The organism is Photorhabdus sp. RM96S, from assembly GCF_042879335.1.
GTDB lineage: Bacteria > Pseudomonadota > Gammaproteobacteria > Enterobacterales > Enterobacteriaceae > Photorhabdus > Photorhabdus kayaii.
Genome location: NZ_JBHFKT010000015.1, coordinates 1 through 57,671 on the forward strand (window position 1 = coordinate 1; position 57,671 = coordinate 57,671).

Consider the following 57,671-nt stretch of genomic DNA (forward strand, 5'->3'; position numbering starts at 1 on the left):
TCTTTTTTTAAAGCAGAACGAGGCGGTATCATGACAGCGCTACCTTGCAGAGATGTACTGTGCCTACATTTTACTCAATTTTGTGGCTGTGAAAAGTTTTTAGAGGTTCCCATGAGTTATTTTCAACACCAAACCCACCGCCAGACCAGAACCTTCACCACAACATTATAAGGCAGTGATATACCGGCTTTCAGAGCGCTTTCGAGTACCGTTTCAACTGTTGCCAGGGTAAACGTCTGCCCCTCTAACGTGCCGGTGAAGGTCGAGCGGCGGGAGAACCATTTTTTCAACATGCTAGTTTCCCCTGCACATCAGCAGCCCATTATCAAAAACACTGCCCATCACCACTTGGTCAGCCAACGGTGCCGCGACGCTGATTGCCGCCAACATCTGACCATGGCTTTGGTGAATCACCTGAGCGCGTTCTGCTTCCCCATTTGAGGCAATCGCCAACTGCCAGACCAGAGATGGTGAACGCACTTGCGCATCCTTTTGGTACGCCGCCAGTTTCAGCAGTTGTGGGTGTGCGGCCACCAATAATCTGTCCCCTTTTTCATCAGGCATAATATTGTCTACCCCGTGCAAGCCGGTTGCCCGACTCAGTAACATAGGTGCCGTCCCACCTGGTTGCCATGCCCAACTGCTTACGGCACCGCTTGTGGTTTCCGCCACATACAGCCGTTCCCGTTGTCGGTCATAATAAATACCGTTCGCAAAGTGCAACCCATCGAGCAATGTGTGCACCCCAGAATCATCGATCAGTAATACGCGTGCGAGTGGCAAGCGCAGGTAATCTTCAATGCGGCCGAGCAGACCGGAATACGCGTGATCCCGTGTGAGCAACCAGCGGGTTTTATCAATGACACTGATATCATTGATATTTTTTCCAACACTGCGTGACAACGCAGGTTGATAAATCAGCCGCATTGCTGCACGTTCAAAACGGAAAACGTCAATACGGTCCTCTTGATGACGATGATTCACCACGTAAACCCAGGTGTTTCCCTCCTGTTGCCATACGTCTATACCATGCGGGAAAAATTCCGCTGGATAATCCCCTGGCAGCAGCAAAGGTGCCTGTCCCGGTTGTAAGTAATAGAGGGCACCTGACGCATTACCATGGCGGTTAAGACTGCTAATTAACACACCGCCATCTTGCAACGGCACGATATCTTCAGCTCCGTTGACACCCTCTATTTTTCTACACTGCTGCATGTGAATATCTTGAACGCGGTAGAAAACGCCCGCATCAAACAGCAGATTGATCGTATACGCCAACGCAGCAATAACCAGTGCAATACCCATCAGCTTTTTCATCAGGCTTCCACTTCAGCAGGTGAATAAAATTGCTGATTCACTGCGTCCACGCCCTGCTCCGCCAAGACATTGATCACAGCCAGGTAATGTTCCAGCAGCTCAGCAGCTATATGCGCAGAGAAGTAACGCTCCTGATAGTCCAGCTCGATTGACAACCCTTCAGCCATTTCCACTACGTTCACCATTAGCGGGAACTCAACTGCACTGACGGGCAGCATTGACAGGCTAGCTTGCCACTGGCGCATTTCGGTCAGCGGTGCATGAGGTTCAACATTGAACGTGGCCAGCACAGGGAATTGTGCGCTTTCGCCATGGAAACAATGAGCTGGTAATGCTGACGCATCACGCTGAGCCAACGCAGCTTGATGTATCGCAGCAACAAATTCAGACAGTGACGAGCTGGCGGCGCTGTCAAAACAAAACGGCATCAAACTGACACATTGCCCCACAAGCCCTTCACTCCGTTCAAAATCCCGACCGGAATTCGGTACAGCAACAGGCAGCAAAGAGTGACCAATAAACCTCTCTAAGGCCAACACAAACAAGGCGCTCAACATCACAAAACGAGTTACCCGTAGCTTTACGGCAGCTTTCCGTAACTGAGACGGTAATTCTGGGTAATCCACGCTCCCTTTTAAGCGCTTACCTTGATATGGTGCTACTTGCTGAATAACCAGTAACGTACGCGCAGGGTTCAAACGCGGTGCTGGTAGTTTAGCCAAGCACTGGGCAATGAGGGCAGTATTTGCCGTCTTTTCCGCATGTATAAAGCGCAAATAGCTTGGCGCTGCTGCCAGTTCAGGCAACTGTCCTGCCATGATGGAATCATATATATGGAGTAGTTCGCGCAGCATCACCATAAATGACCAACCATCTGCAACGGTATGGTGCGCGGCCAAAGCCAGCGTTGAGCCGCCGACATGCCGTAACAGTAATACACGAGCCAATGGAGCAGTTAACAAGGTGAACGATTGAGCCGCAAACGCCGCCAATCGGCCATTATTTTCTGCCTGTTCACTGCATTCTTCGGTAAAATCTACGCCACCTACGCAAGATGCCATGACCTGCAACTCGCCAGTGCCGTTGAACTGCATACGCAATGCTTCATGGCGTTCACTCAATAGAGTCCAGGCTTGGCGCATCATGGAACCATCGATCTGACGAGCCGTTTCGATGACGCAACCAATGTTACCCGCGCGTAGCCCCAACTCCCCCTCAGCGGCCAGCAGTGTAAAACGCTGTTGGCGGTCAGTGGCAGGGTAAGATGTATTAGGTTGCAAACCATCCTCACCGAAGAAGCCATCGGCACGCATGGCATTGAGGCTTTCTTTAACCGCAGTGATAAACAGCTCAATATCCTGTGTGGTGTGCGCAGTGGACACAAAGCAGTTACGGCCTTCCCAAATAAAGATGCCGCGCAACATGAGATGATGGAACAAGATGTCGTAGTTACCGCTAAATTTGAAACGGAATAAACTGCCAGCGGAAACAATTTCGATCGGAGTTCCCGTCGTCGCAAACCAGGTGTTGAGCGTTTGCGCGAGGTCGTTCGTTTTCTGGTTGATATCGTCATAGAGTCTAGGGTGGTTCTTGATATATTCGAGTACGGCTTTGCTCGCAGCCATGGTCAGCGGGTGTTTGGAGAACGTCCCCGCAAAGAAAATCAGCTCGGCCTGTGGCCAAGACTCATCACCATATTGCCAGAAGCCACCATCGATACTGTCCATAAAGCGTGCAGAGCCAGCAATAACACCAATTGGCATACCGCCACCGACAATTTTCCCATAGGTAGCAATATCTGCTTTCACGCCGTAATACGCCTGTGCACCACCGGCAGCCAAACGGAAACCGGTAATCACCTCGTCGAACATCAAGGTGATATCGTGTTCAGCCGTCAATTTACGCAGCGCATGCAAATATTCGCGCGGTTGATGGTTGGGATACCGGCTTTGTACCGGCTCAACGATGACCGCTGCTAATTGATCGGCATATTTAGCAATCAGTACCAGGCTCTCTTCACTGCCATACTCAAGTACCAGCAGATCCTCTACCAGTGACGCTGGTGTACCGGCAGCAATAGGTATCGCGTGCTCTGGTGTCTCCCCTCCCTGTTGGCGTCCCAAAATGCCGTCAAACACACCGTGATAAGAACCGCTAAACAGCGCCACTTTATTTTTGCCTGTCACAGCGCGCGCCAAGCGTATGGCGCTCATTACCGCTTCAGAACCAGAATTACAGAAAGCCACGCGCTGCTGACCCGTCAGCTCTGCGATCAACGTTGCCACCTCACCAGCAAGGGAACTCTGTGGCCCAATTTGCATGCCTTGGGACAACTGCGCGGCAACGGCTTGCTGCACGCATTCCGGCGCATGCCCTAACAGGTTGGCACCAAATCCCATAGTGAAGTCAATGTATTCATTGCCATCCGCATCCCAGATACGGGCACCTTGTGAACGCACTCCGACCAAAGGATAGAGCATTTCTTTTGTGGATAAACGGAAGCCCGCAGATGCTCGGTTATCGGCCAAGACGGCGCGGAATTGTTGAGCATTATGTTTCGAACTTGCCGTTTTCCTGACAAATTGCTCAGTCAGTTGCTGAATATGTCTGTCACGTTTAGCCCCCAGCGAAGCCTTTTGGGTTTCCTTTTTTAACCAACTGTTGTGCGCACCGGCTTTAGTCGGTGTTGCATTGGTCTGTGCCTTATCCGTAACCATAGGTTTAGCCACCAGTGGCTGCGGGAGTGTCGCCACTGGTGCGCTGGCCTCTACAGCGGGCAGTGCCGGAGCGGGTTGAACTATGCCGCCATTGAGTAAGCGAAGCTGTTGTGACATGATCTCTAACTGCCGTGCAATCAAGCCTTGCAGTGTTTCAGGAACCGCAACCGATACCGCCCCCCCGAGTTCGCCCGCATGAACCGATGTAGGTGTTACCGTGGGTTCTGCACATGGCACAACGGGCATAGCACCGCGATTTTCATTAACCGGAGCAACGGGTTCCGCCACCTGGGCATGCTCCACGACATAGTGGAGCACCGCATCCAGCGTATTTAACTCTTCAAACAGTGAGCGCATAGGGATCGCGACCCCGTAACGATCTTTAATGGTATTGATTGCATCCAACAGAACCAACGAATCCGCGCCCATTTCCAGAAAAGGCAGATCGTCATCCAAATCCTCAGGCTGCGCCCCAAGATACCCGGCTATAATCGCTTTTATTTCGCTCCGTAATTGGTGGTGTTGTGACATAACGTCCTCATGTGAAGATGATGGCTGCATTAACTTTTCATCCGCCAACCAGTAGGTTTTTTTACAAAATTGGATAGCTGGCAGCGTCAACGCCTCACGGCCCATTGCGAGGTACAGCCTGTACCACTCGATGTCATGCCCGTGTTGCCACAATGAGCCAAGCAGCGTCAGCAGTGATTGATATTCATGTCGATGGTCAGCCGCGGCCAATACGTGTTGCCCACGGTCTGTCACAACAACAAATTTGCCCAGCGAACTGTCTGCACTCAGATCCACAAACGTATATTTCTCTTCTTCAAACAGTGCCCTAATTCCTTGCAAAAAGTGAACCGGTTGCCGAATTTGCTGGACCCAGTAGTCAGCCGTCGTATATTGACGTACCTTGCCGTCAAGATTGCTGTAGAAAGGCAGATTCCCTTCTTTAAAATCAATGTGTTGCGTTAGCCAGAGTTGATACTCTGACAAGATCGGGTCCATCAGGTGAGAATGGAATGCGTTGGCGGTTTTAATACGCCGGGCATGACCGCCCAGCCCAGAAATGTCTTTCAGGCAGGCTTCAATCGCCGCAGTACTCCCTGTAATGGTTGTCAGCGTCGGCGTATTAAACGCAGCAATGGCAACCTCTCCTGCCCATGGGGCGATGTAGCGACGAACCTCATCTTCACCGCTGAACACCACGGCCATCGCGCCATGTTGGGTCAGACTGCCCATCAAGTGGGCGCGTTGGTGAACCATTGCCAGCCCGTGCTCCAACGATATTTGACCAGCAATAACCGCGGCGCAATATTCACCCAGGCTATGACCAATCACGGCCGCTGGGCGTAACCCAAGCTGCATCAAACTCTCTGCTATGGCATAGCTGCACGCAAACAGGGACAACTGACAAGTTTTAGCACAGCGCTGCCAGCTGTCGTCTTGAGCATGTAGCGCCTGGCGGATATCGATTTGATAACGTTGTAAAACCGTATCAGCCAGTTGGTCAAAGCACTTGCGATAATATGGCAGATGCTGATACAAGGCTGCCCCCATGCCAATTTGTTGCGTTCCCTGCCCAGGGAATAACCAGACCTGAGGCTGCGCTTTGCCCGCTTTGCTACCGCTGATTTGCATCAGGTTCTCGGCCAATTGCTGGCGGTTGGCCCCAAAGGCAAACCCACGGTAGCGTGGGTGGTCATAACGGGTATTGACCAGACGGCACCACGCCGAGACGTCAGCATCATGTTGCAACTGCAAGCTGCGGTATACACCGTCACGCTGGGCGTTAAAACCCTGTTCTTCATGCGAGGCCACCAGCAGTAACGTTAACGGTAACGCTTCCTCTTCACCTTTTGCCGCCTGCGGACAGTCACGCAGGATCACGTGACCATTGGTTCCCCCAAAGCCAAAACTACTGACACCTGCATAGCGTTGGCCCTCAGCCGACTCCCATGCACAACTGCGGTTCCCCGCTACCGAAACTCGGCGGCTAATGGCGGCAATATGAGGATTGATTTGTTTGAAATTTAAATGAGGTACACGCTGTTGGTAGTGCAGCATTAAGGCCACTTTCACAACCCCAAGCACGCCCGCGGCGACTTCCAGATGACCAATGTTCGTCTTGATCGACCCCACCTGCACCGCTGCGGGTTGATGGCGTTGCGCGAACACCGCCTCCAGCGCTTGAAATTCAATCAGGTCGCCCAATGCCGTACCGGTACCGTGTGCTTCCACGTAATCGATATGGTTGCTATTGATGCCCGCCTCGGCCTGCGCCCGTGCGATAACCGCCTGTTGTGATAGGCCATTCGGCGCAGTGATCCCATTGCTACGACCATCCTGATTGATGGCACTCGCTACCAGAGTGGCATAAACCCGGTCACCATCGGTCAGTGCTTGTGCCAGTGGTTTTAAAATGACGATGCCACATCCTTCACCGCGCACATATCCGTCGGCCCGTGCATCGAAGGTTTTACACCGGCCATCTGGCGCCAACATATGCGCCTGCGTAAAGACGGTCTGTAAATGCGGTGTCAGAGCCAAGTTCACGCCGCCAGCGATAGCCAGCGTACTACGCCCCGAACGCAGGCTTTGTATCGCCGTGTCAATCGCGACCAGAGAAGAGGAACAGGCCGTATCAATTGCGACACTTGGCCCTTTGAAATCATAAACATAGGAAATGCGGTTAGCCGCAATGCTGTGCGCATTACCCAACCCGCTATAGGCAGAAACCCGATCGCCCGAGAGCAAAGCATAATCACTGGCGCTGATACCGATAAACACCCCGGTATCACTTCCCCGCAAGGCGGAAGCCTTTAGCCCCGCATCAGTTAATGCCTGCTGTACAGTTTCTAACAACAAGCGATGTTGCGGATCAATATACTCAGCCTCACGCGGCGAAATCCCAAAATAGCCAGCGTCAAACTCATTTACGGTGTCAAAGAAACTGCCTTTACAATTAAAACCGCTTAACGCCGAGCCAGCCCAACGGTGAGCGGGAATATCTCCGGTCGTACTTTGTCCTTGTTGTAGCAACGACCATAACGCCTGAACGCCGCTGTGCCCCGGCAATTCAACCCCGATTCCTATCACCGCGATAGCATCGTCAGTGATAGCCACCGTAGCCGCGGCTTTTTGCTCCGCAGGCTGCAACAGTGCCACGGCCAGTTTATTGATGGTCGGATAATCGTAAATCAACGATGGAGAAAGCTCACGGCCCAGATGCTGTTCCAACTCACCTATCGCACCAACGGCTTGCAACGAGTTCAGCCCAAATGTCGTGAACGCATCATCCCAATGCTGTTGGTTAACGGTCCTGTTAACCGCCGTACTGATAATACCTGCAATAAATGACGCTAGCGCCGGCACACTGTGAAACAGACCACCATCTGTACAGGCCGGTTGTGGTTGAACCGCTCGGCTGCTCCATTGCACAACTAATGCATCCTGTTGGTACATTGCCTTGGCACGAGTTCGTTGCAGTTTGCCACTGGTCGTGCGTGGAATCGCCCGTCGACCAACCCATACCCACTCACCCAGTGTTATGCCATGCCGGTCTGCCACTGCGGCATTCAGGCGGTCGTTTAACGCTGCTGTATCAACAGACTCTTTGGCGCGTTCCGGGATTTCCAGCAAGGCAACGGCCTGCTCTGTCTGCGCAATGTCACTGGCAAAAACACAGACGGTGGCATTGGCCAGCAGAGCATCAGCGTTCCGGATCGTTTCCTCAATATCTGTTGGGTAATGGTTCTGACCATTGACAATCAAGAGTTCTTTCACACGCCCAGTAACGTACAGCGATCCTCGCTGTTGGAACCCCAAATCACCACTGCGCAACCAGTGTGCCGATTCATTCTCGATCTGAGCATGGAAAGTAGCTGCTGTCGCAGCAGCATTATTCCAGTAACCGCTCGCAATGCTGGGCCCACGCAACCAGATTTCTCCCGTTTGTCCAGCCTCCAGCGCACGCAGGTTAACGGGGTCGACAATGCGTACTTCGGTATTTGGCAACGCCTGACCACAGCTGACAACACCGGGATCTTTTTCATCTTCATTGGTAACGACCATTCCCTGACCTTTATCCATGCCGGTAACGATCAACGTGGTTTCCGCCATGCCATAGCAGGGTAAAAATGCCTTAGCACCGAAGCCAGTATGGGCAAAATGCTCACCAAACTGGCGCAATGTAGCAGGACGAATAGGCTCAGCCCCGCAAAACGCCACATCCCAGAAGGAGAGATCTAAACCTTCAGCCTGTTGCTGGCTAATTTTACGTACGCAAAGATCGTACGCGAAATTGGGCCCCCCCGATGTAGTCGCACGATATTCTGAGATCTGTTTTAACCAGTTAAGCGGGTTTTTCATCAGCATCATTGGTGACATCACCCGGCATGGAAACGCCCCATACACGGGCTGTAGCAGTCCACCGATAAGCCCCATGTCGTGGAAATGCGGCAGCCATATCATGCCGCGGCTTTCACTGTGATGACCAAAATAGTGGTGAATAGCCTGTGAGTTTGCCCACAGATTGCCGTGGGTAACCATCACTCCCTTTGGCGTACCCGTGGAGCCTGAGGTGTATTGTAAAAATGCCAGATCGGTGTCAGTCATCTGCGCAGGATTAAATACCCCAGCAAAATGGCGTTCAAGATAATGGAGGCGATATCCCGCAGGCAGTGATATCGCTTCCGGTTTATCAAAAGTAAAAATAAGTGGAGGTGACGGTAAAGTCAGTTGTATTAACGTTTCGGTTCCTTTCCCGGTTGTTACAATAAATTCTGTTTTCGCATTGCGTAAAACGCCAATAAAACGCTCCCACGCATTTCCTGAGGATTTCGCTGGCATAGGGACCGGGACAGCAATCATTCCTGCATAAAGGCAGCCAAAAAACGCCCCAATAAAATCTTCACCGTCTGGATAAAGTAAAATAACCCTATCACCGCGCTGACCATATTGCTGAAGTGCGCTTGCTAATGATGCTGCGCGTTGGTGCAATTGCCCATAGCTTTGATTTTGTATCTCCCTAGAACTTCGTAAAAACTCAAATGCCGTCTTGTCGGTATGTTGAACAGCAAGTTCTGGCAATAGTTGGTTGAAGGAATTAAATCCCCTGTTAAACAACTGGTGGGACGGCATAATGATTAGCTCTTTATACCCGTTATCTTTCAAGTTGCCTCTTTGTTGGCTGCGCTCTCTCACCCCGGTCACATAGTTTGCTATGCTCCCGGGGATTCACTCCCTTGCCGTCGCGATGCATCTTGAAATCCATAGGGTATATATATGAAAAGTTAAATTAGCCTGAAATTATTTTGCAGCACGACCCGCCAGCAGATCGTTGCAGAAGTCATTCCATACTTTCAGCCACAGGTCTACTCGCTGTTCCATTTCATCAAAGCGATCTTCGGTAATCGCCTGACAGAATAAGATCCAAGCATCCTCAGAATGACCGTCTTCAATTGATCCACCGGTTTCGGTCTCTACGTGAATACTGTGATAACCGGTAGACACATCAATATCTGTCGCTACACCCACGCTTTTCGCCCAAGGCGTAGCAAAGTCGTGGAACACTGTTTCAGCAACGGCTAATAGTGCCACCAACTGAGGGTAGTCACCGTAGGCATTTTCAAATGTCGCGCGGCATGCCACTGAACTGGACATCGGAAACCAAGCTTTCACCTCATTCTCACTCATCCCCAATTGCTCGATGGTGTTGAAGAATTGCACATAGTGAGCCAGTGCTGGTTGCCCGTTATAGCCACTGTCAGAGCCTGTTCCTGGGTGGAAACCTAACTCATCTAGCAGGTTAATTTGCAGCAAAAAACGAGCTGCCATTTTTGCCCGCGCACCCAAACGCCCTTCCAGCTGTTTTGCTGAGCCCAACGCTTCGATCACCGCATCGGTAAATACTTGGGCGAAGGCGTGATAAAACTCCAGATGGAATATCCTCATCTGGCTGATGTCGAACTCACCGCTATTCATCTTTAACAAAATTGGGTTTCTCATCAGCGGGTGCGCTTCAATGCGATCGATTAATCGCTTTGCAAACTGATGATTACGCTGATATTGGTTATTTTCGACGGTTGCAGCAATAGCATCCCTGCCGAGTTGACGCGCACTCGGTAATTTTTCCATGATTAAAATCTCAATATAAAGACTACGATTAATAGATTACAGGGCTAACACCCTGCCCACGGCCATTACAACTAATGCAAACATCCCACAGCTAAAAGGAATAACCTGAACATACTTGAACGGTAAATAAAAACACGAGGCAATCAATAATACAGGGATTCCGATAGAAAGAATCATCATGCAGATTGTTGCGTAATACTTGTAAATATAAGGAACCTGTAAATCGTCAATGTTCATACCGTATAAGATAGAAATCAACGGCAACATGATAAAAGCAATATGAGCTAGCCTGAGCATCCTACGATTTAAGTCTGTATAGCTCTCATGACCTTTAGGTGCACGGAATGGCCCTTTAAAAGCATACATTCCTATTAACCCACCCATCATAATCCCGACAACAATACCCCCCCAACCAAAGGCAATCAGTATTTCTCTGAGATTAGCCACTGTATTTCTCCTGATTATTATTAATACATAAAGAAGATACTTATGATATAATAAGCACCTTTATAAAAATCCGCCTTGAAAAAATGATTATATAATCTTGGAGATATATAATTAGAAATCTGCAAATTGTTTTGTTTTAGAATAATGAATCGGTTGTTCTAATCGTGGCATAGTAATACCGTTCATGTCAATCTTAACCTCATTTTCATTTACATCGTGTTGCCCAATAAAGATATACCCTATGGATTTCAAGATGCATCGCGACGGCAAGGGAGTGAATCCCCGGGAGCATAGGTAACTATGTGACCGGGGTGAGCGAGTGCAGCCAACAAAGAGGCAACTTGAAGGATAACGGGTATATCAGTTATATATAGCCAAGTAATGCCGCTTTAGCTATTGCCTGGAATTTATTCTTACAATCCAGTTTTTTGACGATATTCATTAGGTGAAAATCAACTGTACTTTTAGTGACACAAATGGTTGATGCAATTTCAATTGATGTCATCCCATCTGCGGTATACCTTAATACTTCTAATTCTCTATGTGAAAATGAGGTATTATCGATATAGAACGATTGTAAATACTTTGTGTGTGATGTTAAGTATCTTATTATCCTAATATATACTCCTAAAATTTCTCCACTACATTTATACATTGTCTCGTTATCAATAGGCCCATCTTTTCCCGCAACAGAAAATATTCCATAAGTTCCTGAAAATGCAGGAAGACCAAAGGTGATCCCAGAACGAAATCCATATTTCTGATTAACATACCAAAGCTCTTGCCCATTAGATTTGGAAAAAAAATCCAAGTCCCATATTTTTGAAAAAGAAGGTGGCACAGGTCGGAAATTTAGAACGGGATCAATCATCCAATACTTTTTTTCTATATAAAGGGCTCTCCAAGATTCATGATAATTATTAAAGAAATATACGTCTCGATTAGAGATAGGAAAGCGCGCTTTTAATAAAAGGGAGAACAAACTAAACCCCGAAATTTTGTTAATAAGCTCACAAATTTCAGCCACAAAATGTACATCTACATCTAATTTATGAAAATTATAGGGTAAGGTATATGGTCGATAAATATTCATTCAACGTCCTCTTGAAAATTAAGAATATTGATAGTTAACCCTAATATTTATTATAGTATCAAAATTTACACTTAATAAATAAAATAATTATTTACTGTTATACAGAAGCAAGATTTGATAAGCCACAATGTATTTTTCGTAAACAAAAGAAATTATATCAATAAGATTTAAATTTTAATAATCAGGTAAAATAATATATATAAAAACATATTATAGCCATATTAAGAATATTAAATCGCTTTCAATGAAATATAAATGATTATTTAATGCCTTAATATAAAGTTTCTATGCTTTATTTTTTACAAAAATAAATTAACTAACGTATTTAGCCATATGAAGTAATACTTAATAAATATATGAGTAATTTTCCCATATAAACTATGATTTATACTAGTAGCTGTTTCAACTTTAATAGTTAATTATATAAAAAGAAAATTATAATAATAATAATGAGTAAACAAAATAACCTTTCGATTCCCAATAAATAATTTAAATATGCAAGAGGTGTTATGATGAGTGAAGTCATTCAGGGTAAAAATGATATTGCTATAACCAAGAACTCTATTACAGCTGATGTAACCTTTGTTATTGATATTGATTCAATAATTGAATATCTTCGTACTAATAATCTTAAAAGTTCTCTGGACCCTAAAGATCCAACAATTATCCGTCAGCATGTATATATAGCTAATTACACTCCAGAGCTTGGATTGAAAGTGGCGAGTTCATCTGGTGCCCGTGTCACTGTTCCCATTAATGCAAATATTAGATGGAGGGCTACAACGGTATCTAATAATTTCGACTATACGATTATATTGTATAAATTCAAAAAGCTTAGTATAGGAGACGATGTCATCTCTGTCCCATCACAAATATGGTCACAGAACCCTATGGGCAAAAAAGTTCCAATGGTCCCTTCAGGTATTAATGCAAATGAGGATGAACCTAAGATAATTTTTGTTGAATCTCAAGATAGTTATTTCCAAGCAACAGCTCATAAACCAGGTGTAGAACAATATACATGGTTCTTTGCCGCTTATGACGGTAAAAAGCTCCTAGGTTATTATCGATATGATCCATATATTGAAGTAACTAATAGCTAAGCATTTGTATGCTTTCATTTTCTACTGGAAAATTATTACAATAATTTTCCAGTATTTTTATTTTTCAATTTAATTAAATGTCTGTAATAAACACTAATTTATATAATAATATTATTGCCTTATAAATGAAATCTTATAACATCCAGGTAAACTCTATTCCTCTCCATAAATTCAACAATCTTCCGACAATTATTCCATTCAAAATTTAGGTAATATTATTCCTATTGTTTATTCCTCTACCAAAAATCACTTATAAAAACTATTACACCAGACATTATCATTTCCCAAGTTAAACAACCTTAAATTAAAATTTAGATCATTATTACTGAATTATCTTAAATTTTACTTTATTTAAAGATTTTCCTAACGAAAATATTCTATTACCCATCCAAATAACCCCTGGTCAATCATTCCACTTAAGTTAATTCATTAATAAGCAATAAAATCATGGCTCTTATTAACTCATTATTATCCTAATAACCGACTAATTAAAATTTCTGATAGAAAATCGAGATATAAAAGAAACGCCACCCACTAATCAGAGCAAGATATAACCAATAGTGTGCTTTAATAACGAATAAATTAGCCAATATGTATACCCGTTATCTTTCAAGTTGCCTCTTTGTTGGCTGCGCTCTCTCACCCCGGTCACATCGTTATCTATGCTCCCGGGGATTCGCTCCCTTGCCGTCGCGATGCATCTTGAAATCCATAGGGTATATGTCATTACGATCAGGCTATCACCCTATATTTATGTTTTATGGCATAAAATATCATCCTTATCGGTGAATGAATGATAAAAAGAATATCTATTCTCATATTAGGTTGTATTTCCTTTCAGATAATCGCCTCACCGGCAGAGATAAATGATGATCTGCCAATGACTGAAGCGAGAAGAACTCTGCAAGATAGTTCCAGGGAAATTAACCAATTGATAGAACAACGCCGATATCAGCAATTAAAGCAGCAGGCTAATACCGTTCCTGAGTCAACGCCTGCGTCAGTATTGCCGGAATCTAAGCAATGTCTGCCGTTAACCGACGTTTACCTTAAAGGGATATCTCTGCTCTCGATGCGGGATTTAAGTACGCTCAGCGCTTTATCCCCGGCGTGTATCAGCAGTCATGATATCAATCGGCTCAGCCACGAACTGACTCAGCTTTATATCAGTAAAGGCTATATCACCGCCCGTATTCAGTTTATTGCGCCTAATACCGATGGAGAGTTAGGGCTAAACGTTATCGAAGGGTTTATTGAAAAAATCGAAGGCGGTGATCGCTGGGTGAATAGTAGGATGCTATTTCCCGGTCTGGAAAAACAACCACTCAATATTACACAACTCGATCAGGGTTTAGATCAGGCTAACCGGCTACAGTCCAATAAAACCACCCTAGATATTTTACCGGGAGCGGTGAATGGTGGTTCGGTGATTAAATTACATAATCAGCGCAGTAAGCCTGGGTTATTGAATATCAAAACTGATAATTATGGGCAAAAGAGCACTGGGAAATGGCTGGTCCGCACAAATGTCAGTTTTGACAGCCCATTTGGTTTATCCGATTTCATCAGTCTGAATGCCAGTAGTACGTTAGATAGCCCATCCAACCGGTATAGCCGTGCTTATACTCTGCTTTATTCAGTGCCCTATGGCGCAGCAACATTCAGTGGGTTTGGTAGTTATTCCCAATATGCCAGCCGCCCCCATTTACAAATGAGAACGATAAAGATTTATGGTGATACTCAGCAAATCGGCATGCGTGCCGATTTTGCCTTCTATCGTAATCAATCTCAGATTAATAGTGTCAGCGGGCAATTAACTTACAAGAATTACAATAATTACTTCAACGATGCCAAGATTGGTGTCAGTAGCCAAACATTGAGTGTCTTTGAACTCGGTGTTAATCATTTACATATCATTCCAACCGGATTAATCACGCTCAATCTGAGTGTTGAACAGGGTTTGCCTTGGTTTGGAGCACAAACCGGAACCGCCTATCTCGATAAGCAGTTCACCAAAGGCAAGTTGATGGTCAATCTACATCAGCGTTTTATGCTGTTCAACTCGCCTTATCAGCTCAATAACCTGTTTTATGGGCAATACAATCAGCGCGGTTTGCCCGGCGTCGAATGGCTGAATATCACTGATCGGAATGCAGTCCGGGGATTTAGCAAAAATACACTATCCGGGGATAACGGCTGGTATCTGCAAAATACACTGTCCCGGACGTTTCCCCTCGCCAACAGCACATTATCAATGCGTATCGGTATTGATATTGGCCGGGTTCAAGGATATCGCAGCCCACAAGGCTGGCAAAGCAGCGCCGGAATCAGTTCTGGCGCCACACTGAGATACCAGAGCATGGTATTCGATCTAGAAACCAGTCGAGGAAAGTTACTTTCTAATCGCCGAGCATCTGATGAACCCATTCAGGTGCTAGTCCGTTTTTCTTACACCTTTTGATGTTTTTAAGCAGTACCCAACGCTGTACACACAGCAATATAACTAAATAGATAGAGACTTAATGTATGAAAAACAAAAAATTCAGGTTATCTCCTACCGGCAAGCTTACCGCTTCTATGGCAATCATTCTTGTCTCTTGTTCTACCAGTTTTGCCAGTGAAATCGTTGGTGGTGGCGATCCAGCACACCATCCCGATATTTTCGCTGCCGAAGGTAAAGCAACGGTTGTGAATATCGTGACGCCCTCCTCTTCCGGGTTGTCACATAACCAATATCTGGATTACAACGTCGGCCAGATGGGTGTCGTTCTAAATAATGCGCTTAAGGAGGGGCAATCACAATTAGCGGGGCAGCTTGCCGCTAACCCTAATTTGAATGGTCAAGCTGCTAGCCTGATTCTGAATGAAGTTATCAGCAGGAACCCTTCCCTGTTATTAGGTCAACAGGAAGTGTTTGGTATAGCAGCAGATTATGTACTGGCAAACCCGAACGGCATCACCTGTAATGGATGTGGTTTTATCAATACTAACCGCGCTTCTCTGGTTGTAGGTAATCCATTGATAGAACAAGGTAATTTGCAAGGTTTCAGTACGTTTAATAATCAGAATAGCCTGAAAATTAAATCGGATGGTTTAATCGCCAATGCGATCCTTGATCTTATCGCCCCGAAAATTGACAACCGGGGCCCAGTCACCGCTCAAAAAGAGATTAATGCGATCAGTGGTGAAAATAAAACCTCAGCCACAGGAGAAGTCATTAATTCTCAGCAAACGTTAACCGGTGTGCTGGACAGCTATTATCTGGGGAGTATGCAAGCCGGACGTATCCGTCTACTCAATACTGCAAAAGGCAGTGGAGTTAATTTACAAGGTACTCTTACTGCCAGTGATGAGATTATTGTTGATTCCCACGGCAATCTCAATTTAGAAGCAGCACATCTACGAGGTGGAAATGTTGATCTTTTGGGTAATGATATTGAGGTAAAAGGTAAAGTCAGCGAATCATCATATAGCCGTGATGGTAGCAATAATTACCAAAGCTATTTCAGCGGTTCTTATACCAATGATAGTAAAAGTAGTCAGTCACTCGCTCGTACTAAGCTTGAAGGCAAAAATATTTCATTAGTCGCCAATAGTCATAACCGGATTACAGCCACGGATATCGTAGGTGATGATGTGAATCTGAGTGGTGCTAATCTCACTTTAGATGGGCAGCAATTAAAGCAATCCACTAAAAATATTAATAACCAACAGGGTTATTCCTGGCGCCATGAGGTCACTCAGGAAAGTGAAAAACTGCATCAGGCAGGAAACAATATCCAGGCCAAAGGAAATGCGAGCTTAAATGCGACGGAAGGTGACGTTAAGATCCTTGGCAGCAAAATAGATGCTAAAGGTGAGCTAGCGGTTACAGCGAAAAAAGGTGTTCAAATTGCCGGTCTGACTGAGACAGAAAAAAGCTCGGAAACAGGTCACAAAAAAAATCACACGGCTAAATTGCAGACCGGAAGTTGGGAAGAGAGTAAACAGACCGAGCGTTTGATTGCCAGTGAATTACAAGCAGGAACTAATCTTAATATTAAGGCAGGAACTCGTGCTGAAATTCTTGGGGCAAAAGTCCATGCAGGTCAAAATCTGACATTAGAAGCTGGTAAACAACTGCAAATCGATGTTCAGAAAACGGCTGATAGCCGGGCTATACGTGATGATAAAAAATACTGGGGAGGTCTCGGCGGCGGTGGGAATAAAGACAACAGTGAGTTAAAAGAAACCAACCATGCATCTGAATTGACAGCCAATGGGCGTTTATTGCTGTCAGGCTATGAGGGTATCGCCATTACCGGCAGCAAAGTGAAGGCGGTCCAAGGTGCTTTTGTAAATGCTAATAGTGGCGAATTAACCATCGATAATGCGGTCAGTCATATCAATCACAAAGTTGATGAGCGAACGGGCACAGTACTTAACATCACTAATAGCTCAAAAAGAACCAATCGCCAGCAACAGAAATCTCATGGCAGCGAATTGGTTTCTGAAGCAGAGCTCAAATTACTCAGTGATGAAGATATCAATATTATTGGCAGTCAGGTGCAAAGTACCGGCGCGCTTAGCCTGAACACATCCGGTAATATCAACGTGCTCTCTTATGGCGAACAGAAACAGGCTGATAAACAAAGCACTTCTCTGGAGCCGCAAAGCCACTTCCAACCAAAGGGGGATAAACAGTATCGTGCCGGAATAGGCATTGAACATACCAGTAACAGTCAAAAAAATCAGACGATAACACAGCAAGCTTCCACGTTGAGTGGAGGTAGCATGACTATCGATGCTGATAAAGATGTCACCCTGAGTGGTTCTAATCTGGTGACGACTACAGGTGATGCGAAGATCACCGGCGCGAATGTTCATCTGTTAGCCGCGGATAATAAAAAATCCGAAGAGAAATCTCAGAGTAAAAAGTACGTTGGCGCCTATCTTACGGGAGGAATCGATAAAGTCGGTTCTGGTATTCATGGTAGTTATGAAAGTAACAACAACAATCATACCAGTACGACTGCCGTTGTTTCCGGTTCTCAAATCGCAGGTAATTTGAATATTACAACCAACGGTGAATTGGTTCAGGAAGGGACAAAGCATGAAGTCAATGGCACTTATACCGCTGAGGCAGGCAAAGTCAGCAATCTGGCTGTATCGAATACGACATCAAATGCCAACCACAAACTACAGGTTGGCGCGGATATTGGTGTCAATGTCGATTATAGCGCTGTTACTCGCCCGATAGAGAAAGTGGTTAAAGAACCGGCTAAATCTGCGCTGGATGGCACTTTAACCAACAAAGGCACACCTAATTTCGGCGCGGATATTGCCGCCAACGGCAGTAGTATCCAGACTGCAAACAAAAAGTCCGAAGCGGTTGTAACCTCTGTTCAGGCCGGCAATGTTGTTATCAGAACCAATGGCGAGCTGTATGATCAGGGTACTCAATATCGTGCTGATAAAGGTAACGTTACACTGACTGCCGGTAGCCATAACAGTGAAGCAGCACAGAATCACCACGAAAGCAGCCACAGTGAAACCCGCGGCAATGCTGACCTACGTGTTTATACCACCACCGGTGAAGATATCTCCGGTAATGGTAAAGGCAAAGGCGGCACACAAAGCAGCCATACTGCGACTACCACAGCAGTCACTAGCCGGATTACCGCAACAGATGATATTGATATCTATGTCGAGCGAGATGCTAAATATCAGGGTACATCTCTGAATGCCGGCGCCGGCAAAACCAGTGTAGATGCTAAAGGTGATATCCATTTTGATAACGCCACCAACAGCACGACGAAAACAGCAACCGGTTATAACGGTGAAGCATCAGCTAAAGGAGGAACCACCCCAGAAGGCAAGAATATTCATATCGGTCTTGGCGGCGGTTACAACACTGATAGCAAAAACAACACCGCAGCTCAGGTAAGTGAGATTGGCGGTAAGCAAGGTGTCAATCTGAGTGCGGGCAATAACCTGACACTGAAAGGTGCTGAAGTGACAGGTAAGCAGATCGATCTGAATGCCAAACAAGGAAATATCGAACTGGTATCTGCTCAGGATCGGATTAATAACGACAGTTGGGAATTGAACCTGAAAGGCAGTGGCGGTAATGCAAGCTCGGTTAAAAAAGCTGAGGATGACAGTACAACCACCACCACAAAACATAACTTTGGCGGGGAAGTCAAAGCGGGTGTTGATCGCCTGCAAGCAACAACCCAGCATAATAGTCATATTAAGGGTGAAAATGTCGTTATCAACAGTGGCGGTGACACGATAGTAGGCGGAGCACGAATAGATGCTGATCAGGTAAAAGGCAATATTGGCGGTGACTTGCGTGTTGAAAGCCGAAAAGATACTGAGCATGGGTTAAATGTCGGTGTTGATGCCGGTATTAATTACACGAAAGAATCTAAAGTCAAAAGTGGTGACATCCCCAAAGATGAAGCAACTAAGGATAATGCACCTCAAGATGAAACCTCTAAAGACGATGTGTCGAAAGATGATCCATCGAAAAATACAACAGAAGAACCACAGCAGAAAGGATTACAAGAAAGACTAACCTCCGCGTTTAATAGCCTTAATAATATTAAAGGGATTAATGGTGTTACAGGTAAATTCAAAAGTAATGTCGATATTAAAGATCGGGAAACAGTCAGTGAACAATCGGTAATTTCCGGTAATCAGAGCGTTAATCTGGATGTAAAAGGAAATACACATCTGATTGGTGGACAGATTGGTAATGTGCAAGGTAATGTCATTCTTAATACCAAAAATGTGGAACAACAATCTGTTACAGGTTATGACAACAGCAAAGGTGGCAGTTTAGTATTACCTGATTCTGTCAGCGAAATTATCAAGGAAGTTCAGGAAGGTGTATTGTCCGGCAAAATACCTTTGGTGAAAACTTATAGTAATGAAACCGAAAGTAGTACAACTAATGGCGAAATAATTAATCGTAAATCTGATTAATTTGTTCTTTTATAAAAGATCCTTCAAATGAGGGATCTTTTTATTGCTACCTATATTGAATACTTCAATAATTCCAATTGACAATATTAATGCTTTTTCATAATATCAAAAAATTAATAAATGACTTGGGAATATAATTATGCTTAAAATTTACAAACGAAATTTAGAACTTAAAAACTACTATAAGTCACAGGTTAGCATAAAGGGCTCTATATTTTTCCACTTTCATACTATAGTAGAGCTAACATGTCTTTTAAACCATCATAAATGCCAGCTAACTGTAAAGCAAAACCGTGACACCTTACACTTCCAACAATATTCTCTATAAAAATAAGCGACTACTTCCTATATGAGTTGTTTCTTTCAGACTGATTTTCATTTGAGGGAGATATCTCATAGAACATATTACGCTTACGTTTGCTCGATGTGCCATGATATCTTTTGATAAACAGTTGACTGTTTTCTTTTGTTAAAAAATAATATTCAGGGTAATTATTCTCTGGATATAGTAAACTGGCAAAATTAGGTACAATTTGATTTTTGTCACGATAATCAGGATAAGGGAAGTACTCTTCAGAATAAACGATTTCTTTGTTTTTGATAAAAATGAATTTTACCCCGACATCAATAAATTGATAATGCATACCAATCGCCTTTTCTATAGATTTAGGACGAGTTCCTGTAGAAAAGATATAGGCACGATCCCAATGAAATGGTGTTATTTCATTTAAATCAATTAAGCATTCCTGATTTATTTTGCAATGTTCATTGGCAAAATCGGCAATGGCCTCTCTAACATCCCATTTTTTGAAAAAAACAAAATAAACAGAGACAAAAATAGCAAATATGATTAAAACAATAGACAAATTTTTATTCATTAATTTCATCTTCAATTTTCCCCTTATGCATAGCTAATTTTCACTCATACTTCTTTCTTATATTATAATAAAACGTCACTTATGAGTAATTATTTTCGAGGATTTTGAATGTATTTTATGCCAGGATGTATATAGTATAATTTATACATAGTAACTATATGTAATAATTTTTTCTATTTTTAACACAAACCTCAGATTTTCATCTGATGTTTTTATTATAGATTATTTTTCAATGAGTTATACTTTTTCATTTACCGTTTTCATCAAGGCTTTCAAATACAGACTTCATATAAGCGTATTGTACATTGGAAATTTTTTCTTTAACAACTTCGTAGCCATGAGCATTCTTAACGGCAACATACAACCCTTCTTTATGAAATTTCTCTAATGCAATGAGCGCTAATGTTTTCATTGACGTTGTATTTGAATTCAACCCAATATGACGGCCTATTTGGTTATTAAGTAAATCAATAGTTTGATCAGCGTCATTGAGAACTGCAAATTGCCGGATATTCAGATCAACCCGAGGGTCAACTTCATGTGCATCACCTGCATGTTTAGCAATTTTCTCCCCATATCTGGCTGCCAGAGTCGCCTGCCAAATCGTATGTCGAAAAGCATTCACCTGCGTTCCTTCACCCTGCATTTCCTTGGGTTGAGTGAATGTCCCTTTTTTCTCATCACCTTGTGTTGCAAAACGCACTGCATTAGTGGTGATATTTGTCGAACCCTTACTGAAAAGGCCAATTTCCAATGCTTCTTTTGGGTACAACTTGGCAAAAATTAATTGCTTCACCGAAGGCGGGATTGCCGTGTTTTGACCGTCATGAATAGCTTCATTAATTTCTATTCTTGATTTTTCAAGATCTTCTTTGATTCTTTTTAATCGAGCGACTTCTGTAGTGAGTGCTCTACTTAATTTAGCTTTCATTTCTCGATAATATAAAAACAAATTCCTAACAGCTCTTTGATATTTATTCCCAATCTCATCTCGTTAGGCTGGTGGCATATCACTTTGACAAGTGACCTGGATTTGACAACGGAATCATCTCGTAGAAATATTGCATGATGAGATTACTCATATTCAAGCAAGGTAACTATTTGAGGCTATACATGCCAAAGTATGCAGAAAAACAGGAAACAACCCAACATCAGCCGAAAAGGTTATCCAAAACGCCTTTGGAAAAGGGAATTCATCACGGTAAAAAAGCGATTTCTCTGACTGTCAGAGCAGGAAATTATATCCGTAATATTCCTATCATCGCTCACTTTATCCGGGCAACACTGCGCTTTAATGATCGAATGGGTAATCAGTTTGGCGCGGCGATAACCTATTTTTCGTTTTTATCGCTTATCCCCATTCTGATGCTCTCTTTCGCCATTGCGGGTTTTATTCTGGCCTCTAATCCTGATTTGCTGGCAAAACTGATTAATGGTATCGCCAACAGTATTAGTGATCCGACTCTTGCCAACACGCTGAAAAATAGTGTCGATACGGCAATTAAACAACGTACTACCGTGGGATTAACCGGTTTAGCAATTGCGCTGTATTCCGGTGTGAATTGGGTCAGTAATTTACGTCAGGCCATTCTTGCACAATTCCATCCTGTCTGGGTGCGAAATCAAGAAGATAATGAGAAAATCTATTTTAAATATTTTCGTGATGCTATTTCTCTGATTGGGCTATTATTAGCGCTGGTGATCACGCTATCACTGACCTCTATCGCAGGCTCCGCCCAAGCAACTATTGTTAAGATGTTAGGGTTAGATGGCATTGAATGGCTACGTCCATCCTGGTTCCTGATTGGATTAGCCATCTCTATTTCAGCCAACTATCTGCTTTTCCTATGGCTATTCTGGGTGTTACCACGCCACCAGCCAGAACGTAAAGCGCTATTGAAAGGAACATTGATGGCAGCGATAGGCTTTGAAGTGATCAAATATATTATGACCATGACGTTACCACGCCTCGCCAATTCTCCCTCTGGTGCCGCATTTGGTTCTGTTATCGGCCTGATGACATTTTTCTACCTCTTTGCCCGCTTAACGCTATTCTGCGCTGCCTGGATAGCCACCGCGGATAATAATCATAAAAATACCGAATAAATGTGCCCAGGCAGAGCGATCTGCTAATAATAACCCGATGAATAAGGAGCTGTTTATGCCGTTTGTTAATATCAGAATTACCCGTGAAGGTGCTACAGCAGAACAAAAGAAGCAATTAATTGAAGGTGCTACTCAGTTACTGGCCGATGTATTGGGAAAAAATCCGGCGACAACTTTTGTCATTATTGATGAAGTCGATACTGATAATTGGGGAATCGGCGGTAAGAATGTGACTGAACTTAGAGCTGAGGCTAAAAAGTAGCCTCCAATGATGAAGGGCGGTATTGTCCGCCCTTTTTGTTGCCTAAGAAGCTTTTGCCTCAGGCTTAGATATCGGTGGTTGTGCCGGAATATCAACCTTATCCTTATGTGGTGTCAGCGGCATAATCTGATTAAAGCTGTTTCTTAACTGGTCGACATCTATCTCCGCTTCCCCTTCCGGTTGAATCAGAATAAATGCAACTTCTTGTGAAAGTATCTGCTTCAACTCACGATTAAGCATTTCAGGGGTCAAGGAAGCTAAAAATGCTTGCCTCAAACGCTGATACTGCTCAGGGGCGATATCCACCACATTGCTCTGTTGGGACAAAAGACGTTGATTAATCAGAATATCCGTACTGGTATGACCATACATGGCAAACAACTGGCTGAGTTGTGCTTGTTTTTGCGCATATAGCTCATCAAATTGTCCCTTCGGCAATCCTTTATCGCGTAGTGTGACCAATTCAGCCGCCAGATACTCCATTGCGGGTTTTAAATTACCGGCTGCCGTGTTGAGATTCAGGGCACAACTCGCACGATGATACTGGACTTTACAATCTAGCCCCAATTTCAACGCTTTATCATTTTTTCTTTCCAGCCCAAGTTGCAGATAGCGATAAAGTGCCTCGCGGGTAATATCACTAATCCAATAGTGATTAAGCACATGCGAATCATTAATCGGCTGCCAATTGAGATCCCAAATCAAGGATAAAGTATCTTCTTTCTTTTTATCGCTGATAATCCCTATGGTCTCCGGTTTCATTGGCGACAACGCGGCAATGGTGGCCGGAGTATGGCGTTTACCTTTCAATGATGAAAACGCTAGATTGATATTTTCCGGCAGAGTACGGCTATCTACATGTCCCGCAACGTATAACGTCATCATGTCAGGGGTATACCACTGCCGGTAAAACTGCTTAAGCTTCTCCAAATCAATAGGTTGAAGCGCGTTTTGTGCCGGATCGTGCCCTAACAGCGTTGAACCTTTCAAACGTCTACGCCACACGGGATCTTGTATATCTGGTGGATAGGTTGCAACGGATGTATCAGCCATTTTCATGGCATGTTGTAGAGTCTCAGGTGTAAATACCGCTTTGCCCGCTGCATCAGCCAACCAGTTCAACGCGTCTTTTAGTAGTTCAGGCCGATTATGTGGCAAGCTCAAGCTATAGAGTGTGAAATCATATGAAACAATAGCTGGAGGCAGTGGGTATTTTGGATCAATAGCACTGTTCCATAACTGCTCTAATTTGGTGGAAGATAAACTTTTGCTACTAAAAAGCACGACTTTCGGAATCAACCAGGTATAACCCGTTTGTTGGGTTTTCTCCGCCAGTGACCCTGTTTTCACGACCAGGCGCAACTGTATTCTGTCGTTAGGACGTTGTGGCGTCTGCAAAATTTGCCAGTTAAAACCGTTTTCCAATTTACCTTGTTTCCAGGCAGGGTCAGGCTGCAAGGCTTCTGCCTGCGTCTGGCCCGCAACTGCCAGCATTATCCCACCAATAAAATAACGAATTTTCGTACCCTGCATGTGAACCCCTATAAATGTCTATCCTTGGTTTTAGCCTTCGAAGGTTTAACCATTGATGACAGAATATGTTCCCTTCGACCAATAATAACGGTAGAAAAAGCAAAAACCTGAATTTTAGCAGGCGAAATCCTGTCAGGATTATAACTGAGGATTAGACCTCAAACCGCCATGAATGGTTTCATGATGACGGAGGTTTATGCTTATTAAATTGACGATTATATCCCCTGATCAGCATACCCAGTTCATCATCCTGATGGTATTTAGGGCAAGCCATTGGCTCTGATGGTTGATCGTTATTAAGATCCCGCGCAATGTCTCGTAATGGGTGCACAACAATCCGGTTGATACACCAGCTTATCGACACCGTAAGGATAAGGGCCAGTAATAAATAAGTTGTCAGCATCAGTGCCAACGTATTAATGACAAAACGATATACTCGGTTGGAATCCACTTGCAAAATCAGATGCCCTAGCGGTTTAGCATCTGTCGATACTGAACCATAAACATGAAGAGGAATACTCACTTCCACAGGTATCCCAAAAACACGTTTAGCCAGTTCGGGGATTGAGCGATGGGTAGCAAAGCTCAATCGTATCACCCGGATATCCTCCGGTAACACCACATCCGCACGTCCTAAAATACCGACAGTGCGCAGCCCTATCAGCAACTCTTTTGCTTTACTGAGATCGGAATTAAGTAGTGCTTCCGTTAACGGTGCCTGTACCTGAACTGCCGCATTATTAAGCTGGCTGACATAATCATCTTTACGTTGCTGTATAAAATGACACAATTGGATCGTAATAAAAATAGCAATGGTCACCAGCGTGACGCCGGTCACTGCGGCCATCTGTTTAATGGTTAACGAACGTTTGACGCGCAATTTCATTTTCACTTAAACCAATGCCTGTGGATATCGCAGTTATAACACGTGATCAATGGAATTGAGTATACTTGATTTTATCGCTAGCGATCCCGTTTCACTTATCCAAGTCGTTATTTTTCTGAAATAATTGCCTTTGGTAGCAATCAATGGCCATCAGAAATATAAGTAAATATTTAAATGGTGATAATGACTAACCCAATATCACCAAAGATGTTTTATTGAATAATTGCTAACCAATTATTCCACCGTAACATTTTCATCCTGATCAACTGCAAAACAAGCGATCAGTTGATCACCATATTGATTCAATTTTGGCTGAAACTGAGTACAAATGCTAAGTGCCCGGCGACAACGAGCGGCAAATGCACAACCGGGCGGTGGATTCATTGGGCTTGGTAATTCGCCGGTCAATTTTATCCGTTCACGGCGTAATTCAGGATTCAGCCTTGGCGTTGCTGATAATAACGCCTGTGTATAGGGGTGACGTGGATGACTGAAAATCATCTCCTTACGGCCTTTTTCCACACAACGACCAAGGTACATCACCATCACTTCATCAGCGATATGTTCAACCACAGACAAGTCATGGGAAATAAAGACATAAGAGAGCCCCAACTCTTGTTGTAAGTCCATCATCAGATTCAACACCTGTGCCCGCACCGAGACATCCAACGCAGAAACCGGTTCGTCCGCAATCATCACATCCGGGTCCAACATTAGGCCACGAGCAATCGCAATCCGTTGGCGTTGACCACCGGAGAACATGTGCGGATAACGGCTGTAGTGTTCGGTTTTTAGCCCCACTTTTTCCATCATCTGCAACACTTTCTCTTTACGTTCCTGTGCGTTCAACTTGGTATTGATCCGCAGAGGTTCCTCTAGGATCTGCCCAACTTTCTTACGCGGATTAAGTGAACCATAAGGATTCTGAAACACAATCTGGATTTTCTGACGACGTAGCTTTTCAGAATCTTTATTGGGCACCAGCAGATCTTGCCCCTGATAATAAAGCTCCCCGTCGGTTGGCTTTTCAATCATCGTCAGCAATCGCCCCAGCGTGGATTTACCACACCCCGATTCACCAACAACTGCCAACGTTTTTCCCTTTTCCAATTCGAAAGAGACCCCATCCAACGCTTTTACCGTTCTAGCAGGTGAAAAGAGTCCCCCTTTAATCGGATAATATTTTTTCAGATCTGTCGCTTTTAATAATGGCACAGTGGATATTTGCTGCGCCGGATAAAGATACTCACTCATACTGTCGGCCTCCCCGCATCATCCAACGGTATATGGCATTTCACCTGACGTTCTCCTACCGTTCTTAATTCCGGTTCCACCTGACGACAATGGTCATTTGCATATGGACAACGTGGATTCAGTAAACACCCGATAGGCCGGTCATATTTCCCCGGCACAACACCCGGTAAAGAAGCAAGACGGGATTTATCCGTAGCAAATTCAGGTAATGCCCGGAGCAACGCCTGAGTATACGGATGACGTGGTGCCCGGAAGATTTCCGATGCCTTGGCGGATTCCACCACCTGCCCGGCATACATCACAATAATGTGATGAGCGGCCTCTGCAACCAATGCCAGGTCATGGGTGATTAATATTAGCGCCATATTTTCCCGTTGTTGCAACTCCAACAACAGTTCAATAACCTGCGCCTGAATGGTGACATCTAAAGCGGTTGTCGGTTCATCAGCAATCAGTAATTTTGGCCGGCAAGCAATCGCCATTGCGATCATGACCCGTTGACTCATACCACCCGATAATTGGTGCGGATACACATCCAGACGCGATGCAGGGTCAGGGATACCGACCAAAGTCAATAGATCAATCGCCCGCTGGCGGCGAGTACGACGATTGCCACCTTGATGCACTTTCAGCGCTTCCATAATCTGAAACCCAACGGTATAACAGGGATTCAAGCTGGTCATCGGATCTTGGAAGATCATTGCCACTTCCGCACCAACCAGTTGGCGACGTTCTTGTTCGGAAATTTTGGTCAGATCACGCTGGTTAAATTCCAGTTTGTCAGCCATCACTCTACCCGGATAATCAATCAATCCCATTACAGCCAATGAACTAACCGATTTACCTGAACCCGATTCTCCAACAATCCCGACAACCTGCCCTTGCTCCACCCGGTAACTGATGCGATCAACAGCGCGGAATGGTGCCTCTTCGTCTCCGAAGTGAACTGATAATTTTTCTACATTTAACAGTGCCATTTCGCCACCTCACTACTGCTTGAGTTTAGGATCAAGTGCATCACGCAAACCGTCACCCATCAGGTTAAACGCCAACACTGTCAGCAGAATCGCCACCCCGGGGAACGTCACCACCCACCAGGCACTTTGTGCAAACTGCAATACATCAGACAGCATTGTTCCCCATTCCGGCGTGGGTGGCTGCGCCCCCATCCCCAGAAAACCCAAAGCAGCCATATCAAGAATGGCATTAGAAAAACCCAGAGAAGCCTGCACAATCAGTGGCGCCAGACAGTTAGGCAGGATATTGATAAACATCTGGCGCATGGAACCCGCTCCCGCCACCTGTGAAGCCGTCACATAGTCACGGTTAACTTCTACCAACACCGCAGCGCGAGTTAAACGGATGTAATGTGGCAGAGACACAAAGGTCAACGCCAATGAAGCATTGACAATGGATGGCCCAAATATCGCCACCAGCACCAAAGCCAGCAACAGGCTTGGCAATGCCAGCATAATATCAACGATACGCATGATGATAATATCCACCACACCACCGAAATAACCCGCCAGCACTCCCAGAACAACCCCCATCAACAGGGATAGCACCACCACCAGACAACCTACCAGCAATGAAAGCCGAGCGCCGTACATCAGACGTGAAAGTAAATCACGCCCAACATCATCAGTACCCAGAATAAACTGCCAACTTCCCCCTTCCTGCCATGCCGGTGGCGTCAGCAAAGAATCGCGGAACTGTTCAGCCGCACCGTGTGGGGCAAGCACCCCAGCCAACAGAGCAACCAACAACATCAGCACAATATAAACCAAGCCAGCAACGGCCCCCTTATTGCGCTTAAAGTAATACCAGAACTCCTGCATCGGCGTCATAATCTTAGGCGCACTGTTTGCAGGCTCAGTCACTTGAGACATAATGTGCTCCCTATTTCTTATGCCGGATACGCGGGTTAACGATGCCGTATAACAAGTCAACTATCAGGTTAACCAAGATGATCATGATCGCCACCAGTAATACGCCTCCCTGCACCACCGGATAATCCCGGCGTTGAAGGGCATCGATCAGCCAGCGTCCAAGCCCCGGCCAAGAGAAAATAGTTTCAGTCAAGATAGCCCCCGCCAGCATAATGCCCACCTGCAAGCCGATAACGGTGACAACCGGCAGCAATGCATTGCGAAGCCCATGGACCACAATCACACGAATACGACTCAAACCTTTAGCGCGTGCAGTACGGATATAATCTTCACCTAGTACTTCCAACATAGAAGATCGGGTCATACGGACAATCACCGCCAGTGGAATCGTCCCCAAGACAACGGCAGGCAAAATGATATGCATCACCGCATCTTTAAAATCACCGGTTTCACCCCAGAATAGTGTGTCGATTAGCATAAAACCCGTTAGCGGATAACTGTCATCAAGGAAAACACTGTCGCTTATCCGACCAGATACCGGTGTCAGATCCAACTGAACAGAAACCAGCATGATCAACATGATCCCCCACCAGAAGATCGGCATAGAGTATCCGGTTAGAGAAATGCCTATCGCAGTATGATCAAAAACAGAACCTCGCTTTACTGCCGCCAGGACACCAACGGGAATACCGACAGCAATAGCGAACAACATCGCGCATATCCCCAGTTCAAGAGTTGCCTTGAAACGGGGAACAAACTCTTCCCACACAGAGATACGACTTTTCATGGAGATACCAAGATCACCATGTAACACATTACTTACATAATGAAAGTATTGCTGCCAAAGTGGCTTATCCAACCCCATTTCGGCCATTAGCTGGGCATAGCGCTCAGCCGATATTCCACGTTCCCCGGCCATAATGGTCACCGGATCGCCGGGGATCATATGGACAAAAGCAAAAGTCAGTAAAGTAATGCCAATAAACGTTGGGATTACCAACCCCAGACGTCGGAGTATGAACTGCAACATATCCCGAACTCTCTTTCTTTAAATGCCGGTTACAGCTCTCAGGCCGTTTGGCTTGATAAGGGGGAGGACTTTCCCCCTTTGGCTCACAATTTAATAAACGCCTTAAGTAAGAACAGGATTATTCGAGAGACACGTTGCTGAAAATATGTCTGCCTAGAGGATCAACGACATAACCTTTCACCTCTTTACGGATAGGTTCATACACCGTGGAATGAGCCACAATCAGGGCCGGAACCTGTTCGTGCATCACAACCTGAGCCTGTTTATAAAGCTCAACACGTTTAGCATGCTCAGCAACGATTCGGGCTGGCTGAATAACATCTTCAAACGGTTTGTAACACCATTTAGAGTAGTTGGAACCTCGCTCTTTGGCTGCACAGCTAAACAAAGTTGCGAAGAAGTTATCTGGATCACCATTGTCTCCCGTCCAACCCATCATGACAATTTGATGCTCGCCATCTTTAGCTCGCTTCAAATATTCGCCCCACTCATAGCTGACAATTTTGGCCTTAACACCAATTTTTCCCCAGTCAGCCTGGACCATTTCAGCCATACGACGGGCATTCGGGTTGTATGGACGCTGTACCGGCATTGCCCACAGATCAATGGTAAACCCACTTCCCATCCCTGCTTCTTTTAGGAGCTGTTTCGCTTTTTCTGGATCGTACTGATAATCTTTAAGATCATTGTCGTAACCCCACATGGTTGGTGGGATCAGATTTTTGGCTTTCTGACCAGCGCCCTGATAAACCGCTTCAACGATAGCGTCTTTATTGACTGCCATCGTCAACGCTTGACGAACTTTAACGTTATCCAATGGCTTTTTAGTGACGTTAAAAGCGACATAACCGACATTCAGGCCAGGCTGTTCCAGCAAAACGATATCTTTATCCTGTTTCATGCGGGCAATATCCGCCGGATTTGGATATGGCATGATCTGACATTCGTTTTTCTGCAATTTTGCATAACGAACGGATGCATCAGGAGTAATAGAGAAAACTAGCCGGTCAATTTTAGCTTTATCTCCCCAGTATTCTTTGAAGGCTTTATACAGAATGCGAGAATCTTTCTGATATTGCACCAACTGGAACGGGCCTGTACCAATCGGATTTAGATCGACTTTCTCTGGCGTACCGGCTTTCATCATCTTATCTGCATATTCTGCTGACATAATAGAAGCGAAATCCATACCTAAATCAGCCAGGAATGGTGCTTCCGGGCGGCTCAGTTCAATCCGCACAGTATAATCATCTACTTTTTCAACCTTATTGATCATCTCACTCATACCCATGCCAATGAAATATTCATAGCTGCCGCCTGACACCTTGTGGTATGGGTGGTTTGCATCTTTTTGCCGCATGAAAGTGTAGATCACATCATCAGCATTAAATTCTCGGCTTGGTTTGAAGTCTTTGCTATCGTGCCACTTAACACCTTTGCGCAGATGAAAAATGTAAACTTTACCGTCATCGCTAATATCCCATTTTTCAGCCAGGCTCGGGATAATTTCAGTTGTACCTGTTTTGAACTCAACCAAACGGTTATACAGTGGTCTGGAGCTGGCATCATAAGTTGTGCCAGCGGTGAACAGTTGTGGATTAAAGCCTTCCGGTGAGCCTTCGGAACAGTAAACCAATGTTTTTGCCTGAACGCTGGCGGTGACTGCCAATGCAACTAAGCTGACCCCTAGCTTCAATAACTTCGCCCCTTTAGAGAAAGTTGTCATTTTCTTGCACTCCATTTGTGGTGGTGTTGTGTACAGTCAGAATCTGCACTTTCTGTCAGAAACTGCGCTGTTTAGGTTTTGTTTATTATTTTCAGCTTATCAATTAAACAACTGTTGTCTCTTGCGTCAATAAGATCTCAACAGATGTCATAAACAACAGGAAAACACAAAGGAAACTAATAATTAACATAGTTAGCACAAAAACATGACAGCGAGCACATTTTATAGACAAAAAGACCATAAAAAGACCATGACTACAGGATTAATCGCTATTAACCTGTGCGCAAAAATTGTGGTTGTTTGATTAATTAGTAAACGATTATTTCAGTGAAAAAGATGATAACTGGCATAAAATGCTGTGCGCCGAATAAAGTCGGCACCTGAAAAGTAAGTCAAATAAATATAACATTAATAATATAAATAAATACAAAAACCTGTTACTAGTTTATCTACTTTTCATCGCTTCTGGTTTCATTAATGATTAACTAGTAAATTAATGACCGTTGTCATTATCAGATCGCTATTAATACTATTTACCATCGTCTTACCATCGTCACACAGGATAGCGGCGAACTATTTTGTCTATTTATACCTCATTATACCCTTTTGTCTTTTTTATCTTGCTCACTCCAAGAATAATTAATAAAGAAACTATAACCGAAGCTGCAATCAAACTTTCAACAGAAAACGCTATGCGTGAATCAAGATATTGAAAAAGAATCGTAAATACAGGTATCAGTAAAAATAATAAAGAGATATGAAGGGGAGTAATGGCATTAATTGCCTTCAGTACGAGATAGATTGGAAGTAAGTGCCCGACAGCAACAAGAATCAACATCGGAAGAATCAGATCAATATTCAAACTAAGAGAAACATCGGATAGTGAAATATAACAAAATGAAAGTATCACCATTAAGATACTTCTAACAGACAATATCTCATATGTTTGCCATTTTTCCTTGAATAATTTCTTAGAAGAAATAGTGTATAATACCGTTCCTACAGCACCAATTATCACACTAACAATGCCAATAATCCTATCCTGAGTTGAGGTTGATGATAATCCACTATTTCCTAAAAATGTATTCACTAGCATCACACCTACACCAATGAGAACTAACCAAGATATGACGACTTCTAATTTTTCTGTTTTTGCCTCGTCTTTATCGATAAAAGATGAAAGGAGGATTGTTATCGCAGGGCCACAAGCCACTGAAGCGACACCCACTATTGCAGGCTCAAGAAAACGTAGCGAAATGATTAATCCCCCCCAATTTAATAGAATTGAGATATTAACAATTAACACCAATAAGGTGTTCTTGCGGACCTTCACAATTAATTGATCAATCCCTTTGAAAATACTTATCATCATAAATAATAAAGTAGATGATATAAAGCAATAAAAGATAACAATAGCTGAATTTATCGATTGCGTTAAATACGCCACAAACACATCAAATGCTGCACTGATGAGGCAAAAAATAACCCCATATATTACGCCATTATATGAAGACATATATCACCTATTATTCTATACCCGTCATCTTTCAAGTTGCCTCTTTGTTGGCTGCGCTCGCTCACCCCGGTCACATAGTTATCTATGCTCCCAGGGATTCACTCCCTTGCCGTCGCGATCCATCTTGAAATCCATAGGGTATATATGCAAAAATATCTTATCTTTATGTCTACTTATAGAATTTTGATATTCACACTTCGAAAATACTCGATTACCGTTTATTTTAAACTTATTAATTTCGAGTAAAACTGTGCTGCCTATGTCATTTAATTTCACATTTACATTCCATTTGATGTTCATAGAAGATAATATTCATACACCATTCTTATATTTTTTCAAACAAGTCATTTAATGAATGAGAGATATTCCTCAGATAAACAAACCAAGTCTTATTTATCATAAAATTAATGTTATAAAGATAACATTAAATACCATTGATAGTAATTAAATGTTATTTTTACACCATGTCATCATTAGTATATACGTAACTTTTATACAGGAATTATTGGCACAAAAGATTCAACAAATCTCAAGTTAAATAGCGGAATTTGTATATGTTTTTTTAATTATTTTTTCTTTAATTATTGAATTTATCTACCAAAGCGGATAATTTTACGGACGAATCATATCGACGTAAAGTTAAAAATACAGCATTAAACGTTGTTGTCCGAACAACCTTCTTATTAGAAAATGCAGTCTTGTCCTCAAGGGTGACGATGCATTTTTATATCCGATTTTCTTCTCACTTTTTCAACAGCAACCTGAATTGATAAAGACTCATTTAACATCAATTCGTTTATCGGTTCGAAATGTGATTTATCTAACTCTGACTTTCGATAGTTTTTGACATTTTTACGAGATTAAGTTAGATCAAATTTATGTATACCCTATGGATTTCAAGATGCATCGCGACGGCAAGGGAACGAATCCCCGGGAGCATAGATAACTATGTGACCGGGGTGAGTGAGTGCAGCCAACAAAGAGGCAGCGTGAAAGATGACGGGTATATAAATATTTCAATGGAGATGTAATAAGTCTATATAAAAATTAAACAATTTATACCAAGATTATGTAGGATTACATTAAAAAATGGAAAGTCAATGGAAATGTTATCTACTGAAAAAAAATATTTAAAAGAAACGAACAATCAAATATTACCAGTCCATTCAACATTGCTACACGAGAATTCACCATCATTTACTGTCCAAGGTGAAACCTCTCGTTGTGACCAAATTATTCAAAAAGGTGATCACGCGCTAATAGGGATAAGCCCCTTTAACTCACGTTTTTCAAAGGACTATGTAGTGGACCTTATTCAGTGGTCAAGTCATTATTTCCGACAAGTTGACATATTGTTACCTTGTGAACGTGAAGCTTCACGCCTTTTAGTTGCTAGTGGAGCTGAGAATGCTAAGGCTATCAAGAAAACACAGCGCGAAATTAGACGTCTTTTATGTAACCTTGATTATGCTATTTCCACAGCAATGTTAAAAAGTAAGCAAATCAGAGTTATTCAATTTTGTGACTTTGCACTAAACCATGACTACCAATCTCTTAAAACACAAGTTGAAAACGCGTTTAATGAATCAGAATCTTTTAAAAAAATCTGCCTTAATATGGCCTTTCAAGCCATAAAAGGGAGACTAAAAGGTACCGGGCAATACTTTGGTCCAATTGACCTACAATTAGTATATAAAGCGTTACCATATATTTTCGCTGAAATTCCCTTTTACCTCGATACCCCTCGATTACTTGGGGTAAAGTATTCTACGTTACTTTATCACCGTCCTTGGCCAATCGGAAAAGGGTTGTTTAACGGCAGTTATCCTATACAAGTAGGAGATAGACAAAGTTACGGAATCGTCACTCAACCATAAAATACAAACAGTCTGATGAAATAGTAATTGTATTTAAAGTTAATAAGCTCTTAGTACCAAATATCTTTAGAAAGGAAGCAAAATAATGGCTAAATTAAGTTCTTTTAGTATTCACGATCCTAAATTCATAAAAAATCCTTATGATTTTTACGACATCTTGCATAAACAAGATTTAGTTTATTTTGAACAATCCCAAAATAGCTATTTTATTGGCAAATATGAGGATGTTGACGCTATTTTAAAATCCTCAATTTTCAATACTAAGCCATTAACCGCACTTGCCGAACCAGTTATGGGGGATCGCGTTCTTGCTCAAATGGAAGGTGAAGAGCATGCGTGTAAACGAAAACTCATAATGCAAGGACTTTCAAGAGATTATTTTAATCGCTACTACGAACCCATGATTCGAAAGATTACTGAAGATCTCTTACAACCTTATATGGAAAAAGGAAATATAGATATTGTTAATGACTTTGGCCGCGATTATGCCGTATTAGTAACATTAGGTATTCTCGGACTACCAAGTGATAACTATCGTGATATAGCTGAATGGCACAAGGGTATCGCCAGTTTTATTACCCAGTTTGACCAAACAGAACCAGAAAAAATGCACAGTCTTGAATGTAGTCAGAAATTAATTCGCTTACTAAAGCCTATAATAGATCAGAGACGGTGTAATCCCAGTGAGGACATTATATCTATATTTTGTCAAGATACAGCGATGTCCATGAGTGAAATTACAGCACTGTGTTTAAACATTCTATTAGCTGCTATAGAACCTGCTGACAAGATATTAGCAATGATGCTTAATCACTTAATATCTAATTCAAGTATGTTTGATGCAGTGCTCAAAGATCGCAGTCTGATTCGAGATGCATTTGAAGAAACTTTACGTCTGACATCACCGGTACAGCTAATTCCAAGAGAAGCGGGTGAAGATGTCACTATTTCTGGTATCGATATACCTAAAGGCGCTGTAATATTTTGTATGATTGGCGCAGCTAATCGCGATCCGTCGGTTTTTCACAAACCAAATGAATTTGATCTATATCGAAGAAAAAATACAACTTCTCAACAGAAAACAAATCGAAAAAGACATTTAGCTTTTGGTGCAGGTACTCATGCCTGTGCTGCGGCTGCATTTTCACTTAATCAGTTGGAAGTTGCATCCAATATTATTTTGGATCGCCTGCACAATTTACGTTTTGCTAGTAATGATCATTATCAAGAAACAGGAGTGTATACACGAGGGCCCGCTAAACTCCTTTTGAGTTTTGATCCAATAGCATCGTCTGCTGTCAAGGAATAGTCGCCCTTATCTGAAAATCACTATGGAAGCGATGGAATATAAGGGATGCCGGAAGTGAGTATCCCTTGAAACAATCAGGAGATATATCCTATGGATTTCAAGATGCATCGCGGCGGCAAGGGAGCGAATCCCCGGGAGCATAGATAACTATGTGACCGGGGTGAGCGAGTGCAGCCAACAAAGAGGCAACTTGAAAGATGACGGGTATACCTACATTTTATTATCGAAAAGAGGAGACTCATGATGATAAGTAAAGTCAATAATAAAGTAAATTAAACGGGCTAACTGATACATTGACACCTTGATGATCAAGGTATACGATGCCGTTATGAACAAGCCAAAGAAAACACTTAACACAGTTGGACGAACAACAGTGGACTACACTGATCGAATGTATTGGAATGGCATCATTAAGATGAGCTTATCCAAATTTTTCATTCTCAGTGTTCTACAACAACGGCCTATGCATGGTTACGAAATTGCCCGAGAGGTTGAACATTCTACCCAAGGGTGTTGTTCACCTACCGAAGGTACAATTTATCCGGTGCTGCGTGAATTTGAGCAGGGGGAGTATGTAACGGTACACAATGAAACCGTTGCAGGCCGTGGACGTAAAGTATACACATTAACAGATAAAGGGCGGACAGCTTTTACTGTCGCTGTAGAAGCTTGGATGGAAGTCGCCGCACATATCAATCGTCAGCAATGACGATTTTTTTTGACTTAATACATTGCACATCTATGCATTGATCAGGAATATGAGGAATCTATTGTAAATCTGGCGCCAAATTAGCGAAACGTAATATCAGCCTATTAATGATTTAATTTGGAGGAAATAAATATGAACGAACAATCGATTAAACAGCGAATCAAAGACATACAACACTATTATGGCAAAACCCTGTCTAGTAGAGAGGAGCTTGCTGTAAATGTATGCACAGTGGACAGCACCACTTCAGACCGAATCAAAGAAATTCTTAAGCTTATTCATCCTGATGTACAGAGGCGTTTTTATGGTTGTGGTACGCCTTTTCCTCCCTTGCTAGAAGGAACGACAGTATTAGACTTGGGATGTGGGAGTGGGCGTGATTGTTTTATTCTGTCTCATCTCGTAGGTACTGAGGGTAAAGTTGTTGGTATTGACGCAACGGCAGAACAAATCGAATTTGCCCAACGTTTTGTGGATTATCATCGTCAAATCTTTAACTATTCATCCACCAATGTGCATTTTCAGCAAGGCTATATCGAGTCACTAGAACAACTTAATTTACCACCTGAAAGTATAGACGTTATCGTTTCAAACTGTGTCATCAATCTATCTGTATCTAAAGCAAGTGTGTTGGCTGGTATGGCCCGTTTACTCAAATCAGGTGGTGAAATCTATTTTTCTGACATTTTTTTAGATAGAAGACTGGACCAATCACTGAAAAATGACCAACAAATTGTTTGTGAGTGTATCGGTGACGCATTGTACTTTGAAGATTTCATACGGCTAGCAAGAACAGCCGGTTTTAATGATGTTCGTGTCATTAATAGCAGTTTGAAATCCATAAACAATAAGGAGATTGAGGCAAAACTAGGCGGCGCAAAACTGTATTCAATGACGCTGAGGCTGTTCAAATTAGATTTAGAAGACCGTTGTGAGGATTATGGTCAAGTTGCCATTTACAAAGGCAATTTACCAGATGCACCGGATCAGTTTGTGCTTGATCGAGAACATATTTTTGAGACAGGCAGAGCAGTCCCTGTATGCCGCAATACCGCCGATATGATCACCAAAAGTCGTTACCATACATTATTTGATTTAATAGGTGATGGGAAAAAACATTATGGCCTTTTCAACGGTGGAAGGGCGAAGCATTTTGATGCTGATAGCAAAGTTATGCAAGTTTATGCACCAAGTGGCTGTGGTTGTTAGAGTAAATGCTTCCAAATAGCAAAAAGCCTTACAGCAATCACTGTAAGGCTTCTCTATTTCTTTAAGTCTGCGGCTTATTTGACAGCCCCGAACTCTAAATTGGTCGGCGAGAGAGGATTCGAACCTCCGACCCACTGGTCCCAAACCAGTTGCGCTACCAAGCTGCGCTACTCGCCGAAAACGAGGCGAATCTTACTGCGCTCGCTACAGGCCGTCAATACCTTTTTGATAACCAGAGATTAGTTGCTGATAAAAACAACTGAACCTCAGTTATGTCGCACTTTCTCACGGATTTCACAGAAATACGTCATTAGGTAAAAAATAATGTTGTAGCTAAATCTGGACTTTCTTTTTTCTAACTAAGTTATTTTAACCTGCTACCCAGTGCCCCTAGAAAGGTTTATTCATCAAATAGGTCAGAATGTCTTCCTGTTTGTTCATATCTTTGCCACGTTTTTGTGCGGATTTCACATCACGCTTAAATTGACTTGAATATCTTGGCTAACGTATCAGATACCAAGCTGATCGAATAAATCGTCAGCATCCTTTGCTTGATGAATGTCTTCACCACGATCACTCTTAGCCAAAGTTTCGGCAGTCAATTTATTAGGTACTCTCATTTCAAACGGTAATGCTTTTTCCTTCGCAACTTTAGTCAAGGTGATACGCACAAGATCAGATATGGTTAACCCCATACCAGCCAAAACTTCGGTAGCTTCTGCTTTTAATGTCTCATCGATTCTTGCCCGAACAAATGCATTTGCAGCCATAAATCCCCCTTTTAATTTATAAATAAAATGTAGCTCGAATGAGCCACAAAATCAAGGTTAGAGGTATTAAGTTCCGGCTATCGCATTTCACAACAGCCGGAATTGACTATTTCAGGTCACTATTGCAGTAACGAAATATCCGCAACTTTCAGGAACAGGTCCCGCAATTCACTTAACAAAGTTAAGCGATTCACGCGCACCTGCTGGTCTTCATCCATTACCATTACATTGTCGAAGAAAGCATCGACAACTTCACGCAGAGAAGCCAATTCAATCAGAGCTTCCCGATAGTGCCCTTCGGCAAACAAAGGCGCCAGCTTATCCTGTAAAACTATCAGATGCGTTGCCAGTTTCACCTCTTCTGGCGCTTTCAACGTAGAAACATCTACTTTCTCGTTCAATGTCTCTTCAGACTTAGCCAGAATGTTAGAAACGCGCTTATTCGCCGCGGCCAACGCTGCGGCTTCATCCAATGTACGGAAATGAGTGACCGCTTTAACACGGGCATCGAAATCAGCGGGTTGCGTTGGACGACGCGCCAATACAGCCTGAATGGTATCAATGCTGTAACCCTGCTCCTGATACCATGCACGGAAACGGCCAAGCATAAACTCAACCACGTCATCAGTGACTTTGGCATTCGTCAGCTTGTCGCCATACAGACGAACCGCTTCTTCTGTCAATGCCTGTAAATCCAATGGCAATTTTTTCTCAACGATAATACGCAAAGCCCCCAGCGCAGCACGACGCAGTGCAAACGGATCTTTATCGCCTTTCGGATGCTGACCAATGCCAAAAATACCCGCCAGAGTATCCATTTTGTCTGCAAGGGCTAACGCACAGGAAACACCCGTAGAAGGCAGCTCATCACCGGCAAAACGCGGTTGATACTGCTCATTCAGCGCCAGAGCGATATCTTCCGCTTCACCGTCATGACGAGCGTAATGCATTCCCATCACACCCTGAGTATCGGTGAACTCGAACACCATATTGGTCATCAGGTCACATTTGGACAACAGACCCGCACGGGTGGCGTGATTAACATCAGCGCCAATCTTCTCTGCAATCCAACCAGCCAAAGCCTGAATACGATCCGTCTTATCGCGCAATGTACCAAGCTGTTTCTGGAACAGAACGGTTTCCAAACGAGGCAAGTTGTCTTCCAGACGCTGTTTACGATCCGTCTTAAAGAAGAATTCCGCATCAGCCAAACGAGGACGAACCACTTTTTCGTTACCAGAAATGATTTGTTGCGGATCAGAAGATTCAATGTTGGCAACAAAGATAAAGTTCGCCATCAACTTGCCCGCATTGTCGTAAACCGGGAAGTATTTCTGATCACCTTTCATGGTGTAAACCAGTGCTTCTGCTGGTACTTCGAGGAATTTCTCTTCAAATTTCGCTGTCAGCACAACCGGCCATTCAACCAGTGAAGTAACTTCTTCCAACAAACTGTCACTAATATCCGCAATGCCACCCAGTTTAACCGCCGCTTGTTCGACATCCTGTTTGATGAGCGCCTTACGGGTTTCATAATCCGCGATCACTTTACCGCGTTGCTGCAAAATTGCCGGATACTGTTCCGCATTGTCAATCGTGAATTCAGGCTCACCCATAAAACGATGGCCACGAATGACACGCGCAGATTTAATACCCAGAATTTCGCCTTCAATCAGTTCATCACCAAACAACATGGTAACGGTATGCACCGGGCGAACAAACTGCGTCTCTTTATCGCTCCAACGCATCAGTTTAGGTATCGGCAACTTACTCAGCGCGTGATTGACCATACCCGACAATAGCTCTGTTGCACGGCGGCCTTTTACCAGCGCACGATACAGTAACCATTCGCCTTTATCTGTCACCAAACGTTCAGCCTGAGCAGCCGTGATACCACAGCCACGAGCCCAACCTTCAGCCGCTTTTGTCGGTTTACCCTCCGCATCAAATGCCTGAGCAATCGCCGGGCCACGTTTTTCCACTTCACGGTCAGCCTGCGCTTCATCCAGATTAGCGATTTTCAGCGCCAGACGGCGCGGCGCGGCAAACCAGCTCACTTCACCATGAGCCAAATTAGCGTTATCCAGTTCTGCCGCAAAATTAGCCGCAAATGCTTCAGCCAGTGAACGAAGAGCCTTCGGCGGCAACTCTTCTGTGCCGATTTCCACCAGGAAAGTCTGTTGAGTCATGACAGCCTCTTAGTTCTGATTCTTGTTACACATAGGAAAACCCAGTGCCTCGCGGGAGGCATAATAAGCTTCTGCAACAGCTTTAGTCAGGGTGCGGATACGCAGGATATAGCGCTGACGTTCAGTCACCGAGATAGCTTTACGGGCATCCAATAAGTTGAATGTATGACCCGCTTTAAGAATACGTTCATAAGCCGGCAGAGGCAGTGGCGTTTCCAGCGCCAGCAGCTCCTGAGCTTCTTTTTCATATTGCTCAAAGCAGCTAAACAGGAAATCAACATCCGCATACTCAAAGTTATAAGTAGATTGTTCTACTTCATTCTGATGATAAATATCACCATAAGTGGTTTTACCCAGCGGGCCATCGCACCAAACTAGGTCATAAACACTGTCCACGCCCTGGATATACATTGCCAGACGCTCAAGACCGTAGGTAATCTCACCCGTAACAGGTTTACACTCAAGGCCACCTACTTGTTGGAAGTAAGTAAACTGAGTCACTTCCATGCCGTTAAGCCACACTTCCCAGCCCAATCCCCAAGCGCCTAACGTTGGGTTTTCCCAGTTATCTTCAACAAAACGGATATCATGAACCGTCGGGTCCAACCCCAATTCTTTCAGCGAACCCAGATATAATTCCTGAATATTGTCTGGTGACGGCTTAATAATGACCTGAAACTGATAGTAATGTTGTAAGCGATTCGGGTTTTCACCATAACGGCCATCTGTCGGACGACGGGAAGGTTGCACATAAGCCGCCGCAATTGGCTCCGGGCCAAGTGCACGCAGGCAAGTGATTGGATGAGAAGTGCCCGCGCCGACTTCCATGTCCAGTGGTTGGACAATGGTGCAGCCCTGGCGCGCCCAATAATCCTGTAAGGTCAGGATCAGCCCCTGAAAGGTCTTGGTATCAAACTTTTGCATGTTGGATCCGCACGCGATACATATGAATTTGAAAGGAAGTCGGTCAGTATACCCTTTGACCTTAAGATATACAGCCCTGAATTCGCTCTCAATTCCGCCCTGAAATAAAAAAATCTTAATCTGGCTATTTTGCTTGTATATATATACAGTTAAAGTACAGTCAATTATTAACCATCAACATCGGGAATAATCATCATGGAACTAACACGCTGTCATTGGGTGACCTCTGATCCTGAATATCTGGCTTACCATGACAATGAATGGGGAAAACCACAAGAAAATAGCCAGAAGCTGTTTGAAATGATTTGTCTGGAAGGCCAGCAATCCGGGCTATCATGGCTGACTATCCTGAAAAAACGTGAGGGCTATCGCCAATGTTTTCATCAGTTTGATCCGGTAAAAATTGCCGTCATGGATGAAAATGATGTGGCACGGCTGATGCTTGATCCTGCTATTGTCCGCAATCGCGCCAAAATTAACGCTATTATCAACAATGCGCGGGCATATCTTAAAATGCAACAACAGGGTGAAGAATTCAGCACCTTTATCTGGCGTTTTGTTGATAACAAACCGATTATTAATCAGTGGAAAACCATCACAGAGGTGCCGGTAAAAACAGATCTTTCAGATGAGTTATCACAAGCACTGAAAAAAAGAGGGTTCAAATTTATCGGCAGTACCACTTGCTATGCATTTATGCAGGCAACAGGCTTAGTCAATGACCATATAACTGACTGTTTATGTAGAAAATAAATTCAGTGAATTACAATAGCGCCAAGATTAACACCAATAATAAAACTGGATATTAACCAAACATTTAGCTCTTTATTTTAAATGTTAAATTAAATGCCATATTAAATAATTAGTAGTCATAATTTTCCAGATTGCACCTCGATAATGCGAAGGGTATGGTGTTATTTCTTCTAATTTAAATAACACACCGACAACGAACACGGCTATGATTTTTTCTCAATTCGGTAACAAGTTTACACAAGACGCAGGTATAACCCGCCTGATGAATGACCTTAATCAAGGGTTGCGGACACCTGGTGCAATTATGCTGGGCGGTGGTAATCCGGCACATATCCCGGAAATGGATGACTATTTTCAGCAATTACTGACTGAAATGGTCGCAAGCGGCCAACTCACGGAAACACTATGCAACTATGATGGCCCTCAGGGTAAAGATACGCTAATTCGAGCATTGGCAGAGATGCTGCGCGAAAAACTTGGCTGGGAAATTGGTACACAAAATATAGCCCTGACCAATGGCAGCCAGAGCGCATTTTTCTATCTGTTTAACCTGCTGGCCGGGCGCAGTGAAGATGGCTCCACCCGTAAGGTACTATTTCCACTGACACCGGAATATATTGGTTATTCTGACTCAGGGCTGGATGAAGGCTTATTTGTTGCCAATAAACCCAATATTGAATTATTGCCAGAAGGCCAATTCAAATACCGTGTTGATTTTGACCATCTCAATATTACCGAAGATATTGGCCTGATCTGTGTTTCTCGCCCAACCAACCCAACGGGTAACGTCATCACTGACGAAGAATTGCAACGGCTGGACTATCTGGCTCAACAACACCAGATTCCATTACTCATTGATAATGCTTATGGTGTACCATTCCCAGGTATTATTTTTAGCGAAGCTACACCATTGTGGAACCCTAATACTATTCTGTGCATGAGTCTATCCAAATTGGGGCTGCCCGGTTCACGCTGCGGAATCATTATCGCTAACGATAAAATCATCAATGCCGTCAGTAACATGAATGGGATCATCAGCCTTGCGCCGGGCGGTGTCGGCCCCGCAATGGCATTGGAAATGATCCGTCGCAATGACCTGCTTCGTTTGTCACAGGAAATTATCCGCCCGTTCTATCAACAACGGGTTCAAGACGTGATTCAGATTATCCGTCGTTATCTGCCGGCGGAACTTTGCCTTATCCATAAACCAGAAGGTGCCATTTTTTTGTGGCTGTGGTTTAAAAATCTGCCGATAACCACAGAAACGCTTTATCAAAGACTGAAAAAACGTGGTGTGTTAATGGTTCCAGGTCACTATTTCTTCCCCGGACTGGAACAAGACTGGCCGCATGCTCATGAATGCATGCGTATGAATTATGTTCCTGATCCGGAAAGTATTGCAAAAGGGATTGCGATTTTGGCAGAAGAAATTGAGCAGGCACATCAGCAAGCAGCCTGAAATCAATGTATACCCTATGGATTTCAAGTTAATTAAAACACAGAAAAAAATCCTGTTACATAAAAAATTCACGACTTTTTGATATCAGTGCTATGGTCAATGTTGCACGACGTGATTATAGTGATTGATGTCAAAGCTCTTCATTAAGAGATTTGGGAAAATAAAAATCACCCAACAAACTTATGCAAGAGCAAACTATTTCAGCGGCTTAGCCATACGAGATCAATAGAACCGATGAAGAGTAATAAATTAATTCTATTTTGCGTCACATTAGGATGGTTGTTAATCAGCGGGTGTACCAGCATCATGACACATTCAGGGCCTAGCCGCGGTTATTATCCCGGAGCTAAAGCTAACATTGAAATGTTAAAAGACAAAGATACGGGTTGGGTAATGAAACCATTACTCGCGATTGATCTGCCTTTTTCTGCGCTATTAGATACTCTCTTATTACCTTATGACTATATAAAATCTGACGAAGATCAATCAACAAGTTCACCAAAAGAGCGAATTGAAAAAATAGAAAAAGCACAACGTCAAACCAAAACCAATTAATTGATAATCCGTTCCGGTTTATTTATTGCCACCAGCGGAGAGTGAACTGACGGCAAATATATTTATTTCAATCCGGTTTCCACCAGGAAAATTTGCATATAACCATCGACTTCACGCATAAATGCAATATGATGACTATCCGGTGAAATCACCACCGCTTCCGCAGCAGGCGCTTTTTCTGTACGCTTTGTCAAACGCCGCATTTGGCTATTTCGCACATCGCACAGCATCACACTGTTATCACAAATAAAAGCAACAAACTGACCGCTACTTTCCCAACTAAAAGCAGATTGGATGCCACAGTAACTCTGAGTTATTTGACGGAGCTCGCCACCATTTGGCGATATTGTCCACAATTGCACAATACCATTATCATCTTTCATTAAAAAACCAATCTGTTCACCATTCGGTGAAGCACGCAACCAGTGACGCGGGTTATTCACGACTCCCGGCCAGCGTTTGTGGCTGGTCAATGTCAAACGACGCTGCATTACACCGGCAGGCGGCGCGGGTAACGTTGTTTCCGTACCTTGCAGCGGTTTTTCCCCTGCTACCGCATAATCAGCATCCTGTTCAGGTAAATCAACGATATAGACTTCCGGTACTTTTTCCCCTGTTGCAGAAATAGTATCGCCAATAAATGCCAATGCCCAACGCTGCCAATTACCATCCGCTTTACGATATCCTGCTTGGCCTACCCAACACTCTTCATAGGCGCGGTTAATATCATCACTGCCCGGCTCCGGCTGAAAAGTAGTAGTACTAACCACAACGGAGAAATAGCTACCATCATATTCACGGGGATGGTGCTTAGGTGGTTCAACTGGTTTGAGGGGCACAGCCACGGCGATATTGCGCAAATCCAGCGCTGGATCAAGCTTATGCATAACATGGTCGTTATAAGTAAAACTTAGACGGCTACCATCCGGGCTGAATACATGAACGTGGCTGCCTCCGCGCAACGCTCCCGGGGTATAAGGGGCAGTAATATCCATTGCATCCAGCGTAACCGCTTTTCCCGGAGAATCCTCACTGACAATGACGCCCCGACGGTGATGAAAGTCATAGTGCCATTGCTCATCTGGGCATTCTGGCCCATGAATAAACGCATATCGGACAGGTTCTGTTGGGCTGACTGTCACCACGCCAACATGAGCGCCCTCCTTTGCCTGATAGATAATTTCTGTTTTTCCACTCTGTACATGAATTTTTTCTATCGTTAAACCAGTAAAAGAAGCACCATGAGGACGCACATCATAAACTAACCACTGGCTGTCTGGTGTCCAGACATTAATATTAGTAAGCTGGTGGCTACGGTTATCTAACGTGATTTGCCGTTCCTGAAAGGCCATTTTATTATCCTTGCATCAGGTTTTTTCGGATAAATAATATTAATCCGAAATGGATGGAACTAAAAAATTTCAGTCGAGACTTTACCACTTCGACATTACTCTTACTTTTTTATGCTACGTACATTTCATTTCTATGTTACTAAGTGTTCTTTATATCATCGGTATTACTGCTGAAGCGATGACCGGGGCTTTAGCTGCGGGCCGCCGTAAAATGGATATGTTCGGCGTGATTATTATTGCTTCCGTAACGGCGATTGGCGGTGGTTCCGTTCGAGATATACTACTAGGGCATTATCCCCTCGGTTGGGTTAAGCACCCTGAATATATCGTCACCGTTGCCTGTGCCGCCGTAATCACCACTTGGGTTGCCCCCATGATGAAGCATTTACGTCGTCTGTTTCTTATTCTTGACGCCATTGGTCTAATTGTCTTCTCCATTATTGGCGCACAGATTGCGTTGGATATGAACTATGGCCCAATTATTGCTTCCATTGCGGCGGTTATCACCGGTGTTTTCGGTGGCGTGTTACGCGATATGTTGTGTAACACCATTCCGTTGGTTTTCCAGAAAGAGATCTATGCGGGTGTCTCCTTTACCGCCGCCTGGTTATATATTGGCTTACAGCACACGCCGTTACCGCAAAACGGCATTGTTCTGATTACCCTGATCGCCGGTCTGACAGCAAGATTGGTTGCTATCCGCTACCGTCTTGGATTACCGGTCTTTAATTACGAACACTCCGATCACTGAGCCATACCAACGGGGTTAACTACGACCCCGTTTTCCCGGTCAAAACCCGTTATCCTTGCCACTGACAGTTTTTCCGCGATTGCTTTAATCTGCGTGTCATTGACAAAATCAGACAACTTTTTAAATTGCCCGGTAGTAAGTTGCTGTTTTAACTGTGTTCCGGCTAATTTCTGCTCCAGTTGCTGCCAGTGATAAACATTGTCAGACAGCTTATCCATATAAGGCACTCCAATCCCTTTCATCCAGTAGGAAAAAGGCTGATTTTTTGCCTTGCTGAATTGCGAATAAACAGCCTGTGCCCGTTTATCTCCGATTCCTGGTAAGGCCGCAATTTGTTGAGCTGAAAGCGCTAACCAACCGGTTAAATCAGTGACTAACTTCTGTTCGGTCAACATTGCCCAACTACCGCTACTGACGCCTGTCATTTGCAGATTTTCACCAAGCCATTTTAATCGTGCATTAAATTGTTGTTCACAACCCACCGTTAACGTCAAACAACTTAGTGCATGATAATGCTGCTTATCCGGTGGCTGAATATCCTGACGCTCTTTGATCCGCCATACCACCTGAGCTAATTTCGGGATACCATGGCCTGCCAATGTAAGCGTCACCTGATCCCCCGGTAATACATCCAACTGTTGCCAACGACGAACAGAACCAATATTGACTCTGCTTATCTGCCGATCATCCAGTTTCACCTTATCCAGCCCAAGAACCACTGAGATTTTGCCCGTTCTGCCAATAGTAAAATTAACTTCCCTGACTTGTGTAACCTGATGGCGTAAAGGGTGTTTCCATGCCACAGCCCAACTGTTAGATCCAGACCGCCACTGGTTTCCTTTAGGTTCAATTTCCTGTTTCAGCACGATACCGTCTGTAGCAAAAGGCATGGGTTGTTCAAAATAGTGCATCCGCAGTTTCTGCACCTGCTCTGGTTCCTCTATTTTATGACTGTAGCGAAGCGCCAATGGAAACCCCATATCTGCCAGTTTGCGCAATTTACTTTCCATCTCCGCAGGGCCATCCGGCCAGCTCCAGATAAACAAACCTATTTGTTTTAATTCTGACGAATGGCCCTTACGCATCATCAAACCCGCAACCCGATTACGAGCGCCATCACTCCCCAATAATTGCTGTCTATGCCCCTCTTTATGCAGAAAGAGTTCTCCTTGCAATACCAAATCAGGTGGCGCATTTTCTATATTCTGCGGAATATCGGGAATATGTCGGCTTTTCGCTGTCCAATTTACCCCTTCGGCACCATTGCCCCGGCTGATTAATGAAACGAGTTTCCCGTTCTGATAAACCAATGTTACCGCTACACCATCAATCTTTGGCTGTAACCAGACAGGTAATCTACCGTGCAACCATCGGTTAATTTCCTGCTTGTCTTTCAGTTTACTTAATCCGGTATGAGCAACCGGATGAACAAGCTTATTATCGGGAAAAACTTCCACAGGAAAATCTGGATGAGGTGCTTGTTTCAGACAGAATTGCCAATGAGTCAGCTCCGACATTAATTGATCATAAACTTCATCATCGATCTCGCTTATCCCTTTCTGACGATAGAGCTGATCCCAGTGCGCCATCTGTTGCATCAGGCTCTTTGTTTCACGCTGCAACTTGTCCTGCGACCATTCGGGGCAATTCTTCTCTGTATTCGAAACAAAAATTTCAGCCGCAACTATCGGTGAACTGAAAACAATGAAAAGAATTAATATCAATAAATTAAGCATCCGTTGCTCCTTGGCTATCCATGCATAACAACAAAATAGAGGATAAAGAGATGCTGTCCAAGGCAGAGATAATAACTTTGCGAAGCGGTTCGAAGAATAACTGCCTGAAATCCCAAGGTAGCGGACTTTTTTATACACTACACAACAGAGCGGATATTTATGGTGAAAGCCTAAATCATTTAACTATTTATTGTATTTCAATTAATAATTAAATGTATACGTTACTCTGAATACTCGCATATAAATAACCAAGAAGACGTTTATGGTCACAGGAACAATTGATGACTCCACACCAAATTGACCGGAGCGTGTGGAAGCACTGAAACGAGCACATGAAGCTGCTCTCTATGATGCATGGTTCCGTAAGCAAGTTCAGTCAGCTATCGATGATCCCCAATCCAGCGTTCCTCATGAGGAAGTTAAAACATGGTTTGCAGCCAAAAAAGCCGCCCTACTTAAGGGGATATAATAGAGTTGGAATGGAAGCCAATGGCTCTGACTGATCGTGAGGCTATTACGATTTTTTTAATTTCTGAGCAGAAATGATTTCGTTACTGGCTGCACGCCTAAACCATTCAGGTAAATAACTGGACAATTGCTTCACTCTGTCGCGGTCCCGAGCCAACAATAGCTGCCTGCGCTTATTGCTGTTATCAAAAATCCAGACCCTATCTGATATATTCATAGCCAGCGGTAGGTTAATTATAGAACGATCATAGCGCCTGAATATATCGACAACTGGCACATTATGCCCTCCCGCTCTTACACGAAGCGCCACTCGTGCGGCAGACAAACCCACATCATGGACACCGACGAAAATAAAATTAACCTTGTAACCGGCACTAACAGCCTGCTCCATCAGCTTAATTTCGCCTTTACCCGTGAGAGTCGTCTCAACAGCAAACGAGCGGCATTCTTGGAGAAAAACCGCTCGTTGTTTGATAGCTAACCGACCCGCTTCCGCATTTTTCAGTGATGGATTATGCAGGCTGAGTTCTCGTGCTATATCATCGGGATTTACTACAGGAACCTTGCCAGTTAGATGACGTCGAACCAGTGTCGACTTGCCCGCTCCATTCGGTCCCGCAATAACCCATAGCTGAGGCCGATGCGTCACTCTTCCAAAACCCCAACTACCTGCTCGGTACCACTCATAAAACTAACCAGTTCCCTACGGCCACCTGGGTATTCCTTAATAACCATCCCTGCTGGAGTGTCAAACTCCGCATAATAAATTGGTTCACCAGCATTGAGGTGAGCACGCGCCTCTGAACCATCGTCATTTGCCAGTTGAGCATCAAAGATAGCTATAAAAGCGCGCTCTTGCGCCGGTGACATTTTTGCTAAATTTTGCAGTTCAAGCCTCATCGCTGTAACCCCTGTAATTTGCACCACAAACTTATGACAGATATACCCGTTATCCTTCAAGTTGCCTCTTTGTTGGCTGCACTCACTCACCCCGGTCACATAGTTTGCTATGCTCCCGGGGATTCGCTCCCTTGCCGTCGCGATGCATCTTGAAATCCATAGGGTATAAAACTAACTAATGAATATTAAGGTAACAACTGTCGATAAATCACACACCATAGTATGCAGTGTAAATTCCATTCATACTCCGAACAACCCTTATCAATAAATTAAGCATCCGTTGCTCCTTGGCTATCCATGCATAACAACAAAATAGAGGATAAAGAGATGCTGTCCAAGGTAGAGATAATAACTTTGCGAAGCGGTTCGAAGAATAACTGCCTGAAATCCCAAGGTAGCGGACTTTTTTATATACTGCATAGAGCGGATATTTATGGTGGAAGCCTGATGTATTTAATATTTGATTCAGGGCTGCCATCAACGATTCCCGCCCCAGAGGTTCTCATCGAAGACAGAGGTTTAATAACCGATAAACTTATCACATACGATAAGTTCAAGGGTCGATATTAAATATGCCACCCAAAATTCAGGCTCGTATCCTAAAAAGGATCTTGGTCTCGCTTATAAACGAATGAAAGAGGTTCTAAAATGAGCAACTTAAAATCCCTAAAATCCAAAGCATTAGCTAACTCAGATGTAAAAGCTGAGTATGATGCGCTAGAGACAGAATTCGAGCTAATTAATACTTTATTACGCATGCGGCATGCTGCTGGTCTAACGCAAAACCAAGTTGCACAGCGTATGGGAACAAAAGAGGCGAATATTTCCAGGCTTGAAAAAGGAAACGGAAACCCAACACTTAAGACACTATTGAACTACGCCAGAGCTTGCAATTGTGAATTACATTTTGGCTTCAAAACAACTTAATCCAAACGATATAGAAAAGTACCTTCGGGTGTTTTTCTGTATTTGTTTTCCCTTGTAACAGCCAGCTTCATCAGCTTACTTTCGCCTTTACCGATGAGGATCGTCTCAACAGCACAAATGAGCATCAATTTGCTCTCTCCATTAGGTTTTGCAATGATTATCAGTTAGCCTGGGAGAAACCTCGCCATTCGAACTAAAGCACACGGTGAATACGATTAGTTAATCTATTAAGTATTAATTTGTTATTGTGAACCATTAACCAAGGCTGAACCATAATACCTCGGTTCAGCCTGTTAAGTATTCACTTTAAATCTCATCACAGCCGCTCTCTGTTATTACCAACATTAACTTTCAAATAAAGATTAAAAGACGATGACTTTACGAAATAGTTTGGGTCGTAAATCCTAAAAAAACCAAAATAACTCACTTTTTTATAAACAGAAAAGATATTAAGCCACCCCTAGTGATTTTTCTTCCTTGCTTTACAGTTAATACTTAGCATATTAAGTTACATATTTACGTATTAATAAGAGTAGCCATAAAGATGTACATCCCCCCTAAATTCTGTGGCTCAAGTCTCATAATTTCAACCCTTACCACTTATAGATAAAAAAATAATCTGAAATCAACTACCAAAAAATTAATTTAGCATTAATCTGAAGTTATCAGCCGATAACTATTTCCTATTATCTTTTTTTAAAAATAATTGCTAATCTTATTTATGTCTTCGTAGCAATAGAAATTCAGCTTAACCCGCAAGGGATAGATTTTATGGCATAGGTTCCCTGTAGGTAAAGGCAAATCCGATATAACCTTAAGTTAGGAGAGTAATATGAATCAAGACGATTTCTCCTCAAACATGAGTTCCAGCAATACTCTTACATGAACGAAACCGTGTAATAACAACCTGCACGGGTGACCCGATGCAGAGAATAATCATCTGAAAAAGGAGGGCCCTTAAAAGGCCAATACAATCTGGCCGGGACAGGGTTATCACAGAGAATGAAAATTTTTAATATGGCAACCGGGGAGCTATCCCCATCAGAGTATTATCAACCTAACCCTACTACAGCCCCTTGGAACCCAACGTGGGCAATCAAAGCTCTCGGGCAACCGGTGATAAATGGGAAAGACAACAGGGGTAAGCCAATTCGTTACCCAGAATCACGTACCAGTACCTTATTGAATGTCTTTCCGACAGTAATAGATCGTAATTTTCCAAAGCCGAGAGTAGACGATATGACGCTGGAACAAGGCAGGTTCTGGATAAATGCACAAAACAGCATCTTCAAGGTCCCACGTGTGGTCACAGGCACGTATATCTGTAAGATGGTTGCCAAACGTAAAGATAAATCTCCAGGGAAAGCCACAGTGACCCTCTATACGGATGCTAACGTTGTAAATTATATACTCTACAGGTTCAAGGGAGACAAAAACGTTATGGAATCTAGCGTGAACGACCTGATTTACACAGCAAACTGCCGAGGGACCGGATTTTCATGGGAGCGTAAACCCGAAGAGAAATTTGAATTGGAAAGTAAGTGGGAAAACGCGGCACTGACAATTAAAATGCAAGACACTTGCGATTGGATTTATGATGTTGCTTTCTGGACGCCACCAAGCAACAATCCAAATGGTCAGTTTAAAGACCCAGCCATCCTGAGACCTAATAGCTAACCTGGAGAAGCCAGATCCCTGTAATAACCCAGATAACCTATCTGGAATGAGAGGGCAGGTAGCAGCAATAAATAAAAATCTTTAACAGAACAACCGGGGAGTAATCCCCGGTTGGCTTCCCACTTCTCAGGCCGCCACCGTCTTTATGACGGATTTACGCTGGCCTCCGTGGGCAGAAACGACGAGTCCCGCCGCTGCGGCTTTGTATGCCAGTTTCATGAGGAAGCTATTCCAGCCCGCATCCCCGATAGCGCGAGCAAGCTGGTGATTCTTCATTATGTCGGCCGATTTCAGCGTCTCATTAATTTGAAATATTAGCTTACCTGCCCTCTGTTATTACCAAATTAAGTTACTCGTTCACGTAATAATAGTCATAAAGATGTATATCCCCGCTAAATCCCTCTGCCTAAATCTCATTATTACCACTCTTGTGATCTATCTGTGGAAAATAATCTAAAAACCACTACCAACAATCAGGTGTAGCATTAACCTAAGGTTATCAGCCGATAACTTTTTTCTATTAGATTTTTACTTAAATAATGTCTAATATTATTCATGTCAGTAAAAATTCAGTTTAACCCGCAAGGGATAGGTTTTATGGCATAGGTTCCCCTGTGGGTAAAAGGTAAATCCAATATATACCCTATGGATTTCAAGATGCATCGCTATTCTGCACGCTACCCTCTGAGTTTTTGGGATACAAATAGCCAAGGTTACATTGGCCGAGATGGTTTTCCATTCCGGCTTCAACTCAATAAACAATAGTCATATTGAATTATCTCATGTGTATCAGCCAGCAATAGCTGATAAATCTAGCGGCGATAGTAATAACAGAAAATGGTAGGCAAATATACCTAAAGGCTCGGAAAGCAACATAAAGTAATGCGGACAGTCAGTGCAAAGTGGTATTTGACTTGGGTTTCCTCCGATCAAGAGGAAGTGAATAAGAGCCGGAGTCCAGAGACTAATTGAACAAAACCTGTCATTAAGACAGATAACGTGTAGTAACGACCTGCACGGGTACCCGATGCAGAAAATAATAACTGGAAAAAGGGGAATCTCTGAAAGGCCAATGTCATTTGGCCGGGACGGGATTACAGCAATAAATGAAAATTTCTCACGTAACAACTGGGGAACTATCCCCATCTGAATATCCCATGAATGCGGGTAACACATTCATCAACAGAATGAAACAGGATATTGGTCGGATAACGGCACATTACCGCCAGTGGCCGGTATGGATGATGTGCGTGTCTGTAGGGGCGCTCTTTTCCACCTCGGTATTCGCCGCTGCTACACCCAATTGGAACCCAAGTTGGGCAATCAAAGCTCTCGGGAATCCGGTGATAAATGGGCAAGACAACAACGGTAAGCCAATTCGTTACCCAGAAGAGGGTACCAGTACCTTATTGAATGTCTTTCCACCAGTAAGAAATCATAATTTTCCAAAACCGATAGGAAAAGAGATGATGCTAAAAGACGGCATGTTCTGGGTTAGAGCACAATACAGAATCTTCAAGGTGCCACATGTGGTTACAGGTAAGTATACCTGTAAGATGGTTGCCAAACGTAAAGATAGATCTCCAGGGGAAGCCACAGTGACCCTCTATACGGATGCTATCGTTGTCAATCCAGACATCTACTGGTTCAAGGGAGACAAAAACGTTATGGAATCTAACGTGAACGACCTGACTTACACAGTAAACTGCCTAGGGACCGGATTTTCATGGGAGCGTAAACCCGAAGAGAAATTTGAATTGGAAAGTAAGTGGGAAAACGGGGTACCGTCAATTGAAATGCAAGACACCTGCAATTGGATTCATAATGTTGCTTTCTGGACACCACCAGACAACAATCCGAATAATAGGTTTAAAGACCCAGCCATCCAGAAACCTACTAGTACGGGCAGTGCTAACCTAGCGAAGCCAGATCCCTGTGATAACCCAGATAATATATCCGGGGTGAGAAAGGCAGATAGCCGCAATAAATAAAAATCGTTAATAGAACAACCGGGGAGTAATCCCCGGTTGAGCACTCGAAGTACATTGGAAATAGATAACCCGTTTCCATAACGGTCAGTTTTTACGTAAACCATTTAAATATTACCATTCGAATATTAATTCCTCCAGACCTGCCTCACTCACGCTTAACCCTATTATTTATTTACTCGTTCGCGTTACTCTTTCAATACTTTCATTCGTATGACATCTCAATGTATGTGATATTTTCTTTACCGGAATACATCCACCAAATTATCAACCAATCACTTTTTTCTACTATCTTTCTATGCAAATAACAGGTAATGTTATTCAGTGAAAATATAGATCCGGCTTAACTCACAAGAGTAGGTTTTACCTTATCGATAGAAATGCCGCCAGTAAAAACTGACGGCAGTAAGAGCTAAAATACAATGAGGTAACGTGTAGTGACAGCTTGCACGGGTACCCAGATACAGAAAATAATAATCGGAAAAAGGAGAATCTCTGAAAGGTCGATATAATTTAACCGGGAGGGGATTACAGCAATAAATGAAAACTTCTAAAGAATATTATGTTCATACGTATACACAACCTAGTAAACCTCAAATCACGAGTAATCCTCAAATCATAGACTGGGTTCCAGAGAAAGCCATTTTAGCTCTCGGAAACCCAAAGATATATGGAAAAGAGAATAACGATAAATTGGTTCGTTATCCAGAAAGTGGGACGAGTACCTTAGTCTTTCCTAAAGGTGATCCACATTTCGATTTTCCAGGGACACGTTTACCTGATACCGCAGTGTTAAAAGATATGATGTTCTGGATTAAAACGAAAAACCGAATCTTCATTGTTCCACATGTTGTTACAGGAAAGTACACTTGTGAGATAATAGCCTCCCGCAAAGATGGCCAGCCAGGAAAGGCCACCATAACACTTTATACGGATGCAATCGTTGAAAATAATGAGCCCCAGTGGTTCAAAGGGGACAGTAACGTAATGGAGTCTAAGCTACTCGATCTGTGTTACGAAGTATCTTGCGAAGGAACGGGTTTTTCATGGCAGCGAAAACCTGAAGAGCAAGTTCAATTCGAAAATAACTGGGAAAATGGGGTGCCGTTAATTATAATGCAAGACAGCCAAGATATGCAAAATGTGATCTATAGCCTTGTGCTCTGGTCTGCACCCGTTGATTTAAATCCCAATTTTAAAGATCCTGCCATCCTTTTACCCAATGAATAAAATAATAACCAGCAGAAACTAAGAGTAAAGGTCATTTATTTGGGATGAAGCGATAGCAACACAATGAAAATCTTTAACCAGACAACCGGGGAACAATCCCCGGTTGAATATCCAATGAATACGGATAATATACTGAGTTATCATTCACCTTGTTTTTTATCAACCTGAAATATCACAATATTCAATTCCAGTTATTATACTGATTTTCCAATAAAAATTAAAAAGCGATAACTTCTCACTTCAAATGAGAAGTAAATAACCAATTACTGTAACTGTTAATATTTACACTAACCATTTAATATCATGACGTCGGGTTTAACTCTTCTGAGTCACATCATTCACGTTCAATCACATTATTCGTTTACTTTTTCATGTTATCCTTTCAATACTTTCATTCGTATAACACCTCAATTTATGTGATATTTTCTTTACTGGAATACATCCACAAAATTATAAACTGATCGTGTTTTTCTATTATCTTTTTATTCAAATAACAGGTAATGTTACCCCGTGGCAATATAAATCTAGCTTAACTCGCGATAAACCGATTTTATCTTATAGGTAAAAGCAAACCCAATATTAACCTTATTTAGGAGAGCCAATATGAACCCAAATGACCATCTCTCATCAAACATGGCTACCGGTGATCGTTTTATCCAGCAAAACCTAAAATCAGGCAGAGAAAGTAACTCTGGTGGCAATACCTCCATCGTCTCTATTGAATTGGCAGACGATTCGTTTCCGGAAAATAACATTTCTATTAAATTGGAAACCGCCATGTTATTGCAAAATGGCAGAGTGATCACTTGGGGGGAAAAACGGTTTTATAAACAGGAAGTCCCGCCACCAATTGCCGAATTTGCCGAATTGCAAGGTATCGTCAGCCTAAGCGCAACACACTCTGCATTTGCAGGCTTGCAGGCAGATGGCCGCGTGTCTACCTGGGGTATATTCATCAATGGCCTACTCCCCTCAGAATCAGTGGATAAGATGAAGAATATTGTCAGCGTGAGTTCAATTCCAATAAGAGATGTTTTCACGGGCCTACGGGCGGACGGCAGCATAGTCTCTTGGGGAGCAGTGGATTTTTTAAACACGGCTCTGCCAAGAATGTGTGGATTATCGCTACACAATATCATCAGCCTAAGCACAACAGAGCAATCTTTTGCCGCCTTACGGGCAGATGGCAGCGTCGTCTCCTGGGGATTGGATTTTCTGCCAACCCCACCCGAAATTGCCGCATTAAAGGATATTGTCAGCCTACACTCAACAAATAATACTTTCGTGGCCCTACGAGCGAACGGCAGCGTTGTCTCTTGGGGTGTGGAAATTATCCCGCCAGAAATCGCCAAATTACAAGATATCGTTAGCATAACTACCAATTATGATTATGCCGCCGCCCTACGGGCAGACCACAGCGTCGTTTCCTGGGGGGGAATAGTGGTTCCACCCGAAATTGCCGCATTAAAGGATATTGTCAGTTTAAATGCCACACCGTATGCCTTTGCAGCCTTGCGAGCCGACCACAGCATCGTTGCCTGGGAAGATGATATGGGCAGTGGCCTAATCCCACCCCCCGAAATTGCCGCATTAAAAGATATCGTCAGCCTACACTCAACAACAGGTTCATTATCGCGATTTACAGGCTCATTTGCAGTCCTACGGGAAAACCGCAGTGTGGTTGCCTGGGGAAACATCGACACCGGTGGAACATTACCACTTAAGATTGCTCAACTGAACGATATCGTCAGCCTGAGTGCAACATGTAGTGCTTTCGCAGCTCTGCGGGCAGATGGCAGCGTCGTTGCCTGGGGACAACCAAGTCGCGGTGGTTATGTGCCACCGGAAATTGCCAAGTTGAAGGATATCGTTAGCCTGAGCGCATCAAACTCTGCATTTGCAGCCTTGCGAGCAGATGGCCGCAGGGCAGGTTGGGGAGGAGGAGATACCAAAGCACATGGTGAATACGATTAATCAGTAAATGTGTTTTTTAGCAGGAGAGACGCTGGCCTGAAAATTGAGTT

Annotated in this window: 45 protein-coding genes, 1 tRNA gene and 1 pseudogene; 20 read left to right on the forward strand and 27 right to left on the reverse strand. The window is 43.5% G+C overall.

The features are described 5' to 3' along the window. Positions 1-122: 122 nt before the first annotated feature. The 6 genes from ACGF49_RS10765 to ACGF49_RS10790 form a co-directional block, all read right to left on the reverse strand. Entirely contained in the window at positions 123-293 is a 171-nt protein-coding gene (locus tag ACGF49_RS10765; protein ID WP_228902698.1) for a hypothetical protein, read from the reverse strand. Between the two features lies 1 nt (position 294). Then, positions 295-1,317, reverse strand: coding sequence for an arylesterase (locus tag ACGF49_RS10770; protein ID WP_113041139.1), 1,023 nt, complete (start codon positions 1,315-1,317; stop codon positions 295-297). Further along, on the reverse strand, positions 1,317-9,176 hold the full coding sequence (locus tag ACGF49_RS10775; RefSeq protein ID WP_387490991.1) for an aminotransferase class III-fold pyridoxal phosphate-dependent enzyme: 7,860 nt from the start codon (positions 9,174-9,176) through the stop codon (positions 1,317-1,319). The genes ACGF49_RS10770 and ACGF49_RS10775 overlap by 1 nt, the downstream gene beginning before the upstream one ends. Before the next feature lie 168 nt (positions 9,177-9,344). Then, positions 9,345-10,172: a hypothetical protein gene (locus tag ACGF49_RS10780; RefSeq protein WP_113041141.1), complete on the reverse strand. Its 828-nt coding sequence runs from the start codon at positions 10,170-10,172 to the stop codon at positions 9,345-9,347. Between the two features lie 36 nt (positions 10,173-10,208). Then, positions 10,209-10,619 carry a CorA family divalent cation transporter gene (locus ACGF49_RS10785; protein ID WP_113041142.1) on the reverse strand — a complete coding sequence of 137 codons (411 nt, stop codon included), beginning with the start codon at positions 10,617-10,619 and terminating at the stop codon, positions 10,209-10,211. A gap of 364 nt (positions 10,620-10,983) precedes the next feature. Continuing rightward, positions 10,984-11,712, reverse strand: a complete 729-nt coding sequence (locus ACGF49_RS10790; protein ID WP_113041143.1) for a LuxR family transcriptional regulator — start codon at positions 11,710-11,712, stop codon at positions 10,984-10,986. A gap of 509 nt (positions 11,713-12,221) precedes the next feature. Here ACGF49_RS10790 and ACGF49_RS10795 point away from each other — a divergent pair. Continuing rightward, positions 12,222-12,815, forward strand: a complete 594-nt coding sequence (locus tag ACGF49_RS10795; RefSeq protein ID WP_387490898.1) for an inclusion body family protein — start codon at positions 12,222-12,224, stop codon at positions 12,813-12,815. A 538-nt stretch (positions 12,816-13,353) separates the two neighbouring features. Here ACGF49_RS10795 and ACGF49_RS10800 read toward each other — a convergent pair. Next, positions 13,354-13,542 (reverse strand): hypothetical protein, encoded by a 189-nt coding sequence (locus tag ACGF49_RS10800; RefSeq protein ID WP_228900768.1) that lies wholly within the window; start codon positions 13,540-13,542, stop codon positions 13,354-13,356. 66 nt (positions 13,543-13,608) lie between these two features. Between ACGF49_RS10800 and ACGF49_RS10805 the strand changes: the two genes are divergently transcribed. Together ACGF49_RS10805 and ACGF49_RS10810 are read left to right on the forward strand one after the other, a co-directional pair. Further along, entirely contained in the window at positions 13,609-15,276 is a 1,668-nt protein-coding gene (locus ACGF49_RS10805; protein ID WP_228900765.1) for a ShlB/FhaC/HecB family hemolysin secretion/activation protein, read from the forward strand. Positions 15,277-15,341: 65 nt separating this feature from the next. Beyond that, complete coding sequence (locus ACGF49_RS10810) at positions 15,342-19,784, forward strand: hemagglutinin repeat-containing protein (RefSeq protein ID WP_387490902.1); 4,443 nt, start codon at positions 15,342-15,344, stop codon at positions 19,782-19,784. A 338-nt stretch (positions 19,785-20,122) separates the two neighbouring features. On the opposite strand, the gene ACGF49_RS10815 is transcribed toward ACGF49_RS10810, so the two are convergent. Together ACGF49_RS10815 and ACGF49_RS10820 are read right to left on the reverse strand one after the other, a co-directional pair. Beyond that, the gene (locus ACGF49_RS10815; RefSeq protein ID WP_011144710.1) at positions 20,123-20,671 is read right to left on the reverse strand and encodes a hypothetical protein; all 549 of its coding nucleotides are present in this window, start codon (positions 20,669-20,671) and stop codon (positions 20,123-20,125) included. Positions 20,672-20,909: 238 nt separating this feature from the next. After that, on the reverse strand, positions 20,910-21,593 hold the full coding sequence (locus ACGF49_RS10820; protein ID WP_113041148.1) for a DUF6973 domain-containing protein: 684 nt from the start codon (positions 21,591-21,593) through the stop codon (positions 20,910-20,912). Positions 21,594-21,775: 182 nt separating this feature from the next. Between ACGF49_RS10820 and yhjD the strand changes: the two genes are divergently transcribed. Together yhjD and ACGF49_RS10830 are read left to right on the forward strand one after the other, a co-directional pair. Further along, the gene (yhjD, locus tag ACGF49_RS10825; RefSeq protein ID WP_228900759.1) at positions 21,776-22,768 is read left to right on the forward strand and encodes an inner membrane protein YhjD; all 993 of its coding nucleotides are present in this window, start codon (positions 21,776-21,778) and stop codon (positions 22,766-22,768) included. A 55-nt stretch (positions 22,769-22,823) separates the two neighbouring features. Continuing rightward, positions 22,824-23,030 (forward strand): 2-hydroxymuconate tautomerase family protein, encoded by a 207-nt coding sequence (locus ACGF49_RS10830; RefSeq protein ID WP_011144704.1) that lies wholly within the window; start codon positions 22,824-22,826, stop codon positions 23,028-23,030. A 42-nt stretch (positions 23,031-23,072) separates the two neighbouring features. Here ACGF49_RS10830 and ACGF49_RS10835 read toward each other — a convergent pair whose 3' ends face one another. The 8 genes from ACGF49_RS10835 to ACGF49_RS10870 all read right to left on the reverse strand — a co-directional run bounded on the left by ACGF49_RS10835 (position 23,073) and on the right by ACGF49_RS10870 (position 32,864). Beyond that, positions 23,073-24,563, reverse strand: a complete 1,491-nt coding sequence (locus ACGF49_RS10835) for an insulinase family protein (RefSeq protein ID WP_228900758.1) — start codon at positions 24,561-24,563, stop codon at positions 23,073-23,075. Positions 24,564-24,741: 178 nt separating this feature from the next. Beyond that, a complete protein-coding gene (locus ACGF49_RS10840; protein WP_046976796.1) occupies positions 24,742-25,449 on the reverse strand; it encodes a HAMP domain-containing protein in 708 nt (235 codons plus the stop codon). Between the two features lie 234 nt (positions 25,450-25,683). Continuing rightward, positions 25,684-26,703, reverse strand: coding sequence for a dipeptide ABC transporter ATP-binding subunit DppF (gene dppF, locus ACGF49_RS10845; RefSeq protein ID WP_113041151.1), 1,020 nt, complete (start codon positions 26,701-26,703; stop codon positions 25,684-25,686). Then, complete coding sequence (gene dppD / locus ACGF49_RS10850; protein ID WP_011144700.1) at positions 26,700-27,680, reverse strand: dipeptide ABC transporter ATP-binding protein; 981 nt, start codon at positions 27,678-27,680, stop codon at positions 26,700-26,702. The genes dppF and dppD overlap by 4 nt, the downstream gene beginning before the upstream one ends. A 12-nt stretch (positions 27,681-27,692) precedes the next feature. After that, a complete protein-coding gene (gene dppC, locus ACGF49_RS10855) occupies positions 27,693-28,592 on the reverse strand; it encodes a dipeptide ABC transporter permease DppC (RefSeq protein ID WP_046974787.1) in 900 nt (299 codons plus the stop codon). A gap of 10 nt (positions 28,593-28,602) precedes the next feature. Further along, the gene (dppB, locus tag ACGF49_RS10860) at positions 28,603-29,622 is read right to left on the reverse strand and encodes a dipeptide ABC transporter permease DppB (RefSeq protein ID WP_046974786.1); all 1,020 of its coding nucleotides are present in this window, start codon (positions 29,620-29,622) and stop codon (positions 28,603-28,605) included. Positions 29,623-29,740: 118 nt separating this feature from the next. Next, positions 29,741-31,348: a dipeptide ABC transporter periplasmic-binding protein DppA gene (gene dppA / locus ACGF49_RS10865; RefSeq protein WP_046974785.1), complete on the reverse strand. Its 1,608-nt coding sequence runs from the start codon at positions 31,346-31,348 to the stop codon at positions 29,741-29,743. Positions 31,349-31,934: 586 nt separating this feature from the next. Continuing rightward, positions 31,935-32,864 carry an EamA family transporter gene (locus ACGF49_RS10870; RefSeq protein ID WP_046974784.1) on the reverse strand — a complete coding sequence of 310 codons (930 nt, stop codon included), beginning with the start codon at positions 32,862-32,864 and terminating at the stop codon, positions 31,935-31,937. Positions 32,865-33,742: 878 nt separating this feature from the next. Between ACGF49_RS10870 and ACGF49_RS10875 the strand changes: the two genes are divergently transcribed. The 5 genes from ACGF49_RS10875 to ACGF49_RS10895 all read left to right on the forward strand — a co-directional run bounded on the left by ACGF49_RS10875 (position 33,743) and on the right by ACGF49_RS10895 (position 37,968). Then, a complete protein-coding gene (locus tag ACGF49_RS10875; protein WP_158536483.1) occupies positions 33,743-33,895 on the forward strand; it encodes a hypothetical protein in 153 nt (50 codons plus the stop codon). Between the two features lie 69 nt (positions 33,896-33,964). Further along, positions 33,965-34,741, forward strand: coding sequence for a tRNA-dependent cyclodipeptide synthase (locus ACGF49_RS10880; RefSeq protein ID WP_228900755.1), 777 nt, complete (start codon positions 33,965-33,967; stop codon positions 34,739-34,741). 85 nt (positions 34,742-34,826) lie between these two features. Beyond that, positions 34,827-36,050, forward strand: coding sequence for a cytochrome P450, cyclodipeptide synthase-associated (locus ACGF49_RS10885; protein ID WP_387490912.1), 1,224 nt, complete (start codon positions 34,827-34,829; stop codon positions 36,048-36,050). Between the two features lie 328 nt (positions 36,051-36,378). Continuing rightward, complete coding sequence (locus ACGF49_RS10890) at positions 36,379-36,759, forward strand: PadR family transcriptional regulator (protein WP_228900753.1); 381 nt, start codon at positions 36,379-36,381, stop codon at positions 36,757-36,759. Between the two features lie 132 nt (positions 36,760-36,891). Further along, positions 36,892-37,968, forward strand: a complete 1,077-nt coding sequence (locus ACGF49_RS10895) for a methyltransferase domain-containing protein (RefSeq protein WP_387490915.1) — start codon at positions 36,892-36,894, stop codon at positions 37,966-37,968. A gap of 100 nt (positions 37,969-38,068) precedes the next feature. Here ACGF49_RS10895 and ACGF49_RS10900 read toward each other — a convergent pair. The 4 genes from ACGF49_RS10900 to glyQ form a co-directional block, all read right to left on the reverse strand. Beyond that, positions 38,069-38,145 (reverse strand) — tRNA-Pro (locus ACGF49_RS10900). A 332-nt stretch (positions 38,146-38,477) separates the two neighbouring features. Continuing rightward, positions 38,478-38,738 carry a type II toxin-antitoxin system RelB/DinJ family antitoxin gene (locus ACGF49_RS10905; RefSeq protein ID WP_021325378.1) on the reverse strand — a complete coding sequence of 87 codons (261 nt, stop codon included), beginning with the start codon at positions 38,736-38,738 and terminating at the stop codon, positions 38,478-38,480. 119 nt (positions 38,739-38,857) lie between these two features. Then, entirely contained in the window at positions 38,858-40,927 is a 2,070-nt protein-coding gene (gene glyS / locus ACGF49_RS10910) for a glycine--tRNA ligase subunit beta (protein ID WP_228900746.1), read from the reverse strand. A gap of 9 nt (positions 40,928-40,936) precedes the next feature. Beyond that, positions 40,937-41,851, reverse strand: a complete 915-nt coding sequence (gene glyQ, locus ACGF49_RS10915; protein WP_228900745.1) for a glycine--tRNA ligase subunit alpha — start codon at positions 41,849-41,851, stop codon at positions 40,937-40,939. A 195-nt stretch (positions 41,852-42,046) separates the two neighbouring features. Here glyQ and ACGF49_RS10920 point away from each other — a divergent pair, with 195 nt between their 5' ends. The 3 genes from ACGF49_RS10920 to ACGF49_RS10930 all read left to right on the forward strand — a co-directional run bounded on the left by ACGF49_RS10920 (position 42,047) and on the right by ACGF49_RS10930 (position 44,618). Beyond that, on the forward strand, positions 42,047-42,604 hold the full coding sequence (locus ACGF49_RS10920; RefSeq protein ID WP_113041160.1) for a DNA-3-methyladenine glycosylase I: 558 nt from the start codon (positions 42,047-42,049) through the stop codon (positions 42,602-42,604). Between the two features lie 205 nt (positions 42,605-42,809). Beyond that, the gene (locus ACGF49_RS10925) at positions 42,810-44,063 is read left to right on the forward strand and encodes a valine--pyruvate transaminase (RefSeq protein ID WP_113041161.1); all 1,254 of its coding nucleotides are present in this window, start codon (positions 42,810-42,812) and stop codon (positions 44,061-44,063) included. A gap of 234 nt (positions 44,064-44,297) precedes the next feature. Beyond that, complete coding sequence (locus ACGF49_RS10930; RefSeq protein ID WP_112878610.1) at positions 44,298-44,618, forward strand: YceK/YidQ family lipoprotein; 321 nt, start codon at positions 44,298-44,300, stop codon at positions 44,616-44,618. Positions 44,619-44,680: 62 nt separating this feature from the next. On the opposite strand, the gene ACGF49_RS10935 is transcribed toward ACGF49_RS10930, so the two are convergent. Further along, on the reverse strand, positions 44,681-45,970 hold the full coding sequence (locus ACGF49_RS10935) for a DUF3748 domain-containing protein (RefSeq protein ID WP_228900744.1): 1,290 nt from the start codon (positions 45,968-45,970) through the stop codon (positions 44,681-44,683). Between the two features lie 133 nt (positions 45,971-46,103). Between ACGF49_RS10935 and ACGF49_RS10940 the strand changes: the two genes are divergently transcribed. Beyond that, positions 46,104-46,721 (forward strand): trimeric intracellular cation channel family protein, encoded by a 618-nt coding sequence (locus tag ACGF49_RS10940; RefSeq protein WP_112878612.1) that lies wholly within the window; start codon positions 46,104-46,106, stop codon positions 46,719-46,721. Here the strand turns inward: ACGF49_RS10940 and ligB are convergent. Continuing rightward, positions 46,715-48,457 carry an NAD-dependent DNA ligase LigB gene (gene ligB, locus ACGF49_RS10945; protein WP_228900742.1) on the reverse strand — a complete coding sequence of 581 codons (1,743 nt, stop codon included), beginning with the start codon at positions 48,455-48,457 and terminating at the stop codon, positions 46,715-46,717. The two genes, ACGF49_RS10940 and ligB, sit on opposite strands and share 7 nt — an antisense overlap. Positions 48,458-48,767: 310 nt before the next feature. On the opposite strand from ligB, the gene ACGF49_RS10950 reads away from it, so the two are divergent. Further along, a complete protein-coding gene (locus ACGF49_RS10950; RefSeq protein ID WP_228900740.1) occupies positions 48,768-48,926 on the forward strand; it encodes a hypothetical protein in 159 nt (52 codons plus the stop codon). Positions 48,927-48,971: 45 nt separating this feature from the next. Here the strand turns inward: ACGF49_RS10950 and ACGF49_RS10955 are convergent, their stop codons facing one another. Together ACGF49_RS10955 and ACGF49_RS10960 are read right to left on the reverse strand one after the other, a co-directional pair. Beyond that, positions 48,972-49,574: an AAA family ATPase gene (locus ACGF49_RS10955; protein ID WP_387490923.1), complete on the reverse strand. Its 603-nt coding sequence runs from the start codon at positions 49,572-49,574 to the stop codon at positions 48,972-48,974. Next, positions 49,571-49,924: a hypothetical protein gene (locus ACGF49_RS10960; RefSeq protein ID WP_271866048.1), complete on the reverse strand. Its 354-nt coding sequence runs from the start codon at positions 49,922-49,924 to the stop codon at positions 49,571-49,573. The genes ACGF49_RS10955 and ACGF49_RS10960 overlap by 4 nt, the downstream gene beginning before the upstream one ends. Positions 49,925-50,473: 549 nt before the next feature. Here ACGF49_RS10960 and ACGF49_RS10965 point away from each other — a divergent pair. Next, the gene (locus ACGF49_RS10965) at positions 50,474-50,752 is read left to right on the forward strand and encodes a helix-turn-helix domain-containing protein (RefSeq protein WP_228940191.1); all 279 of its coding nucleotides are present in this window, start codon (positions 50,474-50,476) and stop codon (positions 50,750-50,752) included. On the opposite strand, the gene ACGF49_RS10970 is transcribed toward ACGF49_RS10965, so the two are convergent. After that, the gene (locus ACGF49_RS10970; RefSeq protein ID WP_387490926.1) at positions 50,749-50,880 is read right to left on the reverse strand and encodes a hypothetical protein; all 132 of its coding nucleotides are present in this window, start codon (positions 50,878-50,880) and stop codon (positions 50,749-50,751) included. The genes ACGF49_RS10965 and ACGF49_RS10970 overlap by 4 nt on opposite strands. Positions 50,881-51,754: 874 nt before the next feature. Between ACGF49_RS10970 and ACGF49_RS10975 the strand changes: the two genes are divergently transcribed. Continuing rightward, positions 51,755-52,429: a hypothetical protein gene (locus ACGF49_RS10975; protein ID WP_387490929.1), complete on the forward strand. Its 675-nt coding sequence runs from the start codon at positions 51,755-51,757 to the stop codon at positions 52,427-52,429. 126 nt (positions 52,430-52,555) lie between these two features. Here ACGF49_RS10975 and ACGF49_RS10980 read toward each other — a convergent pair. Beyond that, positions 52,556-52,735, reverse strand: a pseudogene (locus ACGF49_RS10980) (hypothetical protein); the annotation flags it as partial. A gap of 800 nt (positions 52,736-53,535) precedes the next feature. On the opposite strand from ACGF49_RS10980, the gene ACGF49_RS10985 reads away from it, so the two are divergent. The 3 genes from ACGF49_RS10985 (at position 53,536) to ACGF49_RS10995 (ending at position 57,621) form a co-directional block, all read left to right on the forward strand. Continuing rightward, positions 53,536-54,420: a hypothetical protein gene (locus tag ACGF49_RS10985; RefSeq protein ID WP_387490932.1), complete on the forward strand. Its 885-nt coding sequence runs from the start codon at positions 53,536-53,538 to the stop codon at positions 54,418-54,420. Positions 54,421-54,957: 537 nt separating this feature from the next. After that, positions 54,958-55,647 carry a hypothetical protein gene (locus tag ACGF49_RS10990; RefSeq protein ID WP_387490935.1) on the forward strand — a complete coding sequence of 230 codons (690 nt, stop codon included), beginning with the start codon at positions 54,958-54,960 and terminating at the stop codon, positions 55,645-55,647. Between the two features lie 603 nt (positions 55,648-56,250). Further along, complete coding sequence (locus ACGF49_RS10995; RefSeq protein ID WP_262978034.1) at positions 56,251-57,621, forward strand: hypothetical protein; 1,371 nt, start codon at positions 56,251-56,253, stop codon at positions 57,619-57,621. Positions 57,622-57,671: the final 50 nt, after the last annotated feature.

Coding starts and splice junctions, on each gene's coding strand:
- ACGF49_RS10920 (WP_113041160.1), top strand. CDS start 42,047: ATGGAACTAACACGCTGTCATTGGGTGACCTCTGATCCTGAATATCTG.
- ACGF49_RS10880 (WP_228900755.1), top strand. CDS start 33,965: ATGGAAATGTTATCTACTGAAAAAAAATATTTAAAAGAAACGAACAAT.
- ACGF49_RS10765 (WP_228902698.1), bottom strand. CDS start 293: ATGTTGAAAAAATGGTTCTCCCGCCGCTCGACCTTCACCGGCACGTTA.
- dppC (WP_046974787.1), bottom strand. CDS start 28,592: ATGTCTCAAGTGACTGAGCCTGCAAACAGTGCGCCTAAGATTATGACG.
- ACGF49_RS10800 (WP_228900768.1), bottom strand. CDS start 13,542: ATGACATATACCCTATGGATTTCAAGATGCATCGCGACGGCAAGGGAG.
- ACGF49_RS10905 (WP_021325378.1), bottom strand. CDS start 38,738: ATGGCTGCAAATGCATTTGTTCGGGCAAGAATCGATGAGACATTAAAA.
- ACGF49_RS10815 (WP_011144710.1), bottom strand. CDS start 20,671: ATGAAATTAATGAATAAAAATTTGTCTATTGTTTTAATCATATTTGCT.
- ACGF49_RS10895 (WP_387490915.1), top strand. CDS start 36,892: ATGAACGAACAATCGATTAAACAGCGAATCAAAGACATACAACACTAT.
- glyS (WP_228900746.1), bottom strand. CDS start 40,927: ATGACTCAACAGACTTTCCTGGTGGAAATCGGCACAGAAGAGTTGCCG.
- ACGF49_RS10870 (WP_046974784.1), bottom strand. CDS start 32,864: ATGTCTTCATATAATGGCGTAATATATGGGGTTATTTTTTGCCTCATC.
- ACGF49_RS10810 (WP_387490902.1), top strand. CDS start 15,342: ATGAAAAACAAAAAATTCAGGTTATCTCCTACCGGCAAGCTTACCGCT.
- dppA (WP_046974785.1), bottom strand. CDS start 31,348: ATGACAACTTTCTCTAAAGGGGCGAAGTTATTGAAGCTAGGGGTCAGC.
- ACGF49_RS10830 (WP_011144704.1), top strand. CDS start 22,824: ATGCCGTTTGTTAATATCAGAATTACCCGTGAAGGTGCTACAGCAGAA.
- ACGF49_RS10835 (WP_228900758.1), bottom strand. CDS start 24,563: ATGCAGGGTACGAAAATTCGTTATTTTATTGGTGGGATAATGCTGGCA.
- ACGF49_RS10925 (WP_113041161.1), top strand. CDS start 42,810: ATGATTTTTTCTCAATTCGGTAACAAGTTTACACAAGACGCAGGTATA.
- ACGF49_RS10885 (WP_387490912.1), top strand. CDS start 34,827: ATGGCTAAATTAAGTTCTTTTAGTATTCACGATCCTAAATTCATAAAA.
- ACGF49_RS10990 (WP_387490935.1), top strand. CDS start 54,958: ATGAAAACTTCTAAAGAATATTATGTTCATACGTATACACAACCTAGT.
- ACGF49_RS10770 (WP_113041139.1), bottom strand. CDS start 1,317: ATGAAAAAGCTGATGGGTATTGCACTGGTTATTGCTGCGTTGGCGTAT.
- ACGF49_RS10820 (WP_113041148.1), bottom strand. CDS start 21,593: ATGAAAGCTAAATTAAGTAGAGCACTCACTACAGAAGTCGCTCGATTA.
- dppD (WP_011144700.1), bottom strand. CDS start 27,680: ATGGCACTGTTAAATGTAGAAAAATTATCAGTTCACTTCGGAGACGAA.
- ACGF49_RS10985 (WP_387490932.1), top strand. CDS start 53,536: ATGAAAATTTCTCACGTAACAACTGGGGAACTATCCCCATCTGAATAT.
- ACGF49_RS10940 (WP_112878612.1), top strand. CDS start 46,104: ATGTTACTAAGTGTTCTTTATATCATCGGTATTACTGCTGAAGCGATG.
- ACGF49_RS10805 (WP_228900765.1), top strand. CDS start 13,609: ATGATAAAAAGAATATCTATTCTCATATTAGGTTGTATTTCCTTTCAG.
- glyQ (WP_228900745.1), bottom strand. CDS start 41,851: ATGCAAAAGTTTGATACCAAGACCTTTCAGGGGCTGATCCTGACCTTA.
- ACGF49_RS10965 (WP_228940191.1), top strand. CDS start 50,474: ATGAGCAACTTAAAATCCCTAAAATCCAAAGCATTAGCTAACTCAGAT.
- ACGF49_RS10795 (WP_387490898.1), top strand. CDS start 12,222: ATGATGAGTGAAGTCATTCAGGGTAAAAATGATATTGCTATAACCAAG.
- ACGF49_RS10875 (WP_158536483.1), top strand. CDS start 33,743: ATGTATACCCTATGGATTTCAAGATGCATCGCGACGGCAAGGGAACGA.
- ligB (WP_228900742.1), bottom strand. CDS start 48,457: ATGCTTAATTTATTGATATTAATTCTTTTCATTGTTTTCAGTTCACCG.
- dppF (WP_113041151.1), bottom strand. CDS start 26,703: ATGAGTGAGTATCTTTATCCGGCGCAGCAAATATCCACTGTGCCATTA.
- ACGF49_RS10780 (WP_113041141.1), bottom strand. CDS start 10,172: ATGGAAAAATTACCGAGTGCGCGTCAACTCGGCAGGGATGCTATTGCT.
- ACGF49_RS10975 (WP_387490929.1), top strand. CDS start 51,755: ATGAAAATTTTTAATATGGCAACCGGGGAGCTATCCCCATCAGAGTAT.
- ACGF49_RS10935 (WP_228900744.1), bottom strand. CDS start 45,970: ATGGCCTTTCAGGAACGGCAAATCACGTTAGATAACCGTAGCCACCAG.
- ACGF49_RS10790 (WP_113041143.1), bottom strand. CDS start 11,712: ATGAATATTTATCGACCATATACCTTACCCTATAATTTTCATAAATTA.
- ACGF49_RS10890 (WP_228900753.1), top strand. CDS start 36,379: ATGAACAAGCCAAAGAAAACACTTAACACAGTTGGACGAACAACAGTG.
- ACGF49_RS10930 (WP_112878610.1), top strand. CDS start 44,298: ATGAAGAGTAATAAATTAATTCTATTTTGCGTCACATTAGGATGGTTG.
- ACGF49_RS10995 (WP_262978034.1), top strand. CDS start 56,251: ATGAACCCAAATGACCATCTCTCATCAAACATGGCTACCGGTGATCGT.
- dppB (WP_046974786.1), bottom strand. CDS start 29,622: ATGTTGCAGTTCATACTCCGACGTCTGGGGTTGGTAATCCCAACGTTT.
- yhjD (WP_228900759.1), top strand. CDS start 21,776: ATGCCAAAGTATGCAGAAAAACAGGAAACAACCCAACATCAGCCGAAA.
- ACGF49_RS10840 (WP_046976796.1), bottom strand. CDS start 25,449: ATGAAATTGCGCGTCAAACGTTCGTTAACCATTAAACAGATGGCCGCA.
- ACGF49_RS10775 (WP_387490991.1), bottom strand. CDS start 9,176: ATGCCGTCCCACCAGTTGTTTAACAGGGGATTTAATTCCTTCAACCAA.